The organism is Bizionia sp. (assembly GCF_048259285.1).
Lineage (GTDB): Bacteria > Bacteroidota > Bacteroidia > Flavobacteriales > Flavobacteriaceae > Algorimicrobium > Algorimicrobium hallyeonense.
This window is the reverse complement of record NZ_JBLXHU010000018.1, coordinates 1-57,671: the sequence shown is the minus strand read 5'-3', so window position 1 is coordinate 57,671 and position 57,671 is coordinate 1. Positions and strand designations below refer to the sequence as shown.

Here is a 57,671-nt window from a genome sequence, read left to right as displayed (position 1 = left end):
ATCAAACACAAAATTTAATTCTTTTAATTAAGCACTAATTTGAAACCAAAATCACATTATGACATTGTTATTATTGGCAGCGGATTAGGCGGCCTAGTGTCTGCCATTATAATGGCAAAAGAAGGTTATAATGTGTGTGTATTGGAAAAAAATCAGCAATTTGGTGGAAACTTACAAACCTTCTCCAGAAACAAATCTATTTTTGATACAGGTGTCCATTATATTGGGAGTTTGGGAAAAGGTGAAAACCTCTACCAGTATTTCAATTATTTGGGAATTATGGATGGCTTATCTCTCAAAAAAATGGATGAAGACGGTTTTGATATCATTAGTTTTGATGATGATGAAAACGCCTATCCATATGCACAAGGTTTTAACAATTTCAAAGCCCAATTAAAAACCTACTTCCCAGACGAATCAGAAGCTATAAATACCTATTGCGAACAAATTCAGGAAACCTGTAATGCCTTTCCTCTTTACAGATTAAAACCAGGAAGACCGTATGCTGATGGAGTTTTTAAACTACAAATTAAATCCTTTTTGGAATCCATAACCAATAATAAACGCTTACAAGCTGTTTTGGCCGGCTCCAATTTCTTGTATGCGGGCGATGGTTATAAAACGCCCTTTTATGTACATTCACTTTCCGTAAATTCTTATATTCAAAGTGCGTACCGTTGTATAAATGGTGGTAGTCAAATTACTAAATTGCTTATTAGACAACTAAAAAAGTATGGTGGTGAAGTTTATAAACATCATGAGGTTGAAAATTTAATCTGTGCAGATGGTTTAATTAAAGCAGCTGTTTGTACCAACGGAAACAAGATAGAAGGCAACACGTTTATTTCTAATATTGAGCCGAAAATCACTCTGAATTTAGTAGGGAAAGAACACTTTAGAAAATCATATACTAACCGAATTGAAGGTATTGAAAGTACCATTTCAACCTTCAGTTTATATATTGTTTTAAAACCAGATTGTTTTAAATATATCAACAAGAATTATTATCATTTTAAAACACAAGATGCCGTTTGGAATGCCCAACATTACACCCAAGAAACGTGGCCAGAAAGCTATATGTTATCTATGGGAATCAAAAAAGACAACAACATATATGGCGATAATATAACCATTATGACCTATATGCGTTATGAAGAAGTGGAACCTTGGGCTGACACCTTTAATACGGTTGCCCATAAAAATGAACGTGGCCAAACTTACGAAGCATTTAAAAAAGAAAAAGCGGAGATTATTATAGACGAATTAGAGAAAAAATTTCCAAATATTCGCAATTGTATTGCGGAATATTATACCTCATCACCACTTTCTTATCGTGATTATATTGCAACAAATCGTGGTTCTATGTATGGCTATACCAAGGATGTAAATAAATCCATGCAGTCTTTTATTTCACCAAAAACAAAAATAGACAATTTGTTATTTACAGGTCAAAGTTTAAATATGCATGGCATTTTAGGCGTTACCATTAGTGGTGTTGTTACCTGTTCCGAATTATTAGGTCAGGACTATTTGTTAGATAAAATTATTGCGGCAAATCAAACAGAAAATTAATGCTGAAAACCTATTGGAACATACTCGTATTTATTTTGCTTATCACTTCTTGTGGTGTAAAAAAGTCGCTACATGATATTCCAGATGTTTCCAATTACAACCAAACCATTCCCGAACGCAACCAGATTTCAGATTCTACATTTACCACAGAAAATGGTCTGCTAACTAAAAATAAATATGGGCAATGGGAATTATATGTTTCTGGCGATCCGTATCAAATTGGTTTGCAAACAGGCAGTTTAAGTCAAGAGTTAATGGCGAAACAAGAAACGGCCTTTTTAGGAAAAGTAGAAGAGCTCGTACCATCCAAAACCAAACAATATCTATTACGTAAAGTGTTAGCTTGGTACAACCGAAAAATGTATTTGCACGTTCCTGAAGAGTATAAAAGTGAAATATTAGGGGTTTCAAAATACGCAGGAGATAGTTATGATTATGTGGCTGATGATTATCTGCGATTACTCTATTTTCATAGTGCCCACGATATTGGTCACGCCTTACAGGATTTGGCACTTGTTGGCTGTTCATCTTTTGCCGCTTGGGGAGATAAAACCGAAGATAGCAGCTTAATTATTGGTAGAAATTTCGACTTTTATGCTGGAGACGATTTCGCAAAAAATAAAATCATTGCCTTCATAAAACCTACAAACGGTTATAATTTTATGTCCGTTACTTGGGCTGGCATGATGGGTGTGGTTTCAGGCATGAACGACCAAGGATTAACCGTGACAATTAATGCTGGAAAATCAGATATACCGTTAATTGCCAAAACACCAATTTCCATTTTAACACGCGAAATCTTACAATATGCCAGCACGATAGATGAAGCCATTGCTATTGCTAAAAAACGCCAAGTATTTGTTTCGGAATCTATATTTATAGGAAGTGCCAAGGATAATAATGCGGTTACCATTGAGGTGTCGCCAAATAATTTTGGCGTTTATAACGTTGAAAATTCCAATCAATTAATTTGTTCCAATCATTTTCAAAGTGACGCCTATGCAACTGATGAAAATAACTTGAAACAAATTGCTGAAAGTCACTCGCAATATCGTTTTGAACGTATGGAAGAGTTACTTTCAGAAACGCCCAAACTAACGGTTGAAAAAGCGGTTTCTATTTTAAGAAACACAGAAGGATTAAAAAATAAAGCCATAGGCTATGGAAACGAAAAAGCCTTAAACCAATTATTAGCCCATCATGGTGTGGTTTTTAAACCTGAACAAGGCTTGGTTTGGGTATCCGCTAATCCGTATCAACTAGGCGAATTTGTAGCTTATAATTTGCATACGATTTTCAAAAACGAACCATCAGAAACTGCAGCCAAATCATTTCATAATAGTGAATTATCTATTGAAGCCGATCCATTTCAATTCACGCAGGCGTATTTAGACTATGAAACATATCGGGTTTTAAGTCGGGAGATTTCCAAAGCTATTTCAACAGACAATCATGTAGAACAAAACGTTCTGGACGAACTAATTGCTGTGAACCCAAACTTTTGGGAGGCCTATTATTTAGTGGGAACCTATTACTATAAAAAGCACTATTATACAGCAGCTTTACAAGCTTTTGAGAAGGCGCAGACCAAAGAAATCACCACTGTTCCAGATCAAGAACAAATAGATTGGTACATTAAAAAGATTAAAAACAAACTGAAATAAAATAGAATCCTTACTTTTGGATACAATATAAAGTGTCATGGATATTCAAGTATAAAAAATAGATGTTTGGGATGAATTGCCGTTAGAGCAATAGTCTGAAATTAAACTTGGATTGCAACAAATAAAAGAAGGTAAAATAAAAGACTATGAAACAATTATGAAGAAACATAAATACTATGTTTAGAATTACTAAATTACCTCAAGTTGCAGACACAAACCTCCGAAAAATAATATGATTCCTAAAATAGAACAAGCTACTAAATCAGAAATTAAAATTTTTCAAGAAGAAAAGCTGGCTGAATTATTAGTGTATTTACAAGAAAAATCAAGCTATTATCAGCAGGTTTTTAAAAAGCATAACCTTGCTATTTCCTCTATAAAAACCTTGGAAGATTTAACAAAAATACCAACTACTTCCAAAGACCAATTGCAAGCGTATAATGATGAATTTTTATGTGTTCCTAAAAATCAAATTATTGATTATGTTACCACATCTGGAACTTTAGGCGATCCTGTAACCTTTGCTTTAACCGAAAAAGATTTAGAGCGTTTAGCCTATAATGAGGCCTTATCTTTTGCCTGTTCTGGTGTGACGGAAAATGATGTTATGCAACTCATGACTACCATGGACAGACGCTTTATGGCTGGATTGGCTTACTTTTTAGGAACTCGAAAATTAGGAGCTGGCATCATCAGAGTTGGTGCTGGAATCCCAGAATTGCAATGGGATTCTATTATAAAATTTAACCCAACCTATTTAATTGCCGTGCCGTCGTTTTTATTAAAACTGATTGAATATGCCAAACAGCATGATATTGATATCAACAAATCGGGCGTAAAAGGTGCCATTTGTATTGGTGAACCTTTGCGAAATTTAGATTTTTCACATAATGCATTATCAAAAAAAATAACAGATGAATGGGATATTCAACTGTATTCCACCTATGCTTCCACCGAAATGAATACGGCTTTTAACGAATGTGAAGCCCAACAAGGTGGACATCATCATCCGGAATTAATTATTGCTGAAATATTAGATGATGCTGAAAACCCGGTGTCTGCTGGACAAGTGGGCGAGCTAACCATTTCTACATTAGGCGTTGAAGGTATGCCCTTGTTACGTTTTAAAACGGGCGATATGGTTCAAGCACATCATGATGCCTGTACTTGTGGCAGAACAACCATGCGATTAGGCCCTGTGGTTGGACGTAAAAAGCAAATGATTAAGTATAAAGGCACCACCTTATATCCACCAGCAATGGATAATATTTTAAATGATTTTAATGCCATTCAGAGCTATGTTATTGAAATTTCCCACAACAACATTGGTACGGATGAAATCTGCATTAAAATAGCAACAGATACACCAACGGAGAAACTTCTCTTGAATATTAAAGATCACTTTAGAGCTAAATTACGTGTAGCGCCTAAAATTGAATTTCACGATAAGAAAATCATTCAAAAATTACAGTTTCCAGCCATGAGCAGAAAACCGGTTATGGTTATTGATAATCGTAAAAAGGACTAATTGTTGTATGACTTCATGAAAAATTTAACCATAAATTATACCAAAAAAAGGCTTTATATCCATTTGGTCCTGGGTGTTTTTTGGTTGACTTTAGGTGCTTTTATTATATGGGAGAATACGGAGTTTAGATGGTATAATTTAGGTTTTATTGCTGCTGGCTCATTATATTTAGCACAGTTTATTTGGGATATTTCTTATCAATATTTAAACATTACCGACACGTATATTAGAAAAAATAACCTTTTCGTTAAAAAGTTACTACTAAAAGATATCACTCAAATTGAAAAATTAGTTGGTGGTTATATGCTAAAATCCAAACAGAAAGAATTAACCATAAAATCGCATCTAATTGATAAAAATTCTTTGGTTAAATTGGAGTCTTTTTTAAACCATTTTGAAGTGGTTGGAACCGAATATTACGAGCTAAAACTATAGATATTTACACAGGAAATCTAGATATGTTGATCATTAAATTTAAATCAAAACGATTATACTTTAATTTAGCTTTAGGGTTGTTTTGGATTGTATCAGCTACGGTAAGCATTTGGGAATCGGACAAAATTTACTGGTTGAGTTATGTTACTATGCTTATAGGTGTTATTTATATTGGCATATCTCTATGGGAGTTTAATAATCAATATCTGACCTTAACTCCAAATATAATTAAAGAAAATTCCCTCTTTGGAAAAAAAATTCTACTCAAAGATATTATTGAAGTGAAAAAAGTATTTGGAGATTATATCCTAAAAACGGATCAGAAGGAACTTTCTATAAACATGAGTTTGGTTCATGACGATTCGAAAGCCGAATTAAATGCGTTTATTAACAGCATAAAAATACCAGAAGAAGAAACCGGTAAATCGTAAAGCCAACAAGTTTCTAACCACCACGACATTCGACATTCACTCGGAAAACCAATTAAAGAGGCCTATTTTTTAAAGGTATTAGGTTGCTTTAAAACAAAAAAGAGGCAGTCTGAAAAGTAAAATTCCACTCTAAATGTCATATTGAGCGAAGTGGAAATGTTTTGGTTTTCAAAACACTAAACTTCAACTGCGCTCAATTTGACAATGGGTAATTACTTTTCAGACCGCCTCTTTTATTCTATCCTATATTTTTTAAGCTTTATCCACTGCAGGAATACGCAATACTTGTCCTGGATAAATTTTATCAGGATCGGTTAGCATAGGTTTATTAGCGTCAAAAATCAATGGGTATTTCATGGCATTTCCATAAAATTTCTTGGCTATTTTCCCTAATGTATCTCCACTAACTACAGTATGAAATTGCGCTTCTGGCTCCTTGTGTTCAACCGTCATTTGGTCGTCCACAACAGCAATACCGTTAGAGTTTCCTACCACTAATATAATTTTTTCGCGTGTAGCTTGGTCATAAGCCATACCGCTAATAGTTGCTGTATCACCATCAATTTTTATTTTTAAGTTTTTAGCTTCCAGTTTTAAATCGGAAACCGTTTCTTCCATTCGGCTTGCGGCTGCCGATTCACGTTTTAGTTTGGCTGCCGCTGCATCTGCTTTTGCTTCGGCTGCTTCTTCAGCATCTGTTTTTCCGATACCAAATACTTTAGCGCCTGCATTTTTAATAAATGAAAATAATCCCATAATTGTTTACTTGTTTTTTAATGTTAATAGTTGATTTCTTGAAGTCATAATTTACAAAAATAATGCTTGTTACACTTGCTTATTTTGAGTTTTTTAACACAAAAAAGAACCGCCTTTTTGATTTCTCATCAGGCAGTTCCCTCAAAATTTTAGACTAATTAAATATTTTATATTTTCTCACGAATGGGTTCACGTGGATTATCTTGCTTTTCAGCTTTAAACTTTCGCTTTTTAAGCTGTTCCGTTTGTTTGCCTTCAGCATTTTTCAAAAACTGAATATACCCACGACCTGTAAATTCATAAACCGTTCCGGATGTTGGCTGATACAATTCTATTTTCGCATCATTTAAAACGCGAAGTTCAAAAAATTCATCCGCAAAATAATCATAATCTAATGTCAGGGTTTTTAAATATCTATTTCCAGATATGTTTCCAACATTATAAAGTCCGGTGTAATCCCAAAAAATATTATTCGGATTGTACACATTAACATCTTGCGAGCTTCTAAACTCCGAGTCATTTCCACCGGCTAAAAACTGCAAATAGTTTTCATAATCAAATTCGTTTGGTGCTCCTGTAGGACTGGTATATGTTTTTTCCCAAGCTTCATATTCCTGTAAGAAATAATGAATATTATCATAAAACACATAGTCATAATCAAAATTGCTACGTTGGTAACCATCTAAAAAGTAGGATGTATCGTTATTCGGGTTGTACAATTCAATAGTATTACTATCTATTTGGTACACATCAAAGGTTTGGTATCCATCAATAACGTGGTAGACATCCAAAATATTATTATAGGCATCATAGGTTCCTGTTTGAATACCAAATCCGTTTCCTTGATCGCCAAATCCTACCAAGTTATTATTAGCAAATAAATTGCCGTTTCTAAAAGATATGGTAAATGCTATTTGTAAAAATGGCGTTTCGTTATAACCAATAGTTTCATTAATATCCACATACCATAGCTCATAACGATTCAATAACTGATTTAAAGATATGGAAGGCGCTGGTCCTGGATTGTAATTATCCACAATAATTGGATCGGTATAGCATGACGTAAAAAGCGTTGCTGAAATTGCAAATGCGAAAAGTAGTTTTATAGTCCTCATAAGTCCATCATTTTAAAGTTATTATTACTAGGATTTCAAAACACGTGCCAAAATGAGAAAAGCATGGACTTTACATATCGATAAAGCGTAATATTTTATGTATTTTTGAAATACTAAAGACTATACAAATTATGAGTAAACCTTTAAAATACGCTGTTTTCGGTTCAGGAAGTTGGGCCACAGCTATTGTAAAAATGCTTTGTGAAAATTTAGATGAAGTAGGATGGTATATGCGCAGTGTTTACACCAAGGAGCATTTACTAAAAGAACAACATAACCCAAGTTATTTGAGTTCGGTTGAGTTTAAAGTGGACCAATTAAAATTAAGCAATGATATTAATGAAATGGCTGAATATGCCGATGTTTTAATCTTTGCCATTCCCTCTGCTTTTATGTATAGTGAATTAGAAAAACTAACAGCTAATGTTTCCCAGAAAACCATTGTTTCTGCAGTAAAAGGTATCATTCCAGAATCCGGTTTATTGGTTGGTGAACATTTTCATGATATTTACAAATTACCATTTGAAAACATAGCGGTTATTGCAGGACCGTGTCATGCCGAAGAAGTTGCTTTAGAGCGTTTATCATACCTTACCATTTCCTGTGCTGATCCAGAAAAAGCAACAGAAATTGCCAATGCATTAGCTAGCGATTATATAAAAACAAAAATTAGTGACGATATTATTGGTACGGAATATGCCGTCATGCTGAAAAATATTTATGCCATTGCAGCCGGAATTGCTCATGGTTTGGGTTATGGTGATAATTTCCAGAGTGTGTTAATGAGTAATGCCATTAGGGAAATGAAGCGTTTTATTAAAAAGATGCACAAGATGAAACGGAACATTAATAACTCGGCTTATTTGGGTGATTTACTAGTAACGGGGTATTCGGTATTTTCTAGAAATCGGATGTTTGGGAATATGATTGGAAAAGGTTACACAGTAAAATCGGCGCAAATGGAAATGAATATGGTGGCTGAAGGCTATTACGCCACAAAAAGTGCGCATTTACTCAACGAGAAAAATAAAAGGAAAACAAAAACACCTATTATAGATGCGGTTTATGCCGTTTTATATGAAGGAAAGGAACCAAAAGCGGTGTTCAAAAAATTAACGGAAAAACTAGATTAAAAGAAACCTCCTCAAACGCCGGCAAAGCGAATTACTATGGAAGCTTGCTTTCCATTAGGTAGCACTCTGGGTTTGAAAAGATGTAGGTAGCTTGTAAGGATAAATCCATTTCTGATTTATAAATCTGAATACTGAATTTTTACCCTATGAACTTGACAAGAAAGCACTTAATAGAAAAACTTCCGAATACCTATAAACACAAAAACCATAACAGTATAGCTTAAAAAGAAAGGCAGAATAAACGCTTTTAAGCCTAATACCAACATGATGGATATAACGAGTAATTGAAACCCTAATCCAAAGGTAGAAATACTCGTCATTAAAAAATTAGGCATGGTTTTACCTTGGTCTGCTTGACGATCTAATGCGTAAATAGTCTTATCAAAAACACCATAAAACAGTTTGTACAAGCCAAAAAGAATATCCACATGTTTCTGCTTTTCGCCGTGTAATGCAATAGGCGTTTCATATTCAAAAACGCGACTCGTGGTATCACCGTCAAATTTATTTCTTAAAATAACATAGTAGTAGTTATACAAGGTGCCTTGTAATTGCAAGCCTAAAAATGCCAATAGGCAGATCCAAATATTGGTAGTACTAACGAACCAAATGGCCACAAAGATTAAGGCGTTTAAAACAATATCGGCAACCGAATCTAAATAACGACCTGTATAGGAAGGTTTTTGTTTTACACGTGCCAATTCGCCATCCGCAGCATCTAGAATAGACTTGAAAATTAAAAAGAAGGCCGCCAACCAATAATATCCTTGGGTAATACAGTAAACCCCTATAAGCCCTGATATAATGAAACCAATAGTAACATGAACAGGCGTAAATGCGGTGTGTTGTAAAGCGTTTGCAATAACGCGTGCTAGTGGTCTTCCATAATCTGAAAGATCCAGAAATTTATGCGCTTTTGGTAATTTGGACATCTAATAACATAGAAAAAACTCTTCTGCGGAATATACCATTGAATACTGCAAAGATACCACTAAAACCTAAATGCGTACCAGTGCTTTTAAAAAAGGCTGTTGTTTCTAATTATTTTCTATTTGTGCTTGACATTATGTTTTATGCGTTCAGTGCTGGCGGCTGATTATATCTGCCGGATTTGTATATTACTTATGGATTTGTGGACCATAAAGCAGCACTTTTAAGCATGGCTCTTCTGGGTAGTTTTAAACCAGCAACAAGTAATTCTGCAAAATCTTCAGGCTGTAAAACACGTTCTTCAGAATCTTTGTTAGCAATTCCTAATCCAATAGACATATCGGACACGATCGTGCTTGGCGTAACGGTACAAACGCGAATGTTGTTTTTACGCACTTCTTTCATCAAGGATTCAGACATTCCAATAACGGCAAATTTGGATGCTGAATAGGCAGAAGTGCTAGCATTCCCACTCAATCCAGCCGTAGATGAAACATTAATAATATCACCTTCATTTTGATTTATTAAATACGGTAAAACTTCTTTCGTTACGTAATACATTCCCATGACGTTGGTTTGAATTATTTGCGTCCATTGGTCAACTTCCATGTCATTCAACGTTCCAAAGGCTGCAATACCAGCATTATTTACTAAAATATCCACCGAACCTAATTCATTGATAATAGTTTTAATCCCATTTTTAACAGATTCATAATCACTGATATCAAATACGGAATAAATAGCCTTTACGCCCAATGCCTCTAGTTCTAAAACGGTTTCTTTTAAAACAGCTTCATTTCTACCTGTTATGGCAATATCAATTCCTTCATTGGCAAATGCCAGAGCTGTTGCTTTTCCAAGTCCTCTTCCGCCACCCGTAATAATGGCTTTTTTATTTTTTAATTTTGTCATATTAGTTTTTAAAATTGGTGATGTATTTAAATATTACTAAAAATGTTATACGGTTAGTCACATGCAAATTAACGAGAACATTATAAATCAATGCTTCGCAGGAGCCCGTTTATTTAATCATTTTATGAAACTGCTCAATTTTACTCTGATTTCCTTGAATGTACAACACATCGCCTTGGATCATAATTTCATCTGGTTGAATGCTTTCTAGCATATTATTTTTGCGTTTGATACCCAAAACATTAATACCATATTTGGCTCTTAAATTCAATTCACTTAATGGTTTCCCGATAAATTTATTACTATCAGAACTCATCCGTAAACAGGTAATATTAAAATCGGCTAATTCCTTGTTCGGCCTATAGGTTTTTGGGCGTTTTAATTCGCCTTTAAATAGTTGGTAGTTATCAGCTCTAATATTTTCAACCAGATGCTCAATATCATCTTCTGGTACCAGGAAATTTTGAAGTACGTGGGTAAATATTTGCACGGATGTTTCAAACTCTTCCGGAATAACCTCATCGGCACCTAATGCGAATAATTCAGACGTTTGCTTAACATATCGCGTTCTAACCACCAGATACAATGAATCCGAATGGGACCGAATACTTTTAATAATGTTTTGGGTAGCCACATGATTTGAAATGGCTATTACGGCTACTCTAGCATAAGAAAGTCTGACCGTTTCCAGAATATGATCTTCCGTGGCATCTGCAAAAATAATAGGAACACCCTTTTGTTTTTCACGCTTTACTTTTTCGGCATCTATTTCAATAACCACATACGGAATATTGTTAGCTGCTGCGGCTTTTGCCAAGTTGCTACCATTAACACCATAACCAATAATAACCAAATGGTTTTCTAAATCCTGATTGTCCAATTCTTCGTAATCAATTTCCGGATCTGTCGTGCCATTCAATCCTAATTTTTTGCTGACACCTATAAGCTTGTCCGCAATTGTGCCCGAAAAAATAATAACAAACGGCGTTAAAATCATGGAGAGGATAGAAACGGATAGAAAATATTGATTCGTTTCCGTTGTTAACAACCCGTATTCAATGCCTACTTTGGAAAGTATAAAAGCAAATTCACCCACTTGAAAAAGCGATAAACCTGTTAATATTACCGTTTTAGCAGGGTATTTCAGAATGGCAACGGCGCCTGCTGTAATGGCTGATTTAAGAATCAAAACCGTCACTAATAACAGGAGAATAATAGGTATATTATTTAAGAAAAAGTTTAAATCCAATAGCATCCCCACGGACACGAAAAAGAAACTTGTAAAAAGCTCACGAAACGGTAAAATAATACTGGTAGCTTGATGGCTATATTCAGACTCTGAAACAATAAGACCTGCTAAAAAGGCTCCTAGTGCTAATGATAATCCGGCTTCCGATGTTAGGAATGCCACCGCAAAGCAAATGGTAATGGTCACTAACAAAAACAGTTCCTTACTATTGGTTTTTGCCACAGCATGCATTAACCTAGGAACAATATAGCGCGCACTGACATAGGTAATAACCACTACAATACCCGATTTTAACAAGAGCGATAAAATACTTACACCTATGTTGGAGGATTCTCCTGCTATCATTGGTGTAACAAGCATCATAGGCACGACAATAATATCCTGAAAAATTAAAATGGCCAAGGCATTTCTGGCATGAGGTGCTGATATTTCATGCCTATCTTGCAAGGTTTTTAAAACAATGGCTGTACTGGATAGAGAGAACAGGAAACCGACAAATACAGCTTCATTCCAAGAAAATCCTAATAGGTAATAAATAAGGGCTGATACGGCTACGGTAATTCCTACTTGGAAAAATCCGCCTATAAAAACCGTTTTTTTGATGGAGACTAATTGCTTGATGGAAAGTTCCATTCCTATAACAAACAGTAATAAAATAACGCCAATTTCAGAAAGTGTTTCTACTTGTTCAACGGCCTCAATAAGACTTAATCCATAGGGTCCAATAACGACTCCTGTTAACAGAAAACCAATTATAGAAGGAAGTTTGAGTTTTTGTAGACCAAAAACAATGGCTACCGAAAAAACTAAAAGAATTAAAATGTCCTGTAATAATGGTAAATGCATGAGCTTTACTTGGTTTTTTTGATGGTTATTTCAAGGTTTTAGTTATTCTCCTTGGTCACAAAACTGAATTTTCTATGGTCAAAGCTAATACAAAAAGGTAGTGAATCAATACGTTTTTTTTACCGGAAGTAAATATTTATTCACAGTACTTCACTTTATACCTTCTTAAGAATAACCCACAACATAAATACAGGGCTGTTTTTAAACGGCTATTGTTAATAAAAAAATTCTTATCCGAATTACTATTTTACCAAAACACCTTTAGCTTCCATTAATGGAATGGTTTGCAAGGCTTTTAAATTAATGGTATTTTTTCGGAAGAGATAGGTTTTATCAAACATGGTATTACCTTCAAAAAACGTGACTTGAAACTGATTGTTCAATGCAAATAAGTCTTCCTGCATGAGTTCAATTTTCGCATAGCTTTTGGCTGGAAGTTTATCCAGCTTTTTTCTGAATATTGACGTCGCTTTATCTTGAGAATAGCCACTGGTAACAATAATTACCATTTCCAAATCCACCGCCTTATCGTTTATAATATACGCGTTCCAATCTTGAGTTTTATAGATGTCGTTATATTCATTTACAATCGCCACATAAACACCATCTACTTTTGGAATTATAATATCTTTTTTCATAAGCTACGTATTCCCTTGTGGAACGATTAAATTAATGATGTTTGTATTACTAAACCTTTGTGTATGCAAAAATAAAAAACTATTCAAAAAAAGCGTTAGAATAACCAGAAACTGTAATGCCACGCAGATTATAAATAATCAGGTGGTTTAAAACGGTAGATAAACTGTAGGTTTTAAATAAATTATCGTCCTTAAAGGCCACATTATCTACGCGCAACATGTATAATTTGGCAACCAAAGCTACATCTACCCGTGGTTTAATTATTTGCTGTTGTTGGGCCTTTACTAATAGGGTGTATATAATGGTATTGACTAACCGATCTGAAAATGCTGTAAAAACCGCATCGGCTTTGGGATAGTATTTTTTAATACCAAATAAAAACGCGGGCTTGAAGTGTTTTAAATATTCAAACCCACGTTTATAAATGGTAATTATTTTTTCAATGGCATCTAAATCTTCACGCTCTTGAATAGCCTCAATCTCCTCCACGTAGTTATCTAATAAGTAGCTTAAACTTTCAGCTACCAAGGCTTCTTTACCATTAAAATACTGGTAAATTGTTTTTTTTGAAATGCCTAATTCCAAAGCCAGATCATCTAATGTAAACCGTTTGCTACCAAACTTGGTGAAGTTGGTAATGGAGCACAAAAGTATGTCTTGCTTATTTATCATAACATGGTGGTCCTTCCGTTATTTCCAACCACCACCTAGTGCTTTGTAAAATCTAACAACAGATAGCAATTGTTCTAACTTATTATCAATGGTATTCAATTCTGCTACCAACACACTTTGTCTAGCCGTTAATAAATCTAAATAGTTAGCATACCCATTATCTAATAAGGTTTCTGAATTAGATTCTGCACGACGCAAGGCTTCCACTTCATTTTCACGGAATTGGAACTTATCTTCTTCTGCCTTATAGCTATACAAGGCATCGGATACTTCTTGTCCTGCCACCAACAGAGTTTGCTTAAAGTTTAATAAGGCTTGCTCTTGTTGCGCTTGAGATACTTCGAATTGCGTTCTAACTTTACGCTGATTAAAAATAGGCTGTGCTAACCCACCTACTAAATTTGCGAAAAGTGAACTGGTATCAAACCAATTCTGAAACTCCAAACTTTGAAATCCACCCGATGCACTTAAGGTTAAGGACGGATAAAAGTTAGCTTTGGCAACATTAGTCATTTCAAAAGCTTGAATGAAATCATTTTCAGCGGCAATTACATCTGGCCTGTTGCGCAATAAAATGTAAGGCACACCAAGTTTCATTTCGGTTGTAATTTCCTGTTCGCTTAAGGTGCTTCGTTGGTACGTTTGCGGTTGTTTTGCCAACAAAATACTTAACGCATTTTCCGTTCTAAAAATTTGACGCTCAATCTCAATTTGAAGTACGCGCGCATTGTTGTATTGGGCCACGTTTTGGTCTACGGCCACCTGGGTTACTTGTCCAGCTTCTTTTAAAGACTCAATTGCCGTAACCGTTTTTCTACGAGTTTCAATGGTTTCTTTGGTAATTTCCAATTGCGCATCCAAAGCCACTAATGTATAATAGGTGGTAGCAATACTTTCAATAAGTTTGGTTTTTACAGCTTGATGTGCTGCAATACTTTTTAAATATCCAGCATGAAAGGCCCGTTTATTACTCCGGATTTTTCCCCAAATATCGGCTTCCCAAGATAAGTTAGCTACGGCTTCATACTGATCAATAGAACCATTTGTAAATGCCCCAAACTGACTATTATCAGACAATTTCTGATGTGCCACCGATGCGCCAGCACTTAAGGTTGGCAAGTAACCCGCGTTTCCTTGTTTCATGTAAGCTTCACCAGCAATAATTTGTTGAATAGCAATACGAATATCAATATTATTCTGTAAACCTTCTTCAATATATTGCGTTAAAAACGGGTCTGTAAACACCGCTTTCCAAGATACATCTGCCATGGACATACTATCTGTTGGCAGTTCATCTGTACGAAATAAATTTTCCGTTTCATCTTCTAAATCAGGACGTTCGTAATCTTTAGAAACCAAACAGCTTTGCATAGTTACGGCCACCACAGCTATAACCGCAACCCTAGAAATCCATCTTTTATTTATACTTCTTTTCATCCTTTTTATTCTTTTATTTCTTCATTAACAACAACTGGAGCACCCGTAATTTTTTCTTGTAACCATTGGAATATGACAAACAATACCGGTATTACAAAGACCCCAACTACAGTACCTACTAACAAGCCTCCAACAGCACCTGTACCAATAGAATTATTCCCTACTGCACCTACACCTTTGGCTAACATCAATGGTGTAATACCTAAAATAAATGCAAAGGATGTCATTAAAATTGGACGCAATCGGACTTTAGCACCATCAATAGCAGCATCTACAATGGACAAGCCATGTTGTCGGCGTTGAACAGCAAACTCCACAATTAAAATGGCGTTTTTAGCTAGTAAACCCAATAACATAATTAGGGCAATCTGGAAGTAAATATTATTTTCCAACCCAGCTAAATAGGTTGTTAAATACGCTCCAGCTACACCAATTGGTAACGAGAAAATAATAACTAATGGTAATAAATAACTTTCATATTGTGCAGCTAACAAGAAGAACACAAACAAAATACTAATCATAAAAATGACTGTAGACTGTCCTGAAGACGCAATCTCTTCACGTGTAATACCTGAATAAGCTATTTGATATCCTTCTGGTAAATTATTTTCAGCTAATTCGTTAATGGCATTAATGGCATCACCTGAACTATAACCTGGTGTTGCGGCACCATTTACTGTAACCGCGTTAAATAAGTTAAAACGATTAACCGTTTGCGGACCATAGACCCGTTTAAATGATACATATTGTGAAATTGGTGTCATTTCGCCTGTTGGCGTTTTAACCATCATACTATTTAAACTAGTTTCGTCAACACGGTCTTCCGGTAAAGCTTGTATAAATACACGGAATTGTTTTCCAAACTTACTGAAATCGGCCACATAATTACCACCAATATAACCTTGAAGCGCTGATAAAATAGCACTAGTTGAAATCCCGGCTTCTTTAGCACGTTCCGCATTAATATCTAATTGTAATTGCGGGAAATTGGTACTAAATGAATTTGATGCAAAGGCAATTTCAGGTTTCTGATTTAATAGCTGCACAAAATCGTTAGCTGTATCATCAAGTTCTGTTAATGGTCTTGCATTTCTATCTAATAAGCGCATTTCAAAACCATCTGCACTACCAAAACCAGGTACACTAGGTGGTGTAAAAAAGATAATATTAGCATCTGGAATCATAGCGGCTTTTTGAAACAACTGACCAATAATGGCATTAACAGTCGTGGCATCGGTATCACGATCATCCCATGATTCTAAAATAATAAAGCCCATGGCATTTGAACTACCTGCACCAGAGAAAAAGTTTTGACCACTAATAAACGATGCACCTTTAATACCATCAACGCCTTTAATAGCTTCCTCTAATTGTTTATTTACCTCAAACGTACGGTCTAAAGATGATCCAGGAGGTAATTCCGCATTCATAAATATTATACCTCTATCTTCAGCAGGAACAAATCCTGTTGGGATTACTTTATCTGCTGCAATAATTCCAAAAATACTTAAACCTAAAATGATGATGGTAATCCATTTATGTCTGATTAAAAACCCTACAGATTTGGCGTATTTTGCCGTTGTTGCATTAAACCCTGCGTTAAAAGCATCGTAAAAACGTTGCATCAACGAGCGTTTTTTCTTTTTATGTTCATCCTCCTTTTTATGAGGCTTTAAGAAAATAGCACATAAAGCAGGTGTTAATGTTAAAGCATTTACGGCCGAAATAAATATGGCAATCATTAATGTAACACCAAACTGCTCATAAAATACACCAGATGGTCCTTGAATAAATGTAATAGGTATAAAAACCGCCATCATGACTAGCGTAATAGAAATAATAGCACCAGTAATTTCACTCATGGCCGAAATAGATGCTTCCTTGGCATTGGTATAGCCATCTTCTAATTTGGCATGAACGGCTTCTACAACCACAATAGCATCATCCACCACAATACCAATGGCTAGAATTAATGCAAATAGCGTTAATAGATTTATAGAATACCCCAACATATTCAGGAAAAAGAAGGTACCAATAATGGAAACTGGAACGGCGATGGCGGGAATTAATGTCGATTTAAAATCCTGTAAGAATATAAATACCACTAGGAACACTAATAGAAAGGCTTCCAATAAGGTATTTACTACTTTATCCACAGATGCCGTTAGGAACTTATTGGTATCATAGTTAATAATATAATCCATACCTTCTGGAAAGTCTTTTTTCAGCTCGTCCAATTTAACATAGATATTCTCAATAATTTCTTGGGCGTTAGAGCCAGGCGTTTGATAAACCCCAAAGTTAACAGCCGCATTTCCATTTGTTTTAGATATTGATGAGTACGAAAAAGCATCTAGCTCCACCTTTGCTACATCTTTTACCCGTAAAAACTGACCATTTCCTAAAGCCTTAATTACGATATCCTCGTATTCATTAGCTTCCTTATATCGCCCTTTATATTTTACAACATACTCAAAAGATTCTCCACTATTTTGTCCAAAAGAACCAGCAGCAGCTTCTAAACTTTGCTCGTTAATTGCTTGTGTTACTTCCCGTGGCTCAATTTTATAAGCAGCCATTTTAACGGGATCTAACCAAATACGCATGGAATAATCTTTAGCTCCAAAAACATTTAAAGCGCCAACACCATTAATACGCTGTATCTCTGGTTTAATATTAATGTTAACATAGTTTTGAATATAGGTGTCATTATATTCTGGATTGGTAGAATAAACCGCGGCAAATAATAAAGCTGAGTTTTGCTGCTTTTGCGTAATAACGCCCGCACGAATAACTTCCGCTGGTAATAAAGCATTTGCTCGCGCTACTCTGTTTTGTACGTTAACTGCGGCAATATCGGCATCGTAACCTTGCTCAAAAAACACTTGAATTGAAGCGCTACCCGAGTTACTAGCTGTAGAGGTAATATATGTCATGCCTTCTACACCATTAATTTGCTCTTCAATAGGAACAATTACACTTTCTAGAATTGTTTCAGCATTCGCTCCTGGATAAGAAGCATTTACTTGAACCGTTGGTGGTGCTATATCTGGGTATTGGGTGACTGGTAATTGAAGTAGTCCTAAAATACCGAGAATAACTATTATAATGGAAATTACCGTTGATAAAACGGGTCTTTCAATGAATGTCTTTAACATAATTAGTCTTATTTAAATACCGTATCAAAGGAGTTAATAATACTATCTAATGATTTCTTAATGGGTGTAATTTTAATACCAGGACTTACTTTATTGAGTCCTTTTGCTAAAATAGTTTCACCTACTTCTAGCCCGCCACTAACTATATACATGCGGTTTGTAGACCTTAAAACAGCAATGGGTTTATCTACTAGTGAATCGCCAATAACTTTATATACAAAATTCTTTCCTTGTCTTTCAAAAGTAGATTCTGATGGCACCACTAAAACATTTTCATACGTTCTAGGAATTAAAATAGTTCCACTACTACCGTTACGGAGTAAACCTGCTTTATTATCAAATTTGGCCCGAAATGTTATCGTTCCAGTTTGAACATTAATGTCTCCTGCAATGGTTTCAATTTTCCCGGAATGCTCATATATTTGGCCGTTAGCTAAACGCAATTTAACTTCTGGGAAAAGCTTGATTTTTTCTTCCCCTGTTTCACCTTCTGCCTCTTCCATGAACGTAATAAACTCTTTTTCGTTTAAAGAAAAATAGGCATATACATCATCAATTGCGGATACATTTGTTAGTGGCATGGGATCTTGAGCACTTACCAACGCACCTTTTCTAAAGTTTATAGAACCTACAACACCATCAACCGGACTTTGCACATTAGCATAATTAATATTTGCACCAATACTATTATAAGCACTTTGCGCTTGTAACAATTTAGCATTAGCGGTTTCCAATTGAACACTACTAATAATGTTTTTTTCCACTAAAGGCTTAAGTTTATTAACTTCAACTTGAGCCGCATTCACATTCGCTTTTGCAGCTTGAGCGTCCTGACTTAAAGTTTGTGTTTCCAGTTTAAAAATTACTTGACCTTGCTTTACGGCTTGCCCTTCTGTAACTAGCACTTCTTTAATATATCCTGAAATTTTTGGTCGCACCTCACTATTTACTTCACCTTCAATACTAGCAGGGAAGTCTTGGTGCGTAATAACCGTTTGTTTAGAAACCTCAACAACAGGATATGGCATTGCTGGTCGTGGCTTTTGTTGTTCTTCTTTATTTCCACAGCTAAAAAGCGCAAAAACTAATACACTAGGAATCAAAATATTAAATGTGTTTTTTTTCATTTTTGGTTATGTTTAAGATTTCATAGCAACTACTTTGGATTTCAATTCCAACATAGATGTCATAGCTAGATTTAGATAGTTTATATAATTTTCGTGATATGTTAAATCGAATTTCAACTCGGAAGTCGTGCTTTCCAAATTATTAATTTGTGTTTTATAATCAGCAACTTCTTCATGTAGTTCTTTCTCCAATTCCCATTTTGATACCATGTCGTTAACATGTTGTACTAAGGTATCTGCATTAATAATAAAATACTTTTTACGATCTCCCATTTTTGTGAAATACGAGATTTTATTTAAGTCTTGAAGGTGATTTAAATGCGTTGAAATAGTACTCTTGCTAGCACAAAGATTGGATACCAAATCCTCAAAAGTGGCGCCTACCTTTCCTGTAAGTATTATAAAAGCTAAAATACGCGCAGCAACAGGTGCTAGCTGCTCACTATGTTCAAAGTTAACGCCTAGTTTTTCAACTAACTGGTTTTTCTTAACGATTAATTCTTTCTCCATTTTAATATAATAAGAATGCAAAATTACGGTTAGTTCGGAAATAACCGAACTAACCGAAGTTAAAAAATTGTTAAATAAAAAAAACCGATGATTTCATCGGCTTTTGAACAGTATATTTTGAAGATTAATTTATAAAGCAGATTTAAATTGCTCTAAAAAACGCACATCGTTTTCACTTAACAAACGGATATCGCCAATTTGGTGTAATAGCATAGCAATACGATCGATTCCCATACCAAATGCAAAACCGGAATACTCTTTAGAGTCTATACCACAGTTTTCCAATACATTAGGATCCACCATACCACATCCCATAATTTCCAACCAGCCCGTTCCTTTAGTAATACGGTAATCGGTTTCGGTTTCCAATCCCCAATACACATCTACTTCAGCACTCGGTTCTGTAAACGGAAAGTAGGATGGACGTAAACGAATTTTACTTTTTCCAAACATTTCAGTTGTAAAATATTGAAGGGTTTGTTTTAAATCGGAGAAACTCACGTCTTTATCAATATATAAACCTTCAACTTGGTGGAAAAAACAATGCGATCGCGATGAAATTGCTTCATTTCTATACACACGACCTGGAGAAATTGTCCGAATAGGTGGTTTATTGTTTTCCATATAACGCACCTGTACCGAACTGGTATGTGTACGTAATAAAATGTCTGGATCTGTTTGTATAAAAAAGGTATCCTGCATATCTCGTGCTGGATGGTATTCTGGCAAATTTAACGCGGTAAAGTTATGCCAATCATCTTCAATTTCTGGACCCTCACTAACATTAAAACCAATGCGTGAAAAAATATCAATAATCTGATTTTTTACTAATGAAATAGGGTGTCTTGCACCAATTTCAATTGGATCGCCTGGACGAGATAAGTCATCAAACGAACCGGCCGACTCCTCATTGTTTTCCAGATCCTCCTTAAGTGCTGCTACTTTATCTTCTGCTGTTTTTTTAAGCGCATTAATAACCTGACCAAACTCCTTTTTCTGATCGTTAGCTACGTTTTTAAACTCCTTAAAATAATCATTAAGCACGCCTTTTTTTCCTAAAAATTTAATTCGAAATGCTTCGACTTCCTCTTTAGATTTTGCTTGAAATGCTTCCGCTTCGGCAATTAATTCTTTTATCTTATCTATCATGATTTCATTGAAAATGAGTGCAAATTTAATAATTCTTATTTTATATACTCCACTTCAATAAAATAACTTACAATAGCTTCTTTCATCAGTACACTTTGTTCACCTGCTTTTAAGGCTGGCAATTGTTCTTTCACCTTATAATGTGGCCATTTGTCATCATCATAATAATCAAATTCATAATAACCATAAGGTTCCAAAAGGCGACAAATAGCAATATGCATCAAATCTAATTTATGATCTTTTTTAAATTTTCTATCCAACTGACCTAGCTCTTGCACACCAATTAAATAAATTATAGCATCTAAATCCAGTTTATCACCATCAGCAAATTGTGCAGACAATTTTTGCACTACTTGTTCCCATCGTTCTTTTAATTGTTCGTCTCTAGACATGTTTTAAATTGAAGTTGAAAATGAATTTGAAGTCGAACTTCAATTTCATATTCAGTTTTATTTTGGCAAAGTTAACTTATATTTGACGAAATTCTAATGTAATATGACCGTAATTGATATCATTTTAGTGGCATTTTTAGGTTTAGGACTTGTGCGTGGGTTTCTAAAAGGTTTCTTTGTTGAAATTGCCTCACTAGTCGCTTTAATTGCTGGAATTTATGGTGCCATTCACTTTAGTTTTTACGCAGCAGAATTACTTATGGATTATGTGGATTGGGATGAAAAAACCATTAATGTAGCTGCATTTGCCATCACCTTTATTGTGATTGTTTTAGTTATTGCTTTGGCAGGCAAAGCCTTGACTAAACTAGCGGATTTTGCTGCTTTAGGAATTTTAAATAAGTTATTAGGTGGGCTTTTTGGTGTGGTGAAAATGGCATTAATTTTAAGTGTGTTACTCAATATTTTTGATGCTATGAATACCACGATTACTTTTGTAGATGACGAAAATACGGAAAACGCTATACTTTACAAGCCCGTAAAATCCATTGCTCCCATGATTTTTCCATTTGTAATAAAATCAGCTGAAAATCAAGAAGTGGAAGAAACAACTGAGGCAGAATTAATACCAGAATCTTAATAGCAATCCGATTGAATTTGTCCGTTTTGTTGATAGATATGCAGCCCTTCTAATTGGTGTTTTTCACAAATAAGCTCCAAGGTTTTGAGCACATCGTTTTGCATAGCTAATGAGCCACATAACATTAAAACACCTTTGTTTTTTAGCGTAGCTGCCATAAATTCAGAATCTCTTAAAAGTAAATTTTGAACATAATTATTATTGGTTTCGCGTGATAGTGCTAATTCCAAACGGGCTAATTTTTGAGTATTTAAATAGCCTTCTATTTGCGATTTGAATAATTTGTAAGATTCGTTGGTCCGTAATCCGAAATACAAATGCACTGTTTTTAGTTTGGTGTTTGCATTTAACATTCCTAAAAATGGAGCAATACCAGTTCCATTAGCAATCATCACGACATGTGGTGCTTTTTTAGGAAAATGAAAAGCCGCATTATTAATAATGCGTGCTTTAAAGGTACTGCCCAAACTAAAACCGTTTAGAAAATTAGAACCTAATCCATTGTCGTAAAATTTGACACTTAGTTGAATATGTCCATCTACTTTTCCAATAGAATATAGACGTTCCCGATAATCATTAGCTGGATAAACGGCAAGCAAATCGCCAGAAACAAACCGTTTGGCTTGTTTGGCTTTCAGTGTCAGTATAAATGTTTGATCTGGATTATCCGCTACGTCTGTTTTGTGAACAACCGTCAGTGAATTGGTTAATTTTGGTTTAGCAACTAATTTTTCTTCTGCAATTTGAACAGGAACATGTATTTTTTCCGTCCACGAATTTGTCCATTGTTTAAAAGCATCAACCGATTTATCATTAATAGTAAAAACAGGTAAAAATTGCTTGAATTCGGTTTGCATAGCTTTATCTACATCCAAGGCAAATTTGCAAAAATCAGCATAGGCATAAGAACCAAAACCAACGACGGAATATTGTAAGGTACGTGGCTGTTGGGTTGTTTTTAAAAGCTCTAAAAATTTAATCCCATTGGTTGGTGGATCTCCTTGACCATAGGTTGCGGTTAGAATAATTAGATGTTCTGCCTTATTAAAAGTTGTATAATTATTCAATTCTGTAATGTAAGATTTTTTACCAGCTTCTAAAAGTTGCTCATGTAAAACATTAGCAAACGGTAAGGTACTTCCGTTTTCTGATCCTACTAGAATAACAAACTCACATGCATCCTTTTTATACTTATTTTTAAGTTTAGATTTTCGGCGTTTTACTGTCATAGCAAATCCTGAATAAATGAAAAACAGGATGTTTGCCGTAGCAAGCGCTAAAATAACAGACCATAAAATACTGCCTTTTCCCGTATGTAAATTCAGGCTTAACTCGGAATAAAAAGTAACAAGCGGATACTTAATTTCACTTAAAATTTCACCTGTAAATTGATTAATTACTACTTCTTGATTAGTTAATGCTAGGGTGTAATAATCTTCCACATCATCAGAAAACGGAAATTCTATGGCGCGAACTTCAGAGAGCTGTGTGTTTTTAAACACAGCGAAATCTTCAACCGGTAATTCTGGTGTAGCTGAAATAGCATCAAAATCAATATTGTGTGTGGTATTGGAAGTTGGTAGTAAATCAAATTTCTCTAAAGACACATACACACCTGAAATGGTGATAATAATTATGGGAATTAAAGACAAACGTCCTAAAACAATATGCCAATATTGATTAAAGTTCTCATTGATAATTTTTGAAAAGAACTTTTTAAAACTACGTTGTCTTTTTACAATTAGAATAGAACCCGAAACCGCAATTAAAAATAAAAGGAACGAACAAAAACCAACAAAAAAGCGTCCTGTGCTTTTTAAAAATAAGGATCTATGGAAGTTAGTAACCCATTGAAAAAATGGTGAAACATCTATTTTATCGCCAAGAAATTCAGCGTTTTTCGGATTGATATAACCAGTTTTACTATCGCCTTCATGGGTAATTACAGAAGCTAAAACAAAATCATTAGCATCGATTTGAACATCTATAATTTCCGGATAGGTTTGCTTTAATGTGGAAATAGTTTCGGCTACCGTTATGGTTTCAAAATCAGCCGATTTAAAAGGTTGAATTTGTTCAGAAATAGGCTGAAACGCCAAAATAATTCCTGTTATGGAGGCTAAAAGAATAAAAACAAAAGAAGACACGGCCAAGGCAAGGTGACTGTATCTCCAAATTGAAATGGTCATAAACCAAACGTATTAATTATAAGTTCAAAAAAATTAATTTGGCATCATCCGAACATAACGAATAAATCCGCTGCCTTCTTTCTTGCTTTTTACTGTTTCAGAAGTCAATGGAAATTCCACATCTTTGGTGTAATATTCCTGATCCTCAACGGCTGTTTCAAAACGGATGCTATAACCAGCATCAATTTTAGAATCTTCAATATCTATAACACTAATAGTTCTGGCGCCTCCAGCAATAGTTGCTCCAGTAATGGCATCTATATTGCTACGTTTTTTTCCGTAGAATTTCCACCAGTCCGTTATATCATGATACCATTCGCTGTCATCTCCTTGTACGTATAGGGTTTTTTCGTATTCGCCATCTGGATTTATCAAGGAAATAACTACATACGCAGCTTCACCTGTATAATTCGTCATTTGAATCATACATTTGTATTTGGTAGAATCTGCAATGGTTGTAAAGGATAATAATCCAAAGGTTAAAAAACTAACAAGTATTATATGTTTTATTTTCATGGTTTCTAATTTTACTAAAACCTGCTAGGTTGATGAAAGACTAACAGGTTTTCAATTAACTACTTCAAAAAATCTAAATTGCTTTTACTGGATTTTAGAATCTCATTTTCCGATGCCAAATCGAAAGCGGTTTCATCAAATTCTGTTACCGCATCCGTTTTAGCGCCTATTGAAACTAAATATTTTAATATGTCTGAATTTTTAGCACGCATAGCAGCCAAATGCAGAGCTGTATTACCTTCACTATTTTTTGCATTTACATTAACAGGATAGGTGTTTACCCATTTTACTAAGTCCAAGTTATTTTGTAAAACGGCTAAATGAAATAACGTATTTCCATTTTTTTGAGGTTTGGTAATATCTATTCCATTAGCTTTAATTAAGGCTATTTTTTGTTCAAACTCCTTTTGATTATTAACAGTAAAGAATTCCATAACATACGCTATAATATTGTTTCCATTGGCATCAATAACCGAAACTTCTGCTTTGTTTTCTATTAGGAAATCAACCACCTGAAAGGTATTGTTTTTAAGAGCTAAGGCTAATGCAGATTCACCTTTCTTGTTCACCGCATTAATATCTTTTACCTGTTTGTTAAGAATGGTAATGACTTCTAAATTATTTCGGTAAGCTGCGTTTAAGAAGGCTGTATTTCCATCAGCATCCGCTTGATTTACATCAACTCCTTTTTTTATAAAATAGCGTATCAAGTCTAGATCTTTACTACGAGCCGCTAAAATATGCAAAGGTGTTTCGCCTTCTTTTGAAGACGTATTGGGGTTTAATCCTACTTCTTCTAAATAGGTGTAAAAGTCTAAATCATTGGTGTGGCTCCGGGTTCCTTGGGCAGCAAAAATAAAGGCTTGGTTATTTCCTTTAACACCTTTCTCTACTAATTGATTTAATAATTCCTTGTTACCAGTTTTCGCAACATAATTAAAAACGCCATTCCCATTGGAGTCCACACTTTGAATATCGAGGCCTTTAGATGTAAAATAATTGATGAGTTTAAAATTGGTATCAAAAGGAGCTGCTAGTAGTAGTGCATTGGCTCCTGACGGTGTAAGATCCGATTTTAAATTGGCACCATGTGCCAAACACATATCATATACTTTGGTATTGGTTTGTCCTGAACCAGCTGCAAAATTTAAAATAGTATTTCCTTTATCATCGGTTATATCCGTTTTGGCACCTTTCTTTAAAAGGTATTGCATGATTTCGGTATTACCTTTGTAAGCGGCCCAAAAAATATAGGTTCGTCCGTCATGGGTTAATTTATTGACGTCATTTCCATTATAGGATTGAATGTATTGAATGGTTTCGTTGGGTGCATCTTGCAAAATAGCATATACAACGGCGTCAAAATTATTGCTATTAGCTTGCGTTATATCATGTCCTGCTTTAATTTGGACATCTACATCTTCCACAGATGGTTTGTTGCTCCAAAAATCGCGATTTAAAAACACATTATCCTGAGCATAGCTTTGAAGGCTTAAAACTAGGATTAAGGCGTATATTATAGATTTAATTTTCATAGTATTCTTATTTTACAAATGCATCAATAATTGGGTTGATAGTTTCCGAAGTTTTATAGTTCTCATCATCCAATAAATATTTAAACATGGTTTTGTTATCTACTTTTTCTTCCAACATTAAATTTGTGTTTCGTGCAAAAACAGCATCCCATTTAGCTCTAACAATTACCCATTTCTCTTTGTTCTTTGCCCAATAGTCTTGGGCCGCTTTACATTCGCTATCGTCAATTTTCACGTAGGTATTATGTCCTTTTTCTTGAGCCAAAATCACGTCTTCCTTTCCAGTTTCACGAATAACCTTATCGTTATCCTGATCATGAATCCAACCGTTGGCAACAATTTCATGTCTGTTGGTTCTATTCATTACATTATAATCACTACGTGTTGTGTATTCTCGTCTTGCTAAAGGTGCTGTAGTGGTATTTTCCCAATAACTTTTTCCATCGATATGAACCCAAGTGGCAGATCCTTCATAACGCGGACTATCATCAACTTGAAAAACGCGCTGTGTCCATTGACCAGCCACGTCTTCTTTTGGAAGTGTTACAAAGTTCCACTTGTTATCATGGTCATAAACATATAAATTGGTGTTTTCAAACTCCCAATCTTGTCGCCAATGCTTTACAATATATGGACGCTCTTTAGATCCAACAATTAATAAATGCTGCATGACAATTTTATCGGCATCATCTTGAACCAGCTCTACCCACTCTATTCCTTTATCATGTTTTGTTGCCGATGGCATGTAAGTTGAATCACCAGAATATTCAAAAGTTTCCGCAAAATTAAAGTTCACTTCATAACAACCACACATGTTTTTGATGGCTTTTTGATCTTGTTGTAGTTTAGATTGTGCATGAATTTGTGTAAATAATGCTACTAATAAAAGTGTGGTTAAAGCTACTTGTTTCATTTTTAGAGTTTTATTTTTTTATTTGGACTTAATTCAAAATTTTTTTATTCTTATTTAGATTGAATTAAAATAAGATTTTATATTTGCAGCAAATCTATAAAGAATGAGTCTAAATAAAAATAACTTTTCACTTTTTTTTCTGCTTTTTTTGAGTCCATTTATTTATTCACAAGAAATAGAAACAGATTCTACTAAAACAGAACAATTAAGTGAGGTGGTTATTACTGGCCAATATAATCCGCAGTCCATAAAAAAATCGGTTCATAATGTAACCGTAATCACGAGGCAGCAAATTGAAAGTCAGGCAGCTAATAACATAGCCGATTTATTAAACTTCAATTTAAATTTAACGATCCTTCCCAGCGCCCAAACCGGGAAATCTAATATTTCGTTTTTTGGATTAGATCAGCAGTATTTCACCATTCTAATTGATAATATTCCTTTAGTTAGTGATAATGGCGTTGGAAATAATATTGATTTAACCCAAATAAATTTAGATGATATTGAGCGCATAGAAATTGTAGAAGGTGCTATGGGTGTAGAATATGGCGCCAATGCTGTTTCTGGAGTTATTAATATTATTACCAAAAAAGCAATTGATGGGAAATGGGAAATACAAACAGGAATTCAAGAAGAGACCGTAGGTAATGAGTACGCTTGGTTTGATGAAGGCCGCCATATACAACTGGTAAATGTATCTCACAATATTAATGATAAATGGTTTGCTAGAGTGGGTTTTAACCGTAATCAATTTGCTGGTTATTTTGGAGAAAGGCAAGGGAAAGATTACTACGGAACAGATAATTTACGCGGGTATGAATGGCTACCAAAAACACAAATAAACAGCAATGCTTTAGTTAACTATCAGTCTGAAGCCTTTAACTTGAACTACCGATTTGATTATTTTAATGAAGAATTAAACTTTTACAATCGTTCCGTTAGAACCAATCCTGATGTTGCTTCACAAACCATTAACCCCACAACCAACGATCGGGTTTACAAAACGAATCGGTTTGTAAATAATTTAAATGTATCTGGCCAATTACAATCGGGTATTAATTATAAAGCATCCTTTTCGTACCAACAGCAAGAACGAAATTTAAATGATTTTACGTATTATATTCTTACGGAAAAAAAAGATAATGAAATAGATGAAACCTACCAATCTACGAAAGTTCTTTTCTCCAATGGTGCCATAAATAACTTAATTAAAACAGATAAATTCAACTTTCAATTAGGCTACGAATTACGTTATATTGAAGGTTTTGATACCCAGGCCTCGGGAAATGAAACCCAAATGGATAAACTACAATCGGTAACTAGTTTGGCAGGTTATGCTTCCGGAGAATACCGTTTTAGCAAAAAATTTTCCGTTAGACCTGGTATGCGGTACGACCATAACTCCCTTTTCAAGTCTAAATTACTAGGGTCTTTAAGTGCGCGTTACCTGTTTGAACACGGTTTTGAACTACGTGCCGAATTAGGAAGCTCCTATAGAACACCAAGCTTTGAAGAACTGTATTATTACTTTGTAGATTCTAATCATGATGTCCGTGGGAATGAAAACCTAAAACCCGAAAACGGTTATACCGCCTTTTTTAATGTGAAAAAGCGTAGCTGGTTTAACGATTTATCTTTGGTTAATGAATTCAAAATAAACTACATATCATTACAAGATAAGATTGATTTGGCTATTGTAAATACAACGCCATTGCAATACCAATATATAAACATTAATAGCTATAAGTTAATGGGTGCAACCCTTAATAACAGTATAAAAGCGGATAATTGGACTTTTAATTTAGGAGCGACATTGCAAGGAATTTCGCGGGTTTTAGATGATGAAGTTAATGCCAACGATGATTTTTTGTTTTCCTACCAAATTAATTCAAGTGCTACCTATTATGCCAAAAAATGGGACACTTACTTTACCATGCTATATAAGTATAATGGCGAACAAAAAGATTTTGCCGCCAATGGTGACGTAGATAATGAAGGAAATAACATTTTTACACAACAAACTGTTGATGGCTATAGTTGGCTGGATGCATCCATTAAAAAAGAATTTTTCAAAAACACATTTCAAGTAACACTTGGCGCAAGAAACTTACTAGATATTACATCTGTTGATATTCGTAATTCTGCTTCAGATGGCGGTTCTCATGGTGGAAACACTTCCAATTTAACCTTGGGTTACGGACGTTCATTTTATTTAAAACTATTATATAAATTAAACCTTTAAACACTATATATATTATGATTAACAAATTTTTATCTGCACTATTTACAGTCGCTTTATTTACTACTTTTAGTTGTAGTAGTGACGACGATAACACACCATCAGGACCTATTAACGTTGTTATTGAAGGTGCTTCAATTGCACCTCAAATTGGAGGCCCAAACGAGCCTAATCAAATTTATATTGATTTAAGCACAAACACAACAACATCTGTACAACGAGATACTTGGGATTTAGGTTTTTATTCAGGTTCCGATTTTAGAGTGGCCATAAATGGTTCTATTTATATGGCAGCTGCCGAACTTTCTGCTTCAGATATTGATGCCGTGAATGCATCATCCATCGAAGTTCAAACCTTACAACCGCAAGTGGCCGTAGGTACTTTTGAAGATGTTAGTGCTGGTTTTATAGATGCACCTTTTGGTAATATTGACGGGACTGTAATTAAGGCTATTTCTGATGATGCTATTTCAAACCATGTATATTTGGTTAATTTAGGTTATGAAGTAAGCACCGAAACGCCAGTCAATGGTAGCGTAGAAGTTTCAGGCAATCCAAGAGGCTGGAAAAAAATTCGTGTTACTAAAAGCGGAAACGATTACGTTTTACAATATGCGGATTTAGAGGCTACAACTCATAACACCGTGACTATTTCTAAAGACACAAATTACAATTTTACGTTTTTTAGTTTTGATACAGAATCTGAAGTTAGCGTGGAGCCTGCAAAAACGGAATGGGATTTAAACTTTACTGTGTTTACCAATGAAATTATAGGATACGGCGCTTATGGTTATACGGATTTTGTAGTAAATAATAGTAAAGCAGATGCCACGGCTTATATGATTGATACCGATGTGGAAACCGAATTAAGTTATGATAACTTTACACTAGCCAATGTTGTAGACACAAACTTTAGTAACGATCAACGTTCTATTGGAAGTAGCTGGAGAAACGGTGGTGGACCAGGAACTTTACCTTCCCTAAAAGAAAATGTTTTTTACATAGTTAACGATACAGAAGGTAATTTATACAAATTGAAATTTTTAGCACTAACAAATGCTGATGGAGAACGTGGCCATCCTGAATTTGTTTATAGCCTATTACAATAAGTTATCATCAGCTTTCAGAATGATTATCCATAAAAAAAAGCCGCTTCAATTGAAGCGGCTTTTTTTTATTTAATCCAAATGATAAATCTCTTGAATATCATCAAGATATTTTTCAAGATCAATTTTTAAATCAATTAATTTTCCGGTGTGGATATCAAAAACCCAACCATGAACTTCTAACCCTCTATCACGAACCGCTTTTTGCACAGCAGCTGTTTTAATTAAGTTGACACACTGTTCTTGCACATTAAGTTCAACCAATCTATCATAACGCTTGTCTTCACATTCAATAGCATTTAGTTCCACTCTGTGAATTCTATATACATCCCGAATATTACGCAACCATGGATTTAAAATCCCTAAATCTGCAGACTGCATAGCGGCTTTCACACCACCGCAAGCATAATGACCACAAACAATAACATGCTTAACTTTAAGATGGTCAATGGCATAGTTTACTACAGACATGACATTAAGGTCTATACTAATTACCATATTAGCAATATTTCTGTGTACAAAAACTTCTCCAGGAGCTGCACCCATTAATTCTTCAGCCGTAACACGACTGTCAGAACATCCTATATATAAAAGTTCTGGATTTTGCCCATCACTTAAATCTTTAAAATAATCTGAACTAACATCTAGTTTGCCCTGAATCCAGGACTTATTGTTTTCGAAAACTGTTTTTAAATTCATAAATTTTAATATTTAATAGTATACAATTTTGTTTAAGACATTGTTTTCACACGCTAAAAGTATTAAAAATTATAAGGACGACGCATTTATTTTGCAATGCTTTCAATACGTTCTCGTCACATTTTTTTAAATATCGTAACGGGCCAATGTTTAAACGGTTTTAATTTTTTAAGGTTTATTTGAATTAACTTAAGCTTATTTTTGATTTCTGATTTTCATTGAAAAATGAAATAAAACTAGATGGATTTTCAACAATACCACGTTTAGATAAAAGCTTTATACTAATATTTCGTTCTTCCGCTTTATACAGGAAATCTTCTAAAATCTCAATGATATCATGATCTAAATACCTTGTATTAATAAGGTCTAGTTCTAAATACGTGTCTCTTGGCAAACTCTCCAATTCTTTAAGAATAGCTCCTTTATTAAAGAAGGTTACTTCTTCAGCAAGTGTCATTTTTATTTTATGTTTTCCATTGCTCTTATCTTCAATATGAAGAAAGTGCGAATTTTGGTAACTTTTTAAGAGAATAACTACAACACCAACCATTAATCCTAATCCAATGCCAAACAACAAATCCGTAAACACAATACCCACAACCGTAACAATAAAGGGTACCCATTGTTTCCAACCTAAATTATACATATCTTTAAATAAGGTTGGTTTAGCCAGCTTATAACCAACAAGCAAAAGAATGGCAGCTAAAACAGATAGGGGAATCATATTGAGTAATTTAGGAATTAATACCACTGAAATTAACAATAAAAAGCCATGTAAAATAGTTGATAATTTGCTTTTTCCACCCGACTGAATATTAGCCGAACTTCTAACGATTACCTGTGTTATTGGCAAACCACCAATTAACCCCGAAATCATATTTCCTGTCCCTTGTGCCAATAGTTCTCTATTGGTTGGTGTCACGTTTTTATTTGGATCAATTTTATCCGAAGCTTCCACACATAACAACGTTTCTAAACTTGCCACCAAGGCAATAGTAAAGGCCGTTACCCACACATCCACATTGGTAATTACTGAAAAATTTGGGAAGCTAAATTGATTTAAAAAATCGGTAGCATTTTCCGGAATTGGAACACTAACCATGTGTTTATTTCCAATGGAAAGAAAGTCATGATCTTGAAAAAGTGTATAAAAAATAATTCCTAAAACCACCACAACAAATGGTCCTTGTATCAGTTCAAAAAGCTTTGATTTTTTGCTTAATATTTTCTCCCAAAATACAAGTAATAACAAACTAACTATTCCTATTAAAGCCGCTCCAGGGTGAATGTTACTTAACACCGCAAAAAGTTCAGAAAAGGTATTTCCACCATCAATTTCAAAAAACTCTAAATCCCAAGCTGATGCTTCATCATAACCAAAAAAGTTAGGTATTTGCTTTAAAATAATGATAATTCCAATCCCAGTTAGCATACCTTTAATTACGGAAGATGGGAAATAGTACCCAATAATACCCGCTTTTAAAACTCCAAATAATAACTGAATAGCACCACCTAAAACAACGGCTACTAAAAAGTTTTCATAACCGCCAAGAGTTCCAATAGCAGTTAAAACAATGGCCGCTAAACCCGCTGCAGGCCCACTTACACCTATTTTAGAGCCGCTTAAACCACCAACAACAATTCCTCCAATAATACCAGCTATTAATCCCGAAAACAAGGGCGCTCCGCTGGCAAGAGCTATACCTAAACATAAAGGTAAGGCAACAAAAAACACGACAATACTCGCTGGTAAGTCGCTTTTAATATTTTTAAACATACATATAAATAATTGCGCTTCTAATCCGTTTCAGACTAGAAGAGTTAATAAAAAACGAGGCTAATTAATTAGCCAATCACGAAATTATATGATGTTGTAATCGGGTGGAGGTGAAATGAGATTTAAATGGGGTTTTGAATAATTCTTGAAATAATACCCCAAATAATCTTGAGCATTTGTAGCGTATAAATTCTCTAGTTCATTAAAATCACTATTAGAGAGCGGGAATTTAAAACTTTCATTTTCTTCTTCCGTAATGCTATAGAATATAGATACATCTACATTTTCGTCTACTGCAACAATTATTGATGGCGCTGAAATGAACGCCACAAATAAAATAGAAAACAAAATTGCAATAGTTTTTTTACTCATGTAATGATATTGGATGGCAAATATATTATTTTCAATATTTTATTAACGTTAAATTAGATTTAAAATTTCTTTAATAATTTAATATCTGTAGCCGGAATCCATCCAGTTTTGCCATCCGTCAATTTAATTTTCTTCCAATTTTCTACGGTATCTAAAACCTGTACTTTAGTTCCTTCATGGAGTACAAAAGCTTCCGTGCTTCTTAAGTTAGGTTCACTTTTTATTTGACTTTCTTGAGCAAATACAATGGCTGGATTGTTGTTTTTATCTAAATCGTACTTATTGAAAGCTGATACGACTGATCCTAACATTAAAAACAGTCCAATAAATCCTACTGTAAACGAAAAACGCTTTGTTTTGGTTCCTTTTGCCAAATAATAATTAATAAAAGAAAATACAGCTAAAAACACAAAACAGATGGCCAAAATGGCCCAAGCATCAAAACTTACAGCGTTTGAAACCTGATTAATAACTTTGGAAACGCCAACTTCTGGAACCACATCAATAGCATCTAAGGTCATGTTTTTTGCAAACGCTATATTTTGATTAATTTCAGCATCATTAGGTGCTAATTGCAAGGCTTTTTCATAATAAAAAATACTTGGCGCAATATGGTTGAGTTTATAATGTGCATTGGCTAGATTAAAATACAGCTCTGCTGAATGCATATCTGTATCCAAAATTTGTTGGTATTTGCTTATAGCTTCTTCGTATTTAGCATCGTTATATAAGGTGTTGGCTTGCTCAAACAATTGCATGTTTTGACCAAGGGAACACAAGCTAATTAAAGCTATTAATAGCGTGAGAAAATATGTTTTATGAAGTTGCATTATCTGTAACATATCTATTTTAATTCTTTATCAATTTTTGAAATTGTTTGCGCTGCACGCTCATAATCTTGTTCCATTTCCACCTGTGTAATTGGTGTGTAACGCGCCAATTCGCAGTTTTTTAAAATGGCCACAAAACCAGTAATAGTTTCTTGGCTTACACTGCCTTTATGCAGCAACTCTTGAATCTTATCCTTACTTAAATCGCTTGTTTCAATATGAACGGTTGCCTTTAAATAGTTGTGTAAGGCTTTTTCTAATGCCACATAAAATGCTTCTTTTTGACCGAGCGCTTTTTTGGCCTCGCTTAAGTATTTCTTGGCTAGCTTATCTGCTTTACGAATTTTATTTCCAAATACATCAGCATCTCGTTTATCCTTATTTTTCTTGAACACAATAACCATAGGTATTGCTATAAAGGGCATTAAAAGCGCTGCCCAAAACCCGGTAGATTTAAAAAAGTGATCAGGTTTGGTACTTGTAAAATTCGTGCTCGTTTTTATAAATGCAAACTGATTACTATTTAATACCACACGCTGCTTATCACCGCCAACTGCAGTAATATCTTGATTACCTGTTTGGCTTGTTGGACCTTGCAACACATCAATAACTATCTCGTTGGAATTAATGGTTTTATAGGATTCTGTTTTTAAATCGAAATAAGAAAAAGAGATATTCGGGATTGGATATTTTCCTTTAAATTGCGGTACAACCGTATAACTATCTGAAATACGTCCTTGCATGCCGTTTAAATTGGTTCGTACATCTTCCGCATGCTCAGGCTCATAAACTTCCAATGAGCTTGGCAAATTTAATTTAGGCAATTGAAATAATTTCAAATTCCCAGAACCTGATACTTCTACTGTAGCTTGTAAAGATTCCGTCGCATTTAATGACGATTTAGATGTGGTGACTTTAAAGTTAAAATCGCCCACAGCACCTGTAAAATCTGTTGGTTTTCCTTGTTCTGGAAGTGGTTTCACGTTAATAGTTCGTTTACCTGCTGACACTGTTTTGTGCGCTTGTTGCATGAGACGACCACCAAAAATATCGCGTCGGTTTGTTGGAACCTCAACCGTAATATCTAAACTTAATGGTTCAATTTCTAATTCACCTGTTTTTTGTGGATATAATACCGTTTTGCGCAATACCACATAGCGATAATCTTCCCCTTTATAGGTCCCATTTTGCACTTTTAGTTGTCGGATATCTATGTTCTGACTCCAAAAATCACTGTATTTAGGATTGTCAATTTCGCGCCAATTACTAACACCTGTATCTGGTGAAACGTATAATTTATACACAACGGTTATCGCTTCATTTAGAAACGGTTTATCATCTGAAATTTCGGCAACCAGATGAATGTTTTCGGAAGCAATATAATCGGCATTATTGCCATCTTTAGGTGTTTCAACAGCACCTGTAACGACAACAGAAATGGGCGTAGTTTTATAAGTTTCACCGTCAATTTCTATCACAGCCTGATTAATTGTAAACGTTCCTTGACGTTTTGGTGCTAAAAAATAACTGTAGGTTTTAGAATAGGTTCGTTTTCCATTAGCATACGCATAACTTACGGCTTGATTTGGACCACCAACAACCGTGAAATTAGTAAAGTCTGGTGGATTAAAATTATCACCATCTTTATTCATTTCGAAATCAACGCGTAATCGCTCATTAATTCCAAGTCGTTTTTTGCTAACTTTAGATTCAAAGGTTATTTGAGCACTAGCCAACGTACTTGATAGCACTAGTAAAATAACTGTAATGTGTTTTATAAGTTTCATGATATCGTTCTATCCGCTTCTAATTATTTTGTAACCGAATTACCAATCTTTTTCAGTTTGAACTTTAACGCCTTTCTGTTTCTCGGCATTCATTTTTTCCTGCACTTTAGACTCTTGATTGTTCATAGCTTCTAGCAGGTTTTTCATTTGCTGTGGCGACATTTGTCCCGGTTGAGGCTGCGGTGGTTGTTGCTGTTCCTTATCTTTCCCAGGATCTTGATTTTCTTTGCCTTTGTCTTTTTCATCATCTTTAGGCTTGCCATCTTCATCCTCTTTGTCGTCGCCTTCCTTTTTATCTTGATCGCCTTTATCTTTCTGGTCGTCCTGGTCGCCTTCCTTATCCTTATCTTTGTCCTTTTGGTCGTCCTTGTTCTCGTCTTTATTTTCGTCCTGCTTATCTTGGTCTTTGTCCTCGTCCTGATTTTGGTCTTCCTGTTGCTTGGCACACTCTTTTGCTAATGCTAAATTGTATCGCGATTCATCATCTGTTGGATTGTTTCGCAAGGCATTTTTGTAGGCTTCAACAGCTTCTTTACATTTTTTATTGGTCATTAATATATTTCCAATGTTATGAAAGGCTTGATGTTTTTCAGATTTAGACGTGGCTGCTTTAGCTGATTTTTGCAATTGGTATAAGGCTTCTTCTAAATTACCTTCTAAAATTTGCGAGGTTCCTAAATTATAAACACCTACAGTTTCCGTTGAAGATTCAGAGATAGCCTGACGGTAAGCCATTTCAGCAGAAACAAAATCGTCATTTCCTAAAAGGTCATTTCCTTCAAAGACGAGATTGTTCGCATTTTTAGCGGCTTTTAATTGGGCAGCTTTATCTTCTTCTTGCGAAAAAGAAGCCACCGAAATTAGGGCGAATATGTAAAAAAATAGGTTTTTCATTGGTGCCTTTAAAAGTATAAAACTACTGACTGTTAATGCGTTAAAAATTCTATAAATTATTTCTGAAAATTTTAAAAGTTTTCATTGAATAAATTGAGACGTTTTAGCCAAGCCGTTTTGCGTTCTAATAAGAAAATATCGATAAATAAGAAGAATATAGCAAAGCCTAAAAACCACTGAAATTGATCTTTAAAATCTGCAAATTGCTTGGCTTCATATTCTTGTTTATCCATACCGTTTAATATATCGGTAATCTGCTCTACAACGTTGTTTGTATTACGTCCGTTTATATAGGTTCCATTGGCTTCTTCAGCAATCTTCTTCAAATTATTTTCATCTAATTTTGTAATAACCGTTTCACCATTATTGTCTTTTTTATAATTAAGAACAACGCCATTTCTTTTAATAGGAATGGGTCCGCCTTTTACATCGCCAACCCCAACAGTAAAAATCCTAATACCTTCTTCATTAGCCTCTGCTGCCACATTTTGTGATAATTCAGAATGATCTTCACCATCTGAAATAATTATCAAAACACGATTGGTTTGTTGCTCGTCATCATAATAGGTTTTGGAAAGTTCAATGGCTTCATTAATAGCGGTTCCTTGAGATGATAACATATCCGTATTCATACCTTGTAAAAACATTTTTGCAGAGGCATAATCCGTGGTAATTGGTAATTGTGGAAAGGCCTTGCCCGCATAAGCAATAATACCCACACGATCTCCAGCCAAGTTATTGATGATTTGGGTAACAAGCTGTTTAGATTTTTCTAAACGGTTGGGTGCAATATCTTCGGCTAACATACTTTTGGAAACATCTACGGCAAAAACAATATCTACGCCTTCACGCTTAACGGTTTCTAATTTGGTTCCAATTTTAGGGTTTACCAATGCTATGGCTAAACAAGCAAATGCCAGACTTAAAACAAGTACTTTTAAAACGGTTTTAAATCCAGATTGGTTTGGACTTAAGCGTTTTAATAAACGTTTATCTGCAAACTTATTTTGAGCGCGTTTTTTCCAAAATTGAAGTACCACGTATAGGCCCATAATTACTGGGATAACGGCTAATACCCAAAACCATATTTTTTCTTCTAATTGATACATATTTATTTCCCTTAAAATGGGAATCTTTTAATATTTATTCTTACTACGTTTAATTTAAACAAAACTCCTAAAAATAGTAATCCGCAATAACACTTCTAACAAGAGTAAAATACCCGCTAAAAACACTAATGGTCTAAACAGTTCTTGATAATTATAAAATTTAAACTCTTCTACTTCTGTTTTTTCTAACTTATTAATCTCGTCATAAATGGCACTTAACTTCTCATTATCGGTGGCACGGAAGTACTTTCCTCCTGTATCATCGGCTATTTGCTGAAGTAAGACCTCATCAATTTCCACTTGCACAAGACCATACTGAAATTGTCCATTGGACAACATCCGAACTGGAGATAAAGCCATGCCATTTGTTCCTATACCAATAGTATAGGTTTTTATACCAAATTCAACGGCTAATTCGCTCGCAATTTTAGGATCTATAAATCCAGAATTATTGACACCATCGGTTAATAAAATGATGACTTTACTGATGGCTTTACTATCTTTTAAACGGTTTACCGCTGTTGCTAAACCCATACCAATGGCTGTTCCGCCTTCTATAATGGTATTGTATTCTATGCTTTTCAAGGAGCGTAATACTATAGCTTTATCACTAGTAATTGGTGTTTTGGTATAACTTTCGCCTGCATATTCTACCAAGCCGATTCGGTCATTTGGTCTGCCCTGAATAAATTCGGCAGCCACTTCTTTTAGAGCTTCTAACCGATTTGGTTTTAAATCTTTTGCCAACATACTCGCAGATACATCAATAGCCATAACAATATCAATACCGCGTGTGGTTTTCGTTTTTGTACTGACATCTACCGAACGTGGTCGGGCTAATGCTGTAATTAAAGCTGCCAATGCCAACATACGCAGTACAAATAATAGATGTCTGAATTTTGGCAAAATAGATGGTGTTGCCTGAAAGCCTTTTATGCTGGATATTTTTAATTCAGCCGTTTGTTTATTATGTTTTATGACATACCAAACTATGGCAATTGGAATAAGCAACAATAGCCAAAAAAACTGTTTATCTAAAAAATCGACTCCTTCAAACATCATCATTCTGCTGTTGGTTTTAGTTCAACGGAATTTTCTATACGCGCCACCATTTCAGCGGCATATTCATCATCTTTTTGCCATATAATAATAATTTGCTGAATGATATTCTGTGTTGTAAAATGCAGCAATATATATTCCCCTTCCACAAAAGAATCTGAAGTACCAATTGGAAAGTTTGCATAACCAAAGGTTTTTAATCCTTCCGCATTATTAGGTGTTACAAACTTTTCGTTTTTTACAATAATGTTAGTAACGCCTTTACGTTCCAAATCTTGAATGGCTTTTTCTGCAACAGCTACTAAATTAATAGAGTCTTCAGGTTTCTGATTCTTTAAAACAGCTGTATTTAATGTGATATTTAAGTTGCTCCCTAAACTGCCATAATTAAATGTGGTATAGTCTACTTGCGTGTTTTCACTTTGGGTAGAATCTAATTGTATACGTTTTAAAACTTCAGGCGTTGAAATAATAATAGGAGGAAAACCATAATCACTGCGTACCCAATTACCTTCCAATAATTCCAAACTATTATTTCCAAGTAAGGTGTCTTTTACGTAATTGAAACCATATTTTAAGCCAAAACCTATGAAGGTGGCTATTAATAAACCAACAACCACCAATGTTGAAATAATTACTTTTCGGCGTTTCTTTTTGCGTGCTTGGGCTTCCTTATATTGTTCGTCTAAAAGTTTTTCTTCTTCAGTAGGTTCTGGTAAAACTTCTTTTACGTGATCAATTTCTTCATCAATTGTTTTTCTATCAAATTTAGCTAATTCTTTATCTGGTGCAGATTTGGCGAATTTTACTAAATCGGCACGTTTAAAAATACTTTCAAGGTTTTTAATAGTTTCCAAACTTAAGTCAATTTGATTGCCATCTTTTAATAAGCGTAATCGTGAAATAAGTTCGTCCGTAGTGCTTTCTAATGCGTGATCATAAACCTTCTCATCTAAATAACGACGGATGGCTAGGGTTAGTTCAGAATAGTATTCTTTATAGGCATCTTCTTCCAAATACCGATGCTCATCTAATTGTTTTAAAGCTAATTTAGCGCGATCATAAGGAGGTAACAACGCTATTTTCTCTTCTTCGGTTAATGTTTTTTTACGCCAAAGAAACCAATATAATAAAGCTGCAACCAAAGCGACAGCTAATAAAATAATTAGTAGGGTTTTCCACCAGTTGCTGCTGCTTTTTTCTACAGAAATAATTGGCTTAATAGTGTACAAGCCCTGTTTGAGCGTATCTACAATGACTGGATTCACCATAACTTTAAGCGAATCCGTAAAAAGCGTTTTATCGTTTATTATAATTTTTTGCCTCGGAATGGTATACGATCCTGAATCGAATTGGGTTAATCCGTACTTTTTAATCAGATTGAATTTGTCTGCATTTTTAGTAGTATCAATGTCGTAGGTTTCAATAACTTCTAAAGGTAAAAATGTAGCGCCTTCCGGAAAAACAACTAAATCCGTACTATCTGTTTCTACTTCTATTTGAAAAGTAATTTGCTCACCAATTTTAATTTCAGAAACATCGGTAGCCGATTTTACTTGTGCTACAGAAACTGCCGAAAAAAGAAAAAACATACAAGAAAACAGAACCGCTAGTGGTAAACCAAAAACGGAAGATGTATGTTTCTTATAGTATAAATATGGATTCATAAATTGTAATATCAATTAGCTTCTTTGCTTGAAATAGCCTAATAATTTTTTAACATAACTTTCATCCACACGGCAATCAATAACACCTGCTCCTGATTTGGAAAAACTTTCTTTAAAATAAGTAACATGGTCATTATAATGTTTGCTGTAAGCTAAGCGCACACGTTTTGATGCCGTATTTACCAACATACTTTTGCCTGTTTCTTGGTCTTGCATTTGGACCATTCCTAAATTTGGTATGTTTTCTTCATGCCTGTCATACACACGAATTCCAGAAATATCATGACGTCCAGCAGCAATTTTTAAATTATGACGATAATCGTCTTCCATAAAATCTGACAACATAAAAACAATGGCTTTCCGTTTCATAACATTCGATAAAAACTTCAAAGCTTCTGCTATATCGGTTTTCTGACTTAGTGGTTTAAACTCGATGAGCTCACGGATAATTCGCAACACATGCGAGCGTCCTTTTTTAGGTGGAATATAAAGTTCAATAGCATCTGAAAATAAAATCAGACCGATTTTATCATTATTTTGAGTAGCCGAAAATGCCAATGTTGCAGCAATTTCAGTAACTATCTCATTTTTAAATTGAGAATCTGTTCCAAAAAATTCAGAACCTGAAACATCCACCATTAACATCATGGTTAGTTCACGTTCCTCTTCAAAAACTTTTATGTGTGGTTCGTTGGTTCTGGCGGTAACATTCCAGTCTATATTTCGAACATCATCGCCATATTGATACTGACGCACTTCACTAAAAGTCATCCCACGACCTTTGAAGGTGGAATGGTATTCACCTCCAAAAATATGATCAGACAACCTGCGTGTCTTAATCTCTATTTTTCGTACTTTTTTTAGTAATTCTTTTGTATCCATCGCTTCAGTAAACAGTGTTCAGTCGCAGTTTTAAGCTTTTCTTGTATTCATATTCCAGCGAACCTTTTAACTGTTTACTGCAACTGAATACTAAAAACTCATTTTACGGTACTTCAATCTCATTTACAATTTTGCTAATAATATCTTCCGAAGTTACGTTTTCTGCTTCCGCTTCGTAAGTAATTCCAATTCTGTGGCGCAATACATCATAAATTACGGCACGAACATCTTCCGGGATTACATAACCACGACGCTTGATAAACGCATAGCATTTTGCAGCTGTTGCCAAGTTAATACTACCACGTGGAGAAGCTCCAAAAGAAATAAGTGGTTTTAATTCTGCCAACTTATATTTTTCTGGGTAACGCGTTGCGAAAATAATATCGAGAATATATTTTTCAATCTTTTCATCCATATAAACCTCGCGAACTGCTTTTTGAGCTTGTATAATTTGATCTACTGTAACAACAGGATTTACTTTATCAAAAGCACCTTTAAGGTTTGACCTCATAATGAGTTGTTCGTCTTCAATTTTTGGATAATCGATAACTGCTTTCAGCATAAAACGGTCTACTTGTGCTTCAGGCAGCGGATAGGTTCCTTCTTGCTCAACCGGATTCATGGTTGCCATTACTAAAAATGGTTTATCTAACACAAAGGTTTCATCGCCAATGGTAACTTGCTTTTCCTGCATGGCTTCTAATAAAGCCGACTGTACTTTTGCAGGCGCACGGTTAATTTCATCTGCTAACACAAAATTGGCGAAGATGGGTCCCTTTTTTATTTTAAAATCGTTTTCCTTCATGTTATAGATAAGCGTACCAACAACATCTGCAGGTAATAAATCGGGTGTAAACTGGATTCTACTAAAAGACCCATGAACAGCTTGAGACAGTGTATTAATAGCTAATGTTTTTGCTAAACCTGGCACACCTTCTAGTAAAATATGGCCTTGACCTAATAAACCAATTAGCAGACGTTCCAACATGTGCTTTTGCCCAACAATTACTTTGTTCATTTCAAACATTAGTAATTCTATAAAAGCACTTTCTTTTTCAATTTTCTCGTTAATAGACGCAATGTCAATTGTACGTGTATCTTCCATTCTTTTTCAATTTAAAACACCCTAAAATAATGGGCTTATTTAAGATTGCTAAATTGTTAAAATTTTTGCTTTAATGCTGTTAACAATTGGTTAAAAAAATAAGAGCAGCACTGATTAGTGCTGCTCTTATAACTTTTTAAAATGTTTTTACAATTATTCTAGTAAAATAACACCTAACTCCGTTGTAGATCCTACTGCAATTTCAACATCTTCAATAATCTGAATTGGTAATCCAGAAGCTGGATCTGGTGTAACAGTAACAGTATATGTTCCTTCGGTTAAACCAACCAAAACAAAATTACCATCAACATCAGCATAAGACGAAACAGTTTCAATACCATTGGTTGCTGTAATTTCTGTTTGAACATCAATAGGTGTTATGCTGCCACTTAAAGCTCCTGATTGTGCTTCAACACTGGCTCTAATTACAGGTTTTAGATTAATATTACCAGAATTTCCAGCGACTACGATAGATTCATCAACATCAAAATCTAATAAAAACGTGTAGGCTATATTAGGCTCTAATGTCTCATTAACTTGAATTTTTAATCCCGATTGCTGGGCACTTGGTGTGTTTAAAGGAAATGTTTCACCATCAATTACAACGGAGTTATCATTACCCAATACCAAACGAATTTGATTTAAGGTTCCTGATGGAACAACAAAATCATCAACAAGTAACACATTAATGCCACCCGTTAACTCCAATAAATCATAAACACCTGTGTTTATGGCTTCCAGACTTACCCAATTATCATCATCACTAGTGTCATTTACTTTTACTCGAACATCTACAACATCCACATAAACATGTTCGTAATCTCCAGGCCTATCCATTAATTTTACTGAAATAGTCGAAGTTCCTTGAGAAGGTGTGTTGTTACTATCGTCATCACTACAACTAAAAAACGTAATAGTTAAAATTGTTAGTAACACTAATTTAAGCTGTTTTAATGTATTCATAAATATTATAGGTTTTGGTTCATAGAAATATACGTGGCAACTATGTATAATAGATGCTTTATTCAATAAAATCATAATGGTATCCATTATTTATTTTCTAGGTATTCCTTTTAAACAATTTAAAAACAAGCGATTTAAAAGACATTATTGAGAATGATAAAAAAATGTTAAATGTATTTTAGAACCATTTTTCAAATGGAATATAAGTACGTAATAACAGAAAATCTTGCAATAAATAATTGTTAACTGACTCTATTTTTAAAGAGCGAATAAGTATTTTTATACAGAAATCTTAAAACTATTTATGACATATTCAAAAATAATTGCTGGAACAATGACATGGGGAAGTTGGGGCAAACAACTTTCTAAAAAGGACATGATATTACTTATGCATCATTGTATTAAAAACCAGATTACAACTTTTGATCATGCTGATATTTATGGTAGCTACACCACAGAAGCCGATTTTGGCAACGCTTTTAAGGATTCTGGAATAAAAAGAGAAACTATTCAGCTTATTTCTAAATGCGGTATTCAATATTTAAGTGAGAACAGAAATAATACTGTTAAACATTACGATTATAGTAAAGAATATATTTTTTGGTCTGTCGAGCAGTCACTCAAAAACCTTCAAACAGAATATTTAGATACCTTATTATTACATAGACCAAGCCCATTAATGCAACCTGACGATATTGCGGAAGCAATTATTAAACTTAAAAAGGACGGTAAAATTAAACATTTTGGTGTTTCTAATTTTTCAGCAAGTCAAATAGCCTTACTTTCAAAATATATTCCTACTACTGTTAATCAAATTGAATTTTCACTCACGCAACACAAAGCCATGTATGATGGCACGTTGGATTATATGCAATTACACCAAATAAAACCCATGGCTTGGTCACCATTAGGATGTGTTTTCAAAGATAATACCAATCAGACACTCCGAATTAAGAAGCAATTAGATATACTATCTGAAAAATACCAAGCTACTCATGATCAATTACTTTTAGCATGGATTTTAAAACACCCAGGCGGTATAACACCTGTAATTGGAACCACTAATTTAGAACGTATAACACAGGCACAGCAAGCAACAAAAATAGATTTGGAAATAGAGGATTGGTTTTTAATTTTAGTAGCTTCACAAGGGCATAAAGTTCCTTAATAATTTACATTAAAATTGAAAACAGAAATAACAAACTAAAGATGACAAATAAAACTGCCTTAATAACAGGCGCAACAAGCGGAATTGGTCGTGCCACTGCTCACGAATTTGCTAAATACGGTATTCACCTTATTCTATGTGGTAGGCGTCAAGACCGTTTGGATACCATAAAAAGTGCCCTCCAAAAACAAACGGAAGTTCATACATTAAATTTTGATGTGCGTGACCTTAAAGCTACACAAACCGCTTTTGAAAGCTTACCAGTGGAATTCAAACAAATAGATATTTTAATTAACAACGCTGGAAATGCCCATGGCATGGATACCATCCAAGACGGCAATACAGACGATTGGGATGCAATGATGGATATTAATGTAAAAGGGTTATTATATGTAAGCAAACTAATAATGCCACAAATGATTACACGCCAATCTGGGCATATTATTAATATTGGCTCATCGGCTGGGAAAGAAGTATACCCAAAAGGAAATATTTATTGTGCTAGTAAACATGCTGTTTTGGCTATTACAGAAGGTATGCGAATAGATTTAAACCCATATGGCATTAAAGTCTGTGCCATAAATCCTGGACTAGTAGAAACCGAATTTTCGCAAGTCCGTTTTAAAGGTGGAGAACAAGCAAATTCCGTTTACAAAGGCTATAAAGCATTACAACCAGAAGATATTGCAGATATTATTTATTTTACCATTAGCAGACCAGCTCATGTAAATATTGCTGATTTGTTGGTGTTTCCAACGGCTCAAGCTAGCAGTACGATTGTTAAAAAGGAGTTTAACTAAAACCTAAAAAAACCTCCTGATATTTATTGGGATTCGCGATAAATACCATGTTAAACAAACGCCTCCTCATAAAAAACTTACTGGCTCATAACGATGAGAACAGTTTCTATGATAAAAAGCGTCAAATAGATATTAGTCTCAAAGAAGGAAAAGCTAAATTTTTAAAACATATTTGCGCACTTTCCAATAGCAATCCTAAAAACAATTCCTATATTGTAATTGGAGTTGAAGATGAAGATAGCCAGATTATAGGTGTCGATTTTTTTGATGACAGTAAAATACAAAACCTCATCAATGCCTACTTAACCAATCCGCCAATAGTTCAATATGAGAATATTTCATTTCCGCATTTGCCAGAAGATAAAGTTGTAGGGCTTGTAACTATTAGAGGCACTGGTAAGATAACCTCCCTCCGTAAAAACATTTGGAAGTATTATGGCGGCGCCGTGTTTTTTAGAGATGGTAGCATAAGCATGCCCAAAGTGTTTGATATTGACATTACCGATAACAACTCCGAAATTGTTCAAGCCATTGAAGCACATTCTCAAAACAATATATCTCATACTTTGGACGGTGTTTTCGATTTTATGAAATCTCGAAAAGATTATGAACCACAATACAAAGTTTTTAAAGAGTATTTTGTTGTCTGTTGGGCCGGACAGAAAAAAACAGTAAAAAATGAAACCTTTTATTCGCGTGTAGATATTGAGCTTATTAATGAGCAAGTGCGATTATTTTATTCAGCTCTGGATGAAGTTTCCATATCCTTTACCGAAGATTCCTTTAAAATTATAGAGTACATTAATTTAGGATTGCAAAAAGCCTTTCGGTATTATCCGTTGGAAGAAACAAGTATTCACTTTTCCGAGCATGGAAAATACAATATTAATAGTACACTTGTTTTTGAACCTCCACAATACGATAAAAAAGTATTGCACCATATTTATAACGCTAATAATGCACTTCTAGAAAAAGTAACCAGTAATCACATATTATCGGAACGTGAGCTCATTGATTTAAAAAATGTACCAGCCACATATTTAATTTGCTACTTAAATGGTTTTGAAGAAGCCATTAATAAACTTATTGACGCGAAATTACTGTTGAAAAATTATCCTGAAATATACATACTCTATAAACAAACAATGCGCATTTTAAGAAAAGTACAATATGATTAATGTTAATTACACATAAATACATACCAAAAATAAATTATTTTCCACCAGTTATGTATTTCTTGAAATGTACATATCCTATTTTATCTACATTTGTCTTGCTATTAATCAACTAACATACAAAAGCCTCATTAAAAGTTATTTTACTTTTGGTTTGGCTTTTTGTTTTTAATAGGCAATCCAAAATCTCATTTTGTTTCATTAAGAATAGCTTCTTCTATTTGCTTTCTTTAAAACAAACCTATAATTCTTAATAAACAGCATCTTACAAAATAAGATAATTCTTACGTAATTTACACATAATCAAATTGTTATGCGGTGATTTTTTAAAAAAAAGTTAAATTGTTAACCTATTACCAATTTTAATTATTAAATACTAAACAATAAAAGCAAACATTATGAATATTTTAAAAAACCTGTCATTAGTAATAATCCTAGTAAGTTTTTTCAATTGCAGTAGTGATGATGATGTCAATACACCCGCCACACCACCTGCCAGTAGCTTTGAGAGAACAATTAATGAAAACCCTATAGACGGCTTGTTAATTGGAACCATTTCAGAAACTGGTTCATCAACTAATAATTATAGTATTTCATCACAATCTGTAAATAATGCGTTACGAATTGATCCTGCTACCGGAAATTTAATGGTAAATCATTCACGTGCTTTTGATTTCGAAACCAATCCTAACATTACAGCGGTTGTAACAAATTTATCAACAAACACTGTTACCAATGTCACCATTAACTTAAATAATATGGATGATATTGTTCACTTTTTAAGCACCTCTAAAGCTGATTATATGGCTGCAGATGAAAACGATTGGATACTTATTACTGAAGCTGAATACGAACTTCTTGCAGATCGCTTATATCAAGTTTCTACTTTAGGAACCACAGACAGTGACTATCAAACTAGTGGTGCCAATTTTATTGACAATGTTACGGTTACCAATGTTGGCGGTAGTCCAAATTACCCACAGGGCAATTACTTTTTTGCATTTAAATACCATTCAAATTCTAGTAACGTGGTAGGTGCGCGTGTAAAAATTTCAGGTACTGATCCACTTTTAGGGTTTATAGGTTGGGGCAGACCATTACCAGAACTTGATATGGGTGACAATTATTTTGTACTTAAAAATAATTATGCCGTTGCGGTAACAAATGACGCTTATATTGCCATGTTCACACCGGGTCAAGTTGGATATATATATTCTTCACCAGACAAAACATCTTATGGAACCAATGACGATTCAACTTCGTTTCCAGCTGAAAATATTTCTACTGGAATAATTTACCTCTATCAGGGGTTATATACGCCACAAAAACAATGGGGAGATTAAAACATATTAACTAATAATTGAATTATGAATCATATAAAAATTATAGCTTTAGTAATTAGCATCTTAACCGTGTTTAACTGCAGTAAGAATGATGACAATGATTCGGTAGCAATTCCACCGGAACTCACAATTCAGGAAAAAATAGCTTATCGATGGAATTTATATACCGTAGAAGATCCGGAGTCAGGCATTCAAATGCCACTAACGACTTGTGAAAAACGGACATTTTACCAATTCTCATTAAATGGTGAAGCGCAAGTAGAGCTCTTTAACGAAGATGATTTAGACAACTGCATATCAGATGGCCTTATTAATGGAACCTATCAAATTATTGAAAGAGACGGAGATTATGGGGTTATTATTACGGTCGATTCTGGAGAGGAAACATCTAAAATTATATCCTTAACAGATACAGAACTCATTCTGGAACAACAAGGATTTGGTATAAGACATTTAATCTTTACACGATTATAAGCCTAACATCTTTTCCATTAAATAAAAGTCCTCAAATCGATCTCGATTTGAGGACTTTTTAAATTACTATATTTTGAGTCGCTTATAAATCGAACTTAATTCCTTGAGCTAATGGTAACTCATCAGAATAATTTATCGTATTTGTCTGACGTCGCATGTAAACCTTCCAAGCATCAGATCCAGACTCACGTCCACCACCTGTTTCCTTTTCTCCTCCAAAAGCACCACCAATTTCAGCACCTGATGTTCCAATGTTTACATTGGCAATACCACAATCTGAACCTGCGAATGATAAGAATTTCTCGGCTTCTTTCATTTCATTGGTCATAATAGCTGAAGATAATCCTTGTGCCACACCATTTTGTTTGTCAATAGCATTTTCTACGTCTCCTGAATATTTCATTAAATAAAGAACAGGAGCAAATGTTTCGTGCTGTACAATTTCATAATGGTTTTCAGCTTCAATAATAGCTGGTTTTACGTAACAGCCACTTTCGTAACCTTCACCTTCAAAAACACCACCTTCAACCAAAACGGTTCCGCCTTCTGCTTTGGCTCTTTCAATAGCTGACAAGTATGCGTTTACAGCATCTTTATCAATTAATGGTCCAATATGATTTTTTTCATCCAACGGGTTTCCAATAGTTAATTGTTTGTAAGCACCAACAATAGCATCTCTTACTTTATCATAAACCGATTCATGGATAATTAAACGACGTGTAGACGTACAACGCTGTCCAGCTGTTCCTACGGCGCCAAATACCGCACCTGGAACTACTACTTTTAAATCTGCCGTTGGTGTAATAATAATGGCATTATTTCCACCTAATTCTAATAAGGATTTTCCAAAACGTTCTGCAACGGTAACACCAACAATTCTACCCATTCGTGTAGACCCTGTAGCTGAAATTAATGGAATACGTGTGTCCGTAGTCATCATTTCACCAACCTTATAATCACCATTTATAATACAAGAAATACCTTCTGGTAAATTATTATCTTTTAAAACACTGGCAATAATATTTTGACATGCTATAGAACATAACGGCGTTTTTTCGGAAGCTTTCCAAACACAAACATCACCACAAACCCAAGCTAAAGCTGTATTCCAAGCCCAAACTGCCACCGGGAAGTTAAATGCTGAAATAATACCAACCACACCTAATGAATGCCATTGCTCGCGCATAACATGACCCGGGCGTTCTGATGGCATTGTCTGTCCGTTTAATTGTCTAGATAATCCTACGGCAAAATCGCAGATATCAATCATTTCTTGAACTTCTCCGTAACCTTCTTGAAGTGATTTCCCCATTTCAAAGGATACTAATCGTCCTAAAGGCTCTTTTAACTCACGTAATTTATTTCCAAACTGACGCACTATTTCACCACGTTGAGGTGCTGGCATAGCTCTCCAAATTGGGAAAGCAGCTGTTGCAGCATCCATCACTTTTTCATAATCTGCTTTAGTGGTTGTCTTAACTTTGGCAATTAATTTTCCATTAACTGGCGAAATACTCTCAATAACATCACCACTTGAAAAATTATTGGAACCTGTTGATGTTCCTTCATTTATATCTTTAACACCTAATGCTTTTAGGGCTTTTTCAATTCCGAAATCTGTTGCAACTTCTTGCATAAATCTATTTTTTTTAATTATTATTCTTACTATTCGCAAATATACTAATAAATGTCGCCTTACTAAAGTGAAACGTTTTAAAAATTGTTAACTTTCAGTTCTCATTTAAAAGTCATTACTTATGAAAAACCTCTTATATGTTTTAATTCTTTTAATTTTATTTTTCAACTGTAAAAGTAAAGAGGAGCTTGAAGCCATTTCCAATCTGAATAATCCAGAAGTTATAGATAGCACCAAACTACAGGTAAACAAATTTGCTATAGTTATTCATGGCGGTGCTGGAACAATTTTGAAAAAAAATATGACTGCCGAAGATGAAGCTGCTTACGAAGCCAAACTAGAAGAAGCCATTCGCGTAGGCCACAAAATATTAAGTAACGGAGGAAGTAGTTTGGATGCTGTTGAAAAAACGATTAATATTTTAGAAGATTCGCCACTATTCAACGCAGGAAAAGGCGCTGTGTTCACCCATGCCGAAACCAATGAACTGGACGCATCTATTATGGATGGAAAAACCTTAAATGCTGGAGCCTCAGCTGGAACTAAAACAGTAAAAAACCCCATAAATTTAGCACGTGCTGTCATGGAAAAATCACCACACGTAATGCTATCTGGTTTAGGTGCCGAAACATTTGCCCAAGAACAAGGGTTAACAATTGTAGACTCTACTTACTTTTTTACGGAGAACAGATTTAATGGTTTAAAACGTTTGAAAGAACGCGAAGAAAAAGCACCTGCAAACAGAGTTAGTAAAAAAGAAATAGATAATAAATCTGCTTTTTATGATGCCACCATTAAAGATTCAAAATTTGGAACTGTGGGTTGTGTGGCTTTAGATAAAAATGGCAATTTAGCAGCGGGAACCTCAACAGGTGGTATGACTAACAAACGTTGGGGACGTATAGGCGATGCACCAATTATTGGGGCAGGAACCTATGCCAATAATAATACTTGTGCCGTTTCTAGTACAGGTTGGGGCGAATTTTTTATTCGTGCTATGGTAGCTCATGATATTTCAGCTTTAATGGATTATAAAGGTCTTACGCTTCAAGAGGCTGCACGCGAGGTTATCCAGAAAAAAGTTCCAGAACTTGGTGGAGATGGCGGGATTATTGCGGTAGACAAATATGGAAATTTGGTAATGGAATTTAACACAGCTGGCATGTATCGCGCTTCTATGAATGACCAAGGAGAATTAACCATCGGTATTTACAAAGACAATGAAAATTAATTTCAGCCTAAACTACCCTAACACTCAAAATTTCCTAGTCTAAAAACGTTAGGAAGAACATCAGTCATATTTATTCAATAAAAATTAATCGTATATGTTATTTAAAAAAATCGTAACCCTCATTGTCATCCTATTAGTTTTGGCGTCTTGTAAAAAGGAAGATACCGAAACAGATAATCTTTTTAAATTTCGCGAATACATAAGCTATACCACATCGGGTTTAAACTCTATTGCAGACCCAATTCAAATTAACCTAACCAAACCGGTTGAAAAATGGGAAATGGGACAGGAAATACTGGATGATATTGTAAAGGTTTCACCACATGTTACCGGTAAATTGATGGTGGTTAATCAGCAATCTCTTTTATTTACACCAGATGAACCCCTAGATCCTTCTACAGAATATACCGTTACCGTTAAACTCAAAAAAATCTATCCAGACATTCCCAATTACTTTGGCAATTACACCTTTCAGTTTAAAACCATCACGCCAAATTTTACGATTAATACCACTAATTTGCAATCTTACAGCAAGGAATGGCAGTATGTTGAAGCAGTTTTGCGTGCTTCCGATGTCATCTCCTTAAAGCAAGCTAAACAATTAGTAGAAGCTTCACAAAATGGCAAAAACTTACAGGTAGTTTTTAATGAATACAACCAAACATCACGCGTTTTTGAATTCAAAATTGACAGTATTCACAGAAAAATAGAGGATTCTGAAATTTTAGTTAAATGGCAAGGTGAAGCCATTAATGCTGACAATACAGGTGAAAATGCTTTGACAATTCCTGGCATCAATAATTTCACCATTGTGGATGTGGAAGTGATTCAATTACCCGAGCAATACGTATCCATTAACTTCTCGGATCCGCTTAAAAAACAGCAAAATTTTGATGGTTTAGTAACCATTGAAAAAAGCAAAAACCCCAAATTTATTGTTGAAGGAAATATTTTAAAAGTCTACCCAGAAAGCAAATTAGTTGGTGATATTCAAGTAGATATTTTTCAAGGGATATCCAATACAGATGGTTTTAAATTGAAGAAACCGTTTTCAGAAAAAATTACTTTTGAAAACTTAAAACCACAAGTTCGTTTAATTAGTAATGGAAGTATTCTACCAAATTCCAAGCAGCTTAAATTTAATTTTGAAGCGGTAAACCTAAAAGCGGTCGATGTCCGTATTATTAAGATATATCAAGATAATATATTACAGTTTTTACAGGAAAATAATTTAGATAGTAACAACTCTTATAATATCCGGCAAGTAGGTCGCAGGATTGCGAAACAAACTATAGAACTACAATCGGCAGCTGAAAACACTGGAAAATGGCGTGCTTATAGCATTGATTTATCCAAATTCTTTACGGCCGATCCTGGAGCCATTTACCGGGTAGAATTGAGCTTCAATAAAGATTATTCGTTATACGATTGTAGTGCTAACGAAACAGCCGCAGTAAACCATGATGATTATGACGATTACTACTATGAGGATGATTATTATGGCCATGATTACAACGAAGAATCCTACACCGAAGATGACAATCTACGTGAAGAAGCCTATTGGGATAATTTAATTTACAACTACAAAAACTACCCTTATAACTGGCGTGAGCGCGAAAATCCATGTCATGTAGCTTATTATAATGAAAACCGCATTGTATCTCAAAATTTACTCGCCTCCAATTTGGGTGTGATTGCCAAACGTGGCGAGAATAACTCCTATTATTTTGCGGTTACCAATATTTTAACAACCAATCCTGAAGCCAATGCATCCGTAACGCTTTACAATTTTCAGCAACAGGAAATGGTAACACTTTTCACAGATTCGGAAGGCTTATTAACCATTGATGCGGACAAGCATGCAGCTTTTGCCATTGTAAAAAAAGGCAGTAATAACTCGTATTTAAAACTAGCGGATGGCAACTCACTTTCCTTAAGTAAATTTGATGTTTCTGGTCATAAAATGCAACGTGGACTTAAAGGCTATTTGTATGGCGAGCGTGGAGTTTGGCGTCCTGGAGACACACTTCATTTAACCTTTATGTTGAATGATAAAGCGAATAAATTACCAAAAGCACATCCTGTGAAATTAGAAATCACAGATCCAAATGGAAAACTGACATACAAAAATATCACAACCGACAACCTTAATAATTTTTACAGATTTACAGTTCCCACAAACACAGAGGATAAAACCGGAAATTACAGCGCCAAAGTTTCCGTTGGTGGTGTTACATTTTATAAAACATTAAAGATTGAAACTGTTAAACCAAATCGTCTTAAAATTAAGGTCGATTTTGAAAACGAGATTTTAACCAACAATCAGCCACTAGCAGGAACGCTAGATGTGAAATGGCTGCATGGCGCAGTTGGAAAAAATCTGAAAGCTGAAATTAAAGCGAAAATTAGCAGTTCCAACTCCGGATTCAAAAATTACAAAAACTACATATTTTCCGATCCAACACGCGAATTTGAAACCGAAGAATTAACCGTTTTTGAAGGGAATGTGAATGCCGAAGGCATCGCAAAAATAAACAATCAATTAGAGGTTGGCAAAAATGCGCCTGGCATGTTAAACGTGCAGTTTTTAGTACGTGCTTTTGAAAATGGCGGCGATTTTTCAATGGATGCATTCACCATGCCATTTGCACCTTATGAATCCTTTGTCGGTTTACAATCGCCAGAACCAAAAGCATATGGTTCCTTTTTTACAGATGAAAATCAAACCTTTGATGTGGTGGTTGTAGATAAAGATGGAAAACCTATTCAACGCAATAATTTGGAAGTAAAAATCTATAAAATTGAATGGCGTTGGTGGTGGAATGCCTCTGAAGATAATCTGTCCAGTTACGTATCCAGTAATTATCACAGACCGTATTTAGATAGTAAAGTAAACACCAATGCCCAAGGCAAAGGAAGTTTCAATATAAAAATTCCAGACGAAGAAGGTGGACGTTACCTTATTCGAGTTATCGATCCCGTAAGTGGTCATGCTACTGGACGTACAGCTTACTTTTATAAAAACTGGTGGCAAAAAGCACCGACTAGCGATAAAGAAGCCGCAAAAATGTTAGTATTTTCCGCAGATAAAGAAACCTATAATGTTGGCGAAATGGCTACCATTACATTTAATTCTGGTAGTGAAGGTCGTGCGTTGGTAAGTGTAGAAAACGGTACGGAAGTCTTAGAAACCAAATGGGCAAAAACGCTTCCAGGCGAAACCAAAGTAACCATTCCAATTACGCCCGAAATGGCACCAAACGTATTTATTAATATTTCACTTTTGCAGCCGCATGCTATAACGGCAAACGATTTACCAATTCGTTTATTTGGTGTTATTCCATTAATGGTTGAAGATCCAAACACCAAATTGGAACCTCAACTTAAAATGCCGGAGGTGTTACAACCAGAACAGGAATTTAAGGTAACGGTTTCCGAAAAAAATAACAAAGCCATGACCTACACCATTGCCATGGTAGAGGAAGGCTTGCTAGATATAACGCGATTTAAAACACCAAATGCGTGGGACGAATTTTATGCACGTGAAGCTTTAGGCGTTAAAACCTGGGATATTTTTGATGCTATAATAGGCGCCTACTCTGGAAGTATCGATCAGGTTTTCGCAATTGGTGGTGATGGAAATGCTGCAGCAGGTAAAAACAAAAAAGCCAATCGCTTTAAACCGGTTGTAACGTATTTAGGTCCTTTTAGTTTGAAGGAAGGCGAAAACAAATCGCATACCTTAAAATTACCAAATTATATTGGAGCTGTTCGGACCATGGTTGTCGCTGGAAATGCAAACAACGAAGCCTATGGTAGTGTAGATAAATCGGTTCAGGTTAAAAAACCGCTTATGGTTTTAGCTTCTTTACCAAGAAAATTAAGTCCAGGTGAAAAAGTAACCCTTCCTGTGACCGTTTTTGCTATGGAAAACAAAGTGAAAAATGTAGAAATCAGCTTGAAATTAAGCAATGGGATTTCTGTAGTTGGCGAAAAAACACAAAATATCACCTTCGATAAGCCAGACGAAAAAATGCGCTATTTTGAATTGGATGTCAGTCAAGCAAAAGGCTTTAATACTATTGAAGTTATTGCCAAAGGTAATGGCGAAAAATCGACCTATAAAGTTGAGATTGATGTGATGAACCCGAATCCGATTTCATCCAAACCTCTTGACAAATCGGTTGCTGCAAATGCTTCAGAAACACTAACCTTTACAACCTTTGGTGAAATAGGAACCAATTCGGCTACGGTAGAATTTTCAACCTTACCGCCCATGGATTTCACAAGACGTTTACAATTCTTAATAAGATATCCACATGGCTGTTTAGAACAAACCACATCAGGTGTTTTTCCACAATTATATTTAAATGATATTTTCGATTTAACACTAGATAAAAAACAAGACATTCAGAAAAACATTGAAAGTGGCATCAAGCGTTTGGCGCAATTTCAAATGCCTAATGGCGGCATGAGTTATTGGATGGGCGAAAACACTGCAAACGATTGGTCCACCAGTTATGCTGGACACTTTATGCTAGAAGCAGAAAAGAAAGGCTATGTGTTACCATTAACATTTAAGAACAATTGGATATCCTATCAAAAACAAGCGGCTCGTGATTGGCGACCAAGTTACAGAACCTATAATTCAGATTTAGCACAAGCCTACCGACTTTACACATTGGCTTTAGCTGGACAAGCAGATTTAGCGGCAATGAACCGGTTACGTGAGTTTTCTGAAATATCCAACGAAGCTAAATGGCGATTGGCAGCAGCTTATGCGTTGGCTGGACAAAATGAGGCGAGTCAGGCTATTTCAAAAACAGCTAATATTAATTTCCAACCACCAAAATATAATTACTACACCTACGGATCGGTAGATAGAAATCGTGCCATGGCTTTGGAAACTATGGTGCTGACTAAAAACTCACAACAACGTGAGTTAGCAGAATATGTAGCGAATGATTTATCGAGCAACCGCTGGATGAGTACCCAAACAACAGCTTATAGCTTGTTGGCTATGGCAAAAATGGTGGAAGCCAATGGTGGCAAAGATTTAAATCTTACGTACACTATCAACGGGAAATCTGAAACTATCCAATCCAAATCGGCTATTGCGCAACGTGATTTACCGATATATGATGGCTCAAATGAATTAACATTCACAAATAAAAAAGCCAATTTGGTGTATGTACGCGTGCTTAACTCTGGGAAACTTCCACTTGGTCAAGAGCTCACAGAACAACGTGGATTGAATGTTTCCGTCAACTATAAAGATTTAACTGGCTCTAAAATTAATATTTCCAATTTAAAACAAGGTCAGGATTTTGTGGCAAGCATTACAGTTAGCAATCTTAAAAATGAAAATATAAACGATGTGGCACTCACCCAATTATTCCCATCTGGTTGGGAAATCATTAATACCCGTTTTACCGATTTTGGTGCGGCAACTACGAGTCAAGCACGTTATACCGATATTCGTGATAATGAGGTAAATTACTATTTCGATTTGCCACAAAAAGGAAAGCAAGGCAGTAAAACTTTTCATATTATGCTGAATGCGTCCTTTTTAGGAACCTATTATTTACCTGGCATTCAAGCTGAAGCCATGTATGATAATGATTATTTAGTGCGAAATAAAGGACAATGGATTACTGTTGAAAAATAGAATTCCTGAGAAAGCAGGAATCTAATAGTAATTCAAAGAAGTAAATTTATATAATTAAACAACAAGATTCCTGCCTTCGCTTGAATTAAGAAACCATGACAAATCAAAAACCCTATTACGCTGTTATTTTCACCTCAACACAAACAGACCGTATTGAAGGTTATTCTGAAATGGCAGAAAAAATGGAGACACTTGCCAAACAACAACCAGGATTTATTGGCATAGAATCTGCCAGAGAC

Annotated in this window: 47 protein-coding genes (1 of these 47 running past the window's edge); 17 read left to right on the top strand and 30 right to left on the bottom strand. The window is 34.8% G+C overall.

The features are described from left to right. The 6 genes from ACN0QX_RS10080 to ACN0QX_RS10055 form a co-directional block, all read left to right on the top strand. A protein-coding gene (locus tag ACN0QX_RS10080; RefSeq protein WP_417196774.1) for a 1-acyl-sn-glycerol-3-phosphate acyltransferase crosses the window boundary here: on the top strand, nt 1-38 show its 3' end. 3,646 nt of this gene lie to the left of the window's left edge; the window shows 38 of its 3,684 coding nt (coding positions 3,647-3,684); the start codon falls outside the window, past its left edge; the stop codon is at nt 36-38. 1 nt (nt 39) lies between these two features. After that, nucleotides 40-1,572, top strand: a complete 1,533-nt coding sequence (locus ACN0QX_RS10075; protein WP_417196772.1) for a phytoene desaturase family protein — start codon at nt 40-42, stop codon at nt 1,570-1,572. Then, complete coding sequence (locus ACN0QX_RS10070; RefSeq protein WP_417196770.1) at nt 1,572-3,236, top strand: C45 family autoproteolytic acyltransferase/hydolase; 1,665 nt, start codon at nt 1,572-1,574, stop codon at nt 3,234-3,236. The genes ACN0QX_RS10075 and ACN0QX_RS10070 overlap by 1 nt, the downstream gene beginning before the upstream one ends. A gap of 232 nt (nt 3,237-3,468) precedes the next feature. Continuing rightward, the gene (locus ACN0QX_RS10065) at nt 3,469-4,764 is read left to right on the top strand and encodes a phenylacetate--CoA ligase family protein (protein ID WP_417196768.1); all 1,296 of its coding nucleotides are present in this window, start codon (nt 3,469-3,471) and stop codon (nt 4,762-4,764) included. A 15-nt stretch (nt 4,765-4,779) separates the two neighbouring features. Beyond that, nucleotides 4,780-5,199 carry a hypothetical protein gene (locus ACN0QX_RS10060; protein ID WP_248397181.1) on the top strand — a complete coding sequence of 140 codons (420 nt, stop codon included), beginning with the start codon at nt 4,780-4,782 and terminating at the stop codon, nt 5,197-5,199. 23 nt (nt 5,200-5,222) lie between these two features. Next, nucleotides 5,223-5,630 (top strand): hypothetical protein, encoded by a 408-nt coding sequence (locus ACN0QX_RS10055; RefSeq protein WP_417196766.1) that lies wholly within the window; start codon nt 5,223-5,225, stop codon nt 5,628-5,630. 252 nt (nt 5,631-5,882) lie between these two features. On the opposite strand, the gene lysM is transcribed toward ACN0QX_RS10055, so the two are convergent. Both lysM and ACN0QX_RS10045 read right to left on the bottom strand, forming a co-directional pair. Then, nucleotides 5,883-6,386, bottom strand: coding sequence for a peptidoglycan-binding protein LysM (gene lysM, locus ACN0QX_RS10050; protein ID WP_248397177.1), 504 nt, complete (start codon nt 6,384-6,386; stop codon nt 5,883-5,885). A 167-nt stretch (nt 6,387-6,553) separates the two neighbouring features. After that, nucleotides 6,554-7,501, bottom strand: coding sequence for a nicotinic acid mononucleotide adenyltransferase (locus ACN0QX_RS10045; protein ID WP_376858462.1), 948 nt, complete (start codon nt 7,499-7,501; stop codon nt 6,554-6,556). 131 nt (nt 7,502-7,632) lie between these two features. Here ACN0QX_RS10045 and ACN0QX_RS10040 point away from each other — a divergent pair, with 131 nt between their 5' ends. Next, nucleotides 7,633-8,634, top strand: coding sequence for an NAD(P)H-dependent glycerol-3-phosphate dehydrogenase (locus ACN0QX_RS10040; RefSeq protein WP_248397174.1), 1,002 nt, complete (start codon nt 7,633-7,635; stop codon nt 8,632-8,634). 167 nt (nt 8,635-8,801) lie between these two features. Here the strand turns inward: ACN0QX_RS10040 and ACN0QX_RS10035 are convergent, their stop codons facing one another. The 11 genes from ACN0QX_RS10035 to ACN0QX_RS09985 form a co-directional block, all read right to left on the bottom strand. Further along, the gene (locus tag ACN0QX_RS10035; protein ID WP_417196763.1) at nt 8,802-9,566 is read right to left on the bottom strand and encodes a CDP-alcohol phosphatidyltransferase family protein; all 765 of its coding nucleotides are present in this window, start codon (nt 9,564-9,566) and stop codon (nt 8,802-8,804) included. Between the two features lie 190 nt (nt 9,567-9,756). After that, the gene (locus ACN0QX_RS10030) at nt 9,757-10,476 is read right to left on the bottom strand and encodes a 3-ketoacyl-ACP reductase (RefSeq protein ID WP_417196761.1); all 720 of its coding nucleotides are present in this window, start codon (nt 10,474-10,476) and stop codon (nt 9,757-9,759) included. Between the two features lie 109 nt (nt 10,477-10,585). Continuing rightward, on the bottom strand, nt 10,586-12,571 hold the full coding sequence (locus tag ACN0QX_RS10025) for a monovalent cation:proton antiporter family protein (RefSeq protein ID WP_066247370.1): 1,986 nt from the start codon (nt 12,569-12,571) through the stop codon (nt 10,586-10,588). A 242-nt stretch (nt 12,572-12,813) separates the two neighbouring features. Then, nucleotides 12,814-13,209 carry a hypothetical protein gene (locus ACN0QX_RS10020; RefSeq protein WP_066247367.1) on the bottom strand — a complete coding sequence of 132 codons (396 nt, stop codon included), beginning with the start codon at nt 13,207-13,209 and terminating at the stop codon, nt 12,814-12,816. Nucleotides 13,210-13,288: 79 nt separating this feature from the next. Then, complete coding sequence (locus ACN0QX_RS10015; protein ID WP_417196758.1) at nt 13,289-13,882, bottom strand: TetR/AcrR family transcriptional regulator; 594 nt, start codon at nt 13,880-13,882, stop codon at nt 13,289-13,291. 18 nt (nt 13,883-13,900) lie between these two features. Then, nucleotides 13,901-15,319 carry an efflux transporter outer membrane subunit gene (locus ACN0QX_RS10010; protein WP_248397166.1) on the bottom strand — a complete coding sequence of 473 codons (1,419 nt, stop codon included), beginning with the start codon at nt 15,317-15,319 and terminating at the stop codon, nt 13,901-13,903. A gap of 5 nt (nt 15,320-15,324) precedes the next feature. Continuing rightward, nucleotides 15,325-18,477 carry an efflux RND transporter permease subunit gene (locus ACN0QX_RS10005; protein WP_417196756.1) on the bottom strand — a complete coding sequence of 1,051 codons (3,153 nt, stop codon included), beginning with the start codon at nt 18,475-18,477 and terminating at the stop codon, nt 15,325-15,327. Nucleotides 18,478-18,485: 8 nt separating this feature from the next. Then, nucleotides 18,486-19,604, bottom strand: coding sequence for an efflux RND transporter periplasmic adaptor subunit (locus ACN0QX_RS10000; protein WP_417196754.1), 1,119 nt, complete (start codon nt 19,602-19,604; stop codon nt 18,486-18,488). Nucleotides 19,605-19,616: 12 nt separating this feature from the next. Then, the gene (locus ACN0QX_RS09995) at nt 19,617-20,114 is read right to left on the bottom strand and encodes a GbsR/MarR family transcriptional regulator (RefSeq protein ID WP_248397160.1); all 498 of its coding nucleotides are present in this window, start codon (nt 20,112-20,114) and stop codon (nt 19,617-19,619) included. A 129-nt stretch (nt 20,115-20,243) separates the two neighbouring features. Next, entirely contained in the window at nt 20,244-21,263 is a 1,020-nt protein-coding gene (pheS, locus tag ACN0QX_RS09990) for a phenylalanine--tRNA ligase subunit alpha (protein ID WP_248397158.1), read from the bottom strand. 35 nt (nt 21,264-21,298) lie between these two features. After that, nucleotides 21,299-21,655: a hypothetical protein gene (locus ACN0QX_RS09985; RefSeq protein ID WP_066247341.1), complete on the bottom strand. Its 357-nt coding sequence runs from the start codon at nt 21,653-21,655 to the stop codon at nt 21,299-21,301. A gap of 103 nt (nt 21,656-21,758) precedes the next feature. On the opposite strand from ACN0QX_RS09985, the gene ACN0QX_RS09980 reads away from it, so the two are divergent. After that, nucleotides 21,759-22,295 (top strand): CvpA family protein, encoded by a 537-nt coding sequence (locus ACN0QX_RS09980; protein WP_248397156.1) that lies wholly within the window; start codon nt 21,759-21,761, stop codon nt 22,293-22,295. Here the strand turns inward: ACN0QX_RS09980 and ACN0QX_RS09975 are convergent. From ACN0QX_RS09975 to ACN0QX_RS09960, 4 genes are read right to left on the bottom strand one after another with little or no spacing between them, the layout of a single operon-like run. Beyond that, nucleotides 22,292-24,484 carry a PepSY domain-containing protein gene (locus ACN0QX_RS09975; RefSeq protein ID WP_417196750.1) on the bottom strand — a complete coding sequence of 731 codons (2,193 nt, stop codon included), beginning with the start codon at nt 24,482-24,484 and terminating at the stop codon, nt 22,292-22,294. The two genes, ACN0QX_RS09980 and ACN0QX_RS09975, sit on opposite strands and share 4 nt — an antisense overlap. Nucleotides 24,485-24,517: 33 nt before the next feature. After that, a complete protein-coding gene (locus ACN0QX_RS09970; RefSeq protein ID WP_417196749.1) occupies nt 24,518-25,000 on the bottom strand; it encodes a DUF2271 domain-containing protein in 483 nt (160 codons plus the stop codon). 59 nt (nt 25,001-25,059) lie between these two features. Next, the gene (locus ACN0QX_RS09965) at nt 25,060-26,535 is read right to left on the bottom strand and encodes an ankyrin repeat domain-containing protein (protein WP_248397150.1); all 1,476 of its coding nucleotides are present in this window, start codon (nt 26,533-26,535) and stop codon (nt 25,060-25,062) included. A gap of 7 nt (nt 26,536-26,542) precedes the next feature. After that, nucleotides 26,543-27,448, bottom strand: coding sequence for a DUF6607 family protein (locus tag ACN0QX_RS09960; RefSeq protein WP_248397148.1), 906 nt, complete (start codon nt 27,446-27,448; stop codon nt 26,543-26,545). A 148-nt stretch (nt 27,449-27,596) separates the two neighbouring features. On the opposite strand from ACN0QX_RS09960, the gene ACN0QX_RS09955 reads away from it, so the two are divergent. Next, on the top strand, nt 27,597-29,690 hold the full coding sequence (locus ACN0QX_RS09955; protein ID WP_417196747.1) for a TonB-dependent receptor plug domain-containing protein: 2,094 nt from the start codon (nt 27,597-27,599) through the stop codon (nt 29,688-29,690). A gap of 14 nt (nt 29,691-29,704) precedes the next feature. Further along, nucleotides 29,705-30,796 carry an HmuY family protein gene (locus ACN0QX_RS09950; RefSeq protein ID WP_417196745.1) on the top strand — a complete coding sequence of 364 codons (1,092 nt, stop codon included), beginning with the start codon at nt 29,705-29,707 and terminating at the stop codon, nt 30,794-30,796. Between the two features lie 69 nt (nt 30,797-30,865). Here the strand turns inward: ACN0QX_RS09950 and ACN0QX_RS09945 are convergent, their stop codons facing one another. The 12 genes from ACN0QX_RS09945 to ACN0QX_RS09890 form a co-directional block, all read right to left on the bottom strand. Further along, complete coding sequence (locus tag ACN0QX_RS09945) at nt 30,866-31,492, bottom strand: carbonic anhydrase (RefSeq protein ID WP_248397142.1); 627 nt, start codon at nt 31,490-31,492, stop codon at nt 30,866-30,868. A gap of 184 nt (nt 31,493-31,676) precedes the next feature. Beyond that, the gene (locus ACN0QX_RS09940; protein ID WP_417196743.1) at nt 31,677-33,269 is read right to left on the bottom strand and encodes a SulP family inorganic anion transporter; all 1,593 of its coding nucleotides are present in this window, start codon (nt 33,267-33,269) and stop codon (nt 31,677-31,679) included. Between the two features lie 84 nt (nt 33,270-33,353). Then, nucleotides 33,354-33,641 carry a hypothetical protein gene (locus tag ACN0QX_RS09935; protein ID WP_417196741.1) on the bottom strand — a complete coding sequence of 96 codons (288 nt, stop codon included), beginning with the start codon at nt 33,639-33,641 and terminating at the stop codon, nt 33,354-33,356. A 59-nt stretch (nt 33,642-33,700) separates the two neighbouring features. Further along, nucleotides 33,701-34,483: an SH3 domain-containing protein gene (locus ACN0QX_RS09930; RefSeq protein WP_371922396.1), complete on the bottom strand. Its 783-nt coding sequence runs from the start codon at nt 34,481-34,483 to the stop codon at nt 33,701-33,703. 2 nt (nt 34,484-34,485) lie between these two features. Further along, on the bottom strand, nt 34,486-36,258 hold the full coding sequence (locus ACN0QX_RS09925; protein WP_417196738.1) for a BatD family protein: 1,773 nt from the start codon (nt 36,256-36,258) through the stop codon (nt 34,486-34,488). A gap of 39 nt (nt 36,259-36,297) precedes the next feature. Next, a complete protein-coding gene (locus ACN0QX_RS09920) occupies nt 36,298-37,152 on the bottom strand; it encodes an aerotolerance regulator BatC (protein WP_417196736.1) in 855 nt (284 codons plus the stop codon). 71 nt (nt 37,153-37,223) lie between these two features. Further along, nucleotides 37,224-38,261, bottom strand: coding sequence for a vWA domain-containing protein (locus tag ACN0QX_RS09915; RefSeq protein WP_376858443.1), 1,038 nt, complete (start codon nt 38,259-38,261; stop codon nt 37,224-37,226). Nucleotides 38,262-38,315: 54 nt separating this feature from the next. Continuing rightward, entirely contained in the window at nt 38,316-39,320 is a 1,005-nt protein-coding gene (locus ACN0QX_RS09910) for a vWA domain-containing protein (protein WP_417196788.1), read from the bottom strand. Between the two features lie 2 nt (nt 39,321-39,322). Next, nucleotides 39,323-40,987: a hypothetical protein gene (locus ACN0QX_RS09905; RefSeq protein ID WP_417196733.1), complete on the bottom strand. Its 1,665-nt coding sequence runs from the start codon at nt 40,985-40,987 to the stop codon at nt 39,323-39,325. Between the two features lie 15 nt (nt 40,988-41,002). Next, on the bottom strand, nt 41,003-41,869 hold the full coding sequence (locus tag ACN0QX_RS09900; RefSeq protein ID WP_417196731.1) for a DUF58 domain-containing protein: 867 nt from the start codon (nt 41,867-41,869) through the stop codon (nt 41,003-41,005). A 103-nt stretch (nt 41,870-41,972) separates the two neighbouring features. Then, on the bottom strand, nt 41,973-42,974 hold the full coding sequence (locus tag ACN0QX_RS09895; RefSeq protein WP_417196729.1) for an AAA family ATPase: 1,002 nt from the start codon (nt 42,972-42,974) through the stop codon (nt 41,973-41,975). Between the two features lie 153 nt (nt 42,975-43,127). Further along, nucleotides 43,128-43,937 (bottom strand): DUF4382 domain-containing protein, encoded by an 810-nt coding sequence (locus ACN0QX_RS09890; protein WP_417196727.1) that lies wholly within the window; start codon nt 43,935-43,937, stop codon nt 43,128-43,130. Nucleotides 43,938-44,241: 304 nt separating this feature from the next. On the opposite strand from ACN0QX_RS09890, the gene ACN0QX_RS09885 reads away from it, so the two are divergent. The 5 genes from ACN0QX_RS09885 to ACN0QX_RS09865 all read left to right on the top strand — a co-directional run bounded on the left by ACN0QX_RS09885 (nt 44,242) and on the right by ACN0QX_RS09865 (nt 48,897). Next, nucleotides 44,242-45,105, top strand: coding sequence for an aldo/keto reductase (locus ACN0QX_RS09885; protein WP_417196725.1), 864 nt, complete (start codon nt 44,242-44,244; stop codon nt 45,103-45,105). Nucleotides 45,106-45,146: 41 nt separating this feature from the next. Then, a complete protein-coding gene (locus tag ACN0QX_RS09880; RefSeq protein ID WP_417196723.1) occupies nt 45,147-45,905 on the top strand; it encodes an SDR family NAD(P)-dependent oxidoreductase in 759 nt (252 codons plus the stop codon). A gap of 47 nt (nt 45,906-45,952) precedes the next feature. After that, nucleotides 45,953-47,083 (top strand): ATP-binding protein, encoded by a 1,131-nt coding sequence (locus ACN0QX_RS09875; RefSeq protein WP_417196721.1) that lies wholly within the window; start codon nt 45,953-45,955, stop codon nt 47,081-47,083. 395 nt (nt 47,084-47,478) lie between these two features. Continuing rightward, entirely contained in the window at nt 47,479-48,423 is a 945-nt protein-coding gene (locus ACN0QX_RS09870) for a cadherin repeat domain-containing protein (RefSeq protein WP_417196719.1), read from the top strand. 24 nt (nt 48,424-48,447) lie between these two features. Further along, entirely contained in the window at nt 48,448-48,897 is a 450-nt protein-coding gene (locus ACN0QX_RS09865) for a lipocalin family protein (protein WP_417196717.1), read from the top strand. A gap of 82 nt (nt 48,898-48,979) precedes the next feature. Here ACN0QX_RS09865 and ACN0QX_RS09860 read toward each other — a convergent pair whose 3' ends face one another. Then, nucleotides 48,980-50,533: an aldehyde dehydrogenase family protein gene (locus ACN0QX_RS09860; protein WP_248397119.1), complete on the bottom strand. Its 1,554-nt coding sequence runs from the start codon at nt 50,531-50,533 to the stop codon at nt 48,980-48,982. Between the two features lie 121 nt (nt 50,534-50,654). Between ACN0QX_RS09860 and ACN0QX_RS09855 the strand changes: the two genes are divergently transcribed. Together ACN0QX_RS09855 and ACN0QX_RS09850 are read left to right on the top strand one after the other, a co-directional pair. Beyond that, entirely contained in the window at nt 50,655-51,764 is a 1,110-nt protein-coding gene (locus ACN0QX_RS09855; protein ID WP_417196714.1) for an isoaspartyl peptidase/L-asparaginase family protein, read from the top strand. A 94-nt stretch (nt 51,765-51,858) separates the two neighbouring features. Next, entirely contained in the window at nt 51,859-57,432 is a 5,574-nt protein-coding gene (locus ACN0QX_RS09850) for an alpha-2-macroglobulin family protein (protein ID WP_417196712.1), read from the top strand. Nucleotides 57,433-57,671 lie beyond the last annotated feature (239 nt).

Coding starts and splice junctions, on each gene's coding strand:
- ACN0QX_RS10070 (WP_417196770.1), top strand. CDS start 1,572: ATGCTGAAAACCTATTGGAACATACTCGTATTTATTTTGCTTATCACT.
- ACN0QX_RS10065 (WP_417196768.1), top strand. CDS start 3,469: ATGATTCCTAAAATAGAACAAGCTACTAAATCAGAAATTAAAATTTTT.
- ACN0QX_RS10060 (WP_248397181.1), top strand. CDS start 4,780: ATGAAAAATTTAACCATAAATTATACCAAAAAAAGGCTTTATATCCAT.
- ACN0QX_RS10055 (WP_417196766.1), top strand. CDS start 5,223: ATGTTGATCATTAAATTTAAATCAAAACGATTATACTTTAATTTAGCT.
- lysM (WP_248397177.1), bottom strand. CDS start 6,386: ATGGGATTATTTTCATTTATTAAAAATGCAGGCGCTAAAGTATTTGGT.
- ACN0QX_RS10045 (WP_376858462.1), bottom strand. CDS start 7,501: ATGAGGACTATAAAACTACTTTTCGCATTTGCAATTTCAGCAACGCTT.
- ACN0QX_RS10040 (WP_248397174.1), top strand. CDS start 7,633: ATGAGTAAACCTTTAAAATACGCTGTTTTCGGTTCAGGAAGTTGGGCC.
- ACN0QX_RS10035 (WP_417196763.1), bottom strand. CDS start 9,566: ATGTCCAAATTACCAAAAGCGCATAAATTTCTGGATCTTTCAGATTAT.
- ACN0QX_RS10030 (WP_417196761.1), bottom strand. CDS start 10,476: ATGACAAAATTAAAAAATAAAAAAGCCATTATTACGGGTGGCGGAAGA.
- ACN0QX_RS10025 (WP_066247370.1), bottom strand. CDS start 12,571: ATGCATTTACCATTATTACAGGACATTTTAATTCTTTTAGTTTTTTCG.
- ACN0QX_RS10020 (WP_066247367.1), bottom strand. CDS start 13,209: ATGAAAAAAGATATTATAATTCCAAAAGTAGATGGTGTTTATGTGGCG.
- ACN0QX_RS10015 (WP_417196758.1), bottom strand. CDS start 13,882: ATGATAAATAAGCAAGACATACTTTTGTGCTCCATTACCAACTTCACC.
- ACN0QX_RS10010 (WP_248397166.1), bottom strand. CDS start 15,319: ATGAAAAGAAGTATAAATAAAAGATGGATTTCTAGGGTTGCGGTTATA.
- ACN0QX_RS10005 (WP_417196756.1), bottom strand. CDS start 18,477: ATGTTAAAGACATTCATTGAAAGACCCGTTTTATCAACGGTAATTTCC.
- ACN0QX_RS10000 (WP_417196754.1), bottom strand. CDS start 19,604: ATGAAAAAAAACACATTTAATATTTTGATTCCTAGTGTATTAGTTTTT.
- ACN0QX_RS09995 (WP_248397160.1), bottom strand. CDS start 20,114: ATGGAGAAAGAATTAATCGTTAAGAAAAACCAGTTAGTTGAAAAACTA.
- pheS (WP_248397158.1), bottom strand. CDS start 21,263: ATGATAGATAAGATAAAAGAATTAATTGCCGAAGCGGAAGCATTTCAA.
- ACN0QX_RS09985 (WP_066247341.1), bottom strand. CDS start 21,655: ATGTCTAGAGACGAACAATTAAAAGAACGATGGGAACAAGTAGTGCAA.
- ACN0QX_RS09980 (WP_248397156.1), top strand. CDS start 21,759: ATGACCGTAATTGATATCATTTTAGTGGCATTTTTAGGTTTAGGACTT.
- ACN0QX_RS09975 (WP_417196750.1), bottom strand. CDS start 24,484: ATGACCATTTCAATTTGGAGATACAGTCACCTTGCCTTGGCCGTGTCT.
- ACN0QX_RS09970 (WP_417196749.1), bottom strand. CDS start 25,000: ATGAAAATAAAACATATAATACTTGTTAGTTTTTTAACCTTTGGATTA.
- ACN0QX_RS09965 (WP_248397150.1), bottom strand. CDS start 26,535: ATGAAAATTAAATCTATAATATACGCCTTAATCCTAGTTTTAAGCCTT.
- ACN0QX_RS09960 (WP_248397148.1), bottom strand. CDS start 27,448: ATGAAACAAGTAGCTTTAACCACACTTTTATTAGTAGCATTATTTACA.
- ACN0QX_RS09950 (WP_417196745.1), top strand. CDS start 29,705: ATGATTAACAAATTTTTATCTGCACTATTTACAGTCGCTTTATTTACT.
- ACN0QX_RS09945 (WP_248397142.1), bottom strand. CDS start 31,492: ATGAATTTAAAAACAGTTTTCGAAAACAATAAGTCCTGGATTCAGGGC.
- ACN0QX_RS09940 (WP_417196743.1), bottom strand. CDS start 33,269: ATGTTTAAAAATATTAAAAGCGACTTACCAGCGAGTATTGTCGTGTTT.
- ACN0QX_RS09935 (WP_417196741.1), bottom strand. CDS start 33,641: ATGAGTAAAAAAACTATTGCAATTTTGTTTTCTATTTTATTTGTGGCG.
- ACN0QX_RS09930 (WP_371922396.1), bottom strand. CDS start 34,483: ATGTTACAGATAATGCAACTTCATAAAACATATTTTCTCACGCTATTA.
- ACN0QX_RS09925 (WP_417196738.1), bottom strand. CDS start 36,258: ATGAAACTTATAAAACACATTACAGTTATTTTACTAGTGCTATCAAGT.
- ACN0QX_RS09920 (WP_417196736.1), bottom strand. CDS start 37,152: ATGAAAAACCTATTTTTTTACATATTCGCCCTAATTTCGGTGGCTTCT.
- ACN0QX_RS09915 (WP_376858443.1), bottom strand. CDS start 38,261: ATGTATCAATTAGAAGAAAAAATATGGTTTTGGGTATTAGCCGTTATC.
- ACN0QX_RS09910 (WP_417196788.1), bottom strand. CDS start 39,320: ATGTTTGAAGGAGTCGATTTTTTAGATAAACAGTTTTTTTGGCTATTG.
- ACN0QX_RS09905 (WP_417196733.1), bottom strand. CDS start 40,987: ATGAATCCATATTTATACTATAAGAAACATACATCTTCCGTTTTTGGT.
- ACN0QX_RS09900 (WP_417196731.1), bottom strand. CDS start 41,869: ATGGATACAAAAGAATTACTAAAAAAAGTACGAAAAATAGAGATTAAG.
- ACN0QX_RS09895 (WP_417196729.1), bottom strand. CDS start 42,974: ATGGAAGATACACGTACAATTGACATTGCGTCTATTAACGAGAAAATT.
- ACN0QX_RS09890 (WP_417196727.1), bottom strand. CDS start 43,937: ATGAATACATTAAAACAGCTTAAATTAGTGTTACTAACAATTTTAACT.
- ACN0QX_RS09885 (WP_417196725.1), top strand. CDS start 44,242: ATGACATATTCAAAAATAATTGCTGGAACAATGACATGGGGAAGTTGG.
- ACN0QX_RS09880 (WP_417196723.1), top strand. CDS start 45,147: ATGACAAATAAAACTGCCTTAATAACAGGCGCAACAAGCGGAATTGGT.
- ACN0QX_RS09875 (WP_417196721.1), top strand. CDS start 45,953: ATGTTAAACAAACGCCTCCTCATAAAAAACTTACTGGCTCATAACGAT.
- ACN0QX_RS09870 (WP_417196719.1), top strand. CDS start 47,479: ATGAATATTTTAAAAAACCTGTCATTAGTAATAATCCTAGTAAGTTTT.
- ACN0QX_RS09865 (WP_417196717.1), top strand. CDS start 48,448: ATGAATCATATAAAAATTATAGCTTTAGTAATTAGCATCTTAACCGTG.
- ACN0QX_RS09860 (WP_248397119.1), bottom strand. CDS start 50,533: ATGCAAGAAGTTGCAACAGATTTCGGAATTGAAAAAGCCCTAAAAGCA.
- ACN0QX_RS09855 (WP_417196714.1), top strand. CDS start 50,655: ATGAAAAACCTCTTATATGTTTTAATTCTTTTAATTTTATTTTTCAAC.
- ACN0QX_RS09850 (WP_417196712.1), top strand. CDS start 51,859: ATGTTATTTAAAAAAATCGTAACCCTCATTGTCATCCTATTAGTTTTG.